This is a genomic window from Microbacterium sp. NPDC096154, assembly GCF_040302945.1.
In the GTDB taxonomy this organism is placed as follows: Bacteria; Actinomycetota; Actinomycetes; order Actinomycetales; family Microbacteriaceae; genus Microbacterium.
Window position 1 is genome coordinate 1 of record NZ_JBEOSM010000009.1, and the last position, 57,043, is coordinate 57,043.

Annotated in this window: 51 protein-coding genes (1 of these 51 cut by a window edge); 31 read left to right on the plus strand and 20 right to left on the minus strand. The window is 71.8% G+C overall.

What is annotated here, in order from left to right:
* Positions 1–195: 195 nt before the first annotated feature.
* From ABTW64_RS12545 to ABTW64_RS12560, 4 genes are all read right to left on the minus strand, one after another.
* Positions 196–723, minus strand: coding sequence for a hypothetical protein (locus ABTW64_RS12545; RefSeq protein ID WP_350622904.1), 528 nt, complete (start codon positions 721–723; stop codon positions 196–198).
* A 16-nt stretch (positions 724–739) separates the two neighbouring features.
* Positions 740–1,510 carry an alpha/beta fold hydrolase gene (locus ABTW64_RS12550; RefSeq protein WP_350622906.1) on the minus strand — a complete coding sequence of 257 codons (771 nt, stop codon included), beginning with the start codon at positions 1,508–1,510 and terminating at the stop codon, positions 740–742.
* Positions 1,511–1,569: 59 nt separating this feature from the next.
* Positions 1,570–2,256 (minus strand): nuclease-related domain-containing protein, encoded by a 687-nt coding sequence (locus ABTW64_RS12555; protein WP_350622908.1) that lies wholly within the window; start codon positions 2,254–2,256, stop codon positions 1,570–1,572.
* 125 nt (positions 2,257–2,381) lie between these two features.
* Positions 2,382–2,999 (minus strand): excalibur calcium-binding domain-containing protein, encoded by a 618-nt coding sequence (locus ABTW64_RS12560; protein ID WP_350622910.1) that lies wholly within the window; start codon positions 2,997–2,999, stop codon positions 2,382–2,384.
* 257 nt (positions 3,000–3,256) lie between these two features.
* Here ABTW64_RS12560 and ABTW64_RS12565 point away from each other — a divergent pair, with 257 nt between their 5' ends.
* The 6 genes from ABTW64_RS12565 (at position 3,257) to ABTW64_RS12590 (ending at position 9,840) form a co-directional block, all read left to right on the plus strand.
* Positions 3,257–4,426, plus strand: a complete 1,170-nt coding sequence (locus ABTW64_RS12565) for an exonuclease SbcCD subunit D (RefSeq protein ID WP_350622912.1) — start codon at positions 3,257–3,259, stop codon at positions 4,424–4,426.
* Positions 4,423–7,419, plus strand: a complete 2,997-nt coding sequence (locus tag ABTW64_RS12570; RefSeq protein WP_350622914.1) for an AAA family ATPase — start codon at positions 4,423–4,425, stop codon at positions 7,417–7,419. The genes ABTW64_RS12565 and ABTW64_RS12570 overlap by 4 nt, the downstream gene beginning before the upstream one ends.
* Before the next feature lie 133 nt (positions 7,420–7,552).
* A complete protein-coding gene (locus ABTW64_RS12575) occupies positions 7,553–7,732 on the plus strand; it encodes a hypothetical protein (protein ID WP_350622916.1) in 180 nt (59 codons plus the stop codon).
* Between the two features lie 4 nt (positions 7,733–7,736).
* Complete coding sequence (locus ABTW64_RS12580) at positions 7,737–8,348, plus strand: nucleoside deaminase (RefSeq protein WP_350622918.1); 612 nt, start codon at positions 7,737–7,739, stop codon at positions 8,346–8,348.
* Between the two features lie 156 nt (positions 8,349–8,504).
* A complete protein-coding gene (locus tag ABTW64_RS12585; protein WP_350622920.1) occupies positions 8,505–9,182 on the plus strand; it encodes a hypothetical protein in 678 nt (225 codons plus the stop codon).
* A gap of 67 nt (positions 9,183–9,249) precedes the next feature.
* On the plus strand, positions 9,250–9,840 hold the full coding sequence (locus tag ABTW64_RS12590; protein ID WP_350622922.1) for a hypothetical protein: 591 nt from the start codon (positions 9,250–9,252) through the stop codon (positions 9,838–9,840).
* 18 nt (positions 9,841–9,858) lie between these two features.
* On the opposite strand, the gene ABTW64_RS12595 is transcribed toward ABTW64_RS12590, so the two are convergent.
* Positions 9,859–11,331, minus strand: a complete 1,473-nt coding sequence (locus ABTW64_RS12595; RefSeq protein ID WP_350622924.1) for a lipase maturation factor family protein — start codon at positions 11,329–11,331, stop codon at positions 9,859–9,861.
* A gap of 66 nt (positions 11,332–11,397) precedes the next feature.
* Positions 11,398–13,458: an NAD(+) synthase gene (locus ABTW64_RS12600; RefSeq protein WP_350622926.1), complete on the minus strand. Its 2,061-nt coding sequence runs from the start codon at positions 13,456–13,458 to the stop codon at positions 11,398–11,400.
* Positions 13,459–13,548: 90 nt separating this feature from the next.
* Between ABTW64_RS12600 and ABTW64_RS12605 the strand changes: the two genes are divergently transcribed.
* Positions 13,549–14,307, plus strand: coding sequence for a glycosyltransferase family A protein (locus tag ABTW64_RS12605; protein WP_350622928.1), 759 nt, complete (start codon positions 13,549–13,551; stop codon positions 14,305–14,307).
* Here ABTW64_RS12605 and ABTW64_RS12610 read toward each other — a convergent pair.
* Together ABTW64_RS12610 and ABTW64_RS12615 are read right to left on the minus strand one after the other, a co-directional pair.
* The gene (locus ABTW64_RS12610) at positions 14,265–14,951 is read right to left on the minus strand and encodes a LuxR C-terminal-related transcriptional regulator (protein ID WP_350622930.1); all 687 of its coding nucleotides are present in this window, start codon (positions 14,949–14,951) and stop codon (positions 14,265–14,267) included. The two genes, ABTW64_RS12605 and ABTW64_RS12610, sit on opposite strands and share 43 nt — an antisense overlap.
* Positions 14,944–16,170, minus strand: a complete 1,227-nt coding sequence (locus ABTW64_RS12615) for an ATP-binding protein (protein ID WP_350622932.1) — start codon at positions 16,168–16,170, stop codon at positions 14,944–14,946. Before ABTW64_RS12615 ends, ABTW64_RS12610 begins: the two co-directional genes overlap by 8 nt.
* Positions 16,171–16,266: 96 nt before the next feature.
* On the opposite strand from ABTW64_RS12615, the gene ABTW64_RS12620 reads away from it, so the two are divergent.
* The 3 genes from ABTW64_RS12620 to ABTW64_RS12630 are packed head-to-tail and all read left to right on the plus strand — an operon-like array spanning position 16,267 to position 21,680.
* Positions 16,267–17,772, plus strand: a complete 1,506-nt coding sequence (locus tag ABTW64_RS12620) for a PspC domain-containing protein (RefSeq protein ID WP_350622934.1) — start codon at positions 16,267–16,269, stop codon at positions 17,770–17,772.
* Positions 17,765–18,061, plus strand: a complete 297-nt coding sequence (locus tag ABTW64_RS12625; RefSeq protein WP_350622936.1) for a hypothetical protein — start codon at positions 17,765–17,767, stop codon at positions 18,059–18,061. The genes ABTW64_RS12620 and ABTW64_RS12625 overlap by 8 nt, the downstream gene beginning before the upstream one ends.
* A 40-nt stretch (positions 18,062–18,101) precedes the next feature.
* Positions 18,102–21,680, plus strand: coding sequence for a TM0106 family RecB-like putative nuclease (locus ABTW64_RS12630; protein WP_350622938.1), 3,579 nt, complete (start codon positions 18,102–18,104; stop codon positions 21,678–21,680).
* On the opposite strand, the gene upp is transcribed toward ABTW64_RS12630, so the two are convergent.
* A complete protein-coding gene (upp, locus tag ABTW64_RS12635) occupies positions 21,665–22,297 on the minus strand; it encodes a uracil phosphoribosyltransferase (protein ID WP_350622940.1) in 633 nt (210 codons plus the stop codon). The two genes, ABTW64_RS12630 and upp, sit on opposite strands and share 16 nt — an antisense overlap.
* 58 nt (positions 22,298–22,355) lie before the next feature.
* On the opposite strand from upp, the gene ABTW64_RS12640 reads away from it, so the two are divergent.
* Positions 22,356–22,817 carry a nucleoside deaminase gene (locus ABTW64_RS12640; protein WP_350622942.1) on the plus strand — a complete coding sequence of 154 codons (462 nt, stop codon included), beginning with the start codon at positions 22,356–22,358 and terminating at the stop codon, positions 22,815–22,817.
* A 32-nt stretch (positions 22,818–22,849) separates the two neighbouring features.
* Positions 22,850–23,236, plus strand: coding sequence for a DUF1304 domain-containing protein (locus ABTW64_RS12645; protein WP_350622944.1), 387 nt, complete (start codon positions 22,850–22,852; stop codon positions 23,234–23,236).
* Positions 23,237–23,245: 9 nt separating this feature from the next.
* Here ABTW64_RS12645 and ABTW64_RS12650 read toward each other — a convergent pair whose 3' ends face one another.
* The 3 genes from ABTW64_RS12650 to ABTW64_RS12660 are packed head-to-tail and all read right to left on the minus strand — an operon-like array spanning position 23,246 to position 25,475.
* On the minus strand, positions 23,246–23,539 hold the full coding sequence (locus ABTW64_RS12650; RefSeq protein ID WP_350622946.1) for a DUF503 domain-containing protein: 294 nt from the start codon (positions 23,537–23,539) through the stop codon (positions 23,246–23,248).
* A gap of 8 nt (positions 23,540–23,547) precedes the next feature.
* Entirely contained in the window at positions 23,548–24,477 is a 930-nt protein-coding gene (locus tag ABTW64_RS12655; RefSeq protein WP_350623253.1) for an LLM class F420-dependent oxidoreductase, read from the minus strand.
* Positions 24,478–24,506: 29 nt separating this feature from the next.
* A complete protein-coding gene (locus tag ABTW64_RS12660; protein ID WP_350622948.1) occupies positions 24,507–25,475 on the minus strand; it encodes a cation diffusion facilitator family transporter in 969 nt (322 codons plus the stop codon).
* A 108-nt stretch (positions 25,476–25,583) separates the two neighbouring features.
* Here ABTW64_RS12660 and proC point away from each other — a divergent pair, with 108 nt between their 5' ends.
* Positions 25,584–26,456 (plus strand): pyrroline-5-carboxylate reductase, encoded by an 873-nt coding sequence (proC, locus tag ABTW64_RS12665; protein WP_350622950.1) that lies wholly within the window; start codon positions 25,584–25,586, stop codon positions 26,454–26,456.
* 60 nt (positions 26,457–26,516) lie between these two features.
* Here the strand turns inward: proC and ABTW64_RS12670 are convergent, their stop codons facing one another.
* A complete protein-coding gene (locus tag ABTW64_RS12670; protein ID WP_350622952.1) occupies positions 26,517–27,188 on the minus strand; it encodes a potassium channel family protein in 672 nt (223 codons plus the stop codon).
* Complete coding sequence (locus ABTW64_RS12675) at positions 27,181–28,620, minus strand: TrkH family potassium uptake protein (RefSeq protein WP_350622954.1); 1,440 nt, start codon at positions 28,618–28,620, stop codon at positions 27,181–27,183. The genes ABTW64_RS12670 and ABTW64_RS12675 overlap by 8 nt, the downstream gene beginning before the upstream one ends.
* A gap of 117 nt (positions 28,621–28,737) precedes the next feature.
* Between ABTW64_RS12675 and ABTW64_RS12680 the strand changes: the two genes are divergently transcribed.
* From ABTW64_RS12680 to ABTW64_RS12720, 9 genes are all read left to right on the plus strand, one after another.
* Positions 28,738–29,151: an ArsR/SmtB family transcription factor gene (locus ABTW64_RS12680; RefSeq protein ID WP_350622956.1), complete on the plus strand. Its 414-nt coding sequence runs from the start codon at positions 28,738–28,740 to the stop codon at positions 29,149–29,151.
* Between the two features lie 435 nt (positions 29,152–29,586).
* Positions 29,587–31,185 (plus strand): choice-of-anchor G family protein, encoded by a 1,599-nt coding sequence (locus tag ABTW64_RS12685; protein ID WP_350622958.1) that lies wholly within the window; start codon positions 29,587–29,589, stop codon positions 31,183–31,185.
* On the plus strand, positions 31,070–34,366 hold the full coding sequence (locus ABTW64_RS12690) for a hypothetical protein (RefSeq protein ID WP_350622960.1): 3,297 nt from the start codon (positions 31,070–31,072) through the stop codon (positions 34,364–34,366). Before ABTW64_RS12685 ends, ABTW64_RS12690 begins: the two co-directional genes overlap by 116 nt.
* Before the next feature lie 73 nt (positions 34,367–34,439).
* On the plus strand, positions 34,440–35,786 hold the full coding sequence (locus tag ABTW64_RS12695; RefSeq protein WP_350622962.1) for a copper amine oxidase: 1,347 nt from the start codon (positions 34,440–34,442) through the stop codon (positions 35,784–35,786).
* 333 nt (positions 35,787–36,119) lie between these two features.
* On the plus strand, positions 36,120–36,311 hold the full coding sequence (locus ABTW64_RS12700) for a helix-turn-helix domain-containing protein (protein ID WP_350622963.1): 192 nt from the start codon (positions 36,120–36,122) through the stop codon (positions 36,309–36,311).
* A gap of 138 nt (positions 36,312–36,449) precedes the next feature.
* On the plus strand, positions 36,450–36,548 hold the full coding sequence (locus ABTW64_RS12705; protein ID WP_003792170.1) for a 30S ribosomal protein bS22: 99 nt from the start codon (positions 36,450–36,452) through the stop codon (positions 36,546–36,548).
* Between the two features lie 89 nt (positions 36,549–36,637).
* Positions 36,638–36,931, plus strand: coding sequence for a rhodanese-like domain-containing protein (locus tag ABTW64_RS12710; RefSeq protein WP_350622964.1), 294 nt, complete (start codon positions 36,638–36,640; stop codon positions 36,929–36,931).
* Between the two features lie 10 nt (positions 36,932–36,941).
* Complete coding sequence (locus ABTW64_RS12715; protein WP_350622966.1) at positions 36,942–37,214, plus strand: glutaredoxin family protein; 273 nt, start codon at positions 36,942–36,944, stop codon at positions 37,212–37,214.
* Between the two features lie 44 nt (positions 37,215–37,258).
* The gene (locus tag ABTW64_RS12720) at positions 37,259–37,558 is read left to right on the plus strand and encodes a Dabb family protein (protein ID WP_350622968.1); all 300 of its coding nucleotides are present in this window, start codon (positions 37,259–37,261) and stop codon (positions 37,556–37,558) included.
* Between the two features lie 5 nt (positions 37,559–37,563).
* Here ABTW64_RS12720 and ABTW64_RS12725 read toward each other — a convergent pair whose 3' ends face one another.
* From ABTW64_RS12725 to aspS, 3 genes are all read right to left on the minus strand, one after another.
* Entirely contained in the window at positions 37,564–39,237 is a 1,674-nt protein-coding gene (locus ABTW64_RS12725) for an FAD-binding dehydrogenase (protein ID WP_350622970.1), read from the minus strand.
* Positions 39,238–39,247: 10 nt separating this feature from the next.
* Positions 39,248–40,414, minus strand: coding sequence for a mechanosensitive ion channel family protein (locus tag ABTW64_RS12730; protein ID WP_350622972.1), 1,167 nt, complete (start codon positions 40,412–40,414; stop codon positions 39,248–39,250).
* Between the two features lie 173 nt (positions 40,415–40,587).
* Positions 40,588–42,390 (minus strand): aspartate--tRNA ligase, encoded by a 1,803-nt coding sequence (gene aspS / locus ABTW64_RS12735; RefSeq protein ID WP_350622974.1) that lies wholly within the window; start codon positions 42,388–42,390, stop codon positions 40,588–40,590.
* A gap of 186 nt (positions 42,391–42,576) precedes the next feature.
* Here aspS and ABTW64_RS12740 point away from each other — a divergent pair, with 186 nt between their 5' ends.
* A complete protein-coding gene (locus ABTW64_RS12740; RefSeq protein WP_350622976.1) occupies positions 42,577–43,236 on the plus strand; it encodes a DedA family protein in 660 nt (219 codons plus the stop codon).
* Between the two features lie 122 nt (positions 43,237–43,358).
* On the opposite strand, the gene ABTW64_RS12745 is transcribed toward ABTW64_RS12740, so the two are convergent.
* The gene (locus ABTW64_RS12745) at positions 43,359–45,434 is read right to left on the minus strand and encodes a hypothetical protein (RefSeq protein ID WP_350622978.1); all 2,076 of its coding nucleotides are present in this window, start codon (positions 45,432–45,434) and stop codon (positions 43,359–43,361) included.
* 114 nt (positions 45,435–45,548) lie between these two features.
* Here ABTW64_RS12745 and ABTW64_RS12750 point away from each other — a divergent pair, with 114 nt between their 5' ends.
* The 8 genes from ABTW64_RS12750 to ABTW64_RS12785 all read left to right on the plus strand — a co-directional run bounded on the left by ABTW64_RS12750 (position 45,549) and on the right by ABTW64_RS12785 (position 54,444).
* A complete protein-coding gene (locus tag ABTW64_RS12750; RefSeq protein ID WP_350622980.1) occupies positions 45,549–46,178 on the plus strand; it encodes a histidine phosphatase family protein in 630 nt (209 codons plus the stop codon).
* Between the two features lie 82 nt (positions 46,179–46,260).
* Positions 46,261–46,896, plus strand: a complete 636-nt coding sequence (locus tag ABTW64_RS12755) for a TlpA family protein disulfide reductase (RefSeq protein WP_502892338.1) — start codon at positions 46,261–46,263, stop codon at positions 46,894–46,896.
* Positions 46,897–46,918: 22 nt separating this feature from the next.
* Complete coding sequence (locus ABTW64_RS12760) at positions 46,919–47,683, plus strand: cytochrome c biogenesis CcdA family protein (RefSeq protein WP_350622982.1); 765 nt, start codon at positions 46,919–46,921, stop codon at positions 47,681–47,683.
* Positions 47,664–49,373, plus strand: coding sequence for a cytochrome c biogenesis protein ResB (gene resB / locus ABTW64_RS12765; protein ID WP_350622984.1), 1,710 nt, complete (start codon positions 47,664–47,666; stop codon positions 49,371–49,373). Before ABTW64_RS12760 ends, resB begins: the two co-directional genes overlap by 20 nt.
* Before the next feature lie 16 nt (positions 49,374–49,389).
* The gene (gene ccsB, locus ABTW64_RS12770; protein ID WP_350622986.1) at positions 49,390–50,388 is read left to right on the plus strand and encodes a c-type cytochrome biogenesis protein CcsB; all 999 of its coding nucleotides are present in this window, start codon (positions 49,390–49,392) and stop codon (positions 50,386–50,388) included.
* A gap of 164 nt (positions 50,389–50,552) precedes the next feature.
* A complete protein-coding gene (locus ABTW64_RS12775; protein ID WP_350622988.1) occupies positions 50,553–51,329 on the plus strand; it encodes a DeoR/GlpR family DNA-binding transcription regulator in 777 nt (258 codons plus the stop codon).
* The gene (locus ABTW64_RS12780) at positions 51,326–52,321 is read left to right on the plus strand and encodes a 1-phosphofructokinase family hexose kinase (protein WP_350622990.1); all 996 of its coding nucleotides are present in this window, start codon (positions 51,326–51,328) and stop codon (positions 52,319–52,321) included. Before ABTW64_RS12775 ends, ABTW64_RS12780 begins: the two co-directional genes overlap by 4 nt.
* Positions 52,322–52,377: 56 nt before the next feature.
* Complete coding sequence (locus tag ABTW64_RS12785; protein ID WP_350622992.1) at positions 52,378–54,444, plus strand: PTS fructose transporter subunit IIABC; 2,067 nt, start codon at positions 52,378–52,380, stop codon at positions 54,442–54,444.
* A 62-nt stretch (positions 54,445–54,506) separates the two neighbouring features.
* On the opposite strand, the gene ABTW64_RS12790 is transcribed toward ABTW64_RS12785, so the two are convergent.
* Positions 54,507–56,753, minus strand: a complete 2,247-nt coding sequence (locus ABTW64_RS12790) for a YhgE/Pip domain-containing protein (protein ID WP_350622994.1) — start codon at positions 56,751–56,753, stop codon at positions 54,507–54,509.
* Positions 56,750–57,043: the end of an MMPL family transporter gene (locus ABTW64_RS12795; RefSeq protein WP_350622996.1), read on the minus strand. 2,490 nt of this gene lie beyond the right edge of the window; the window shows 294 of its 2,784 coding nt (coding positions 2,491–2,784); its start codon lies beyond the right edge, outside the window — the gene reads right to left on this strand; it ends in the stop codon at positions 56,750–56,752. The genes ABTW64_RS12790 and ABTW64_RS12795 overlap by 4 nt, the downstream gene beginning before the upstream one ends.

Genomic DNA, 57,043 nt, shown 5'->3' on the forward strand with positions numbered 1-57,043 from the left:
GGTCGTGCGTGTCTTCGCCGGATTGCTGTTGCACGCTGCCGCCCACGGTCAGGGTGTTCCCGTCATTCTGCGGGTCGTTCAGAGTGGGGCAACCGGTCAGGGCTCCAGCTTGACCGCAGCTTTGCACTGCTCCGTCAGCCGGAGGCGACACCGCTGCCAATGAAAGGCCGAGAGCCACCGCAGCGGCGAGGAACGCTAGGCGCATGTTGGCTCGCCGATCACTTCGCTCTTGACGATTTTGAGGTCATCGCCCCCCATCGTCGCCACCCGCACCCTCAGAGGCACCAGCTCGTCGCGAGGGGGCGTGATGTCTTCTCCGACGGCGTCGAGGATCCGCGTCCCCGAGTAATCGAGGCACGCGACGAGCGTGACACTCCAAGCGTGTTCCACCGAGGTTGCTTCGACGTGCTCAAACGATCGAATGACCGTTTGCCCGTCTACCGTCGCTTCCTGCTCCCGGATGCTGGCGAGGACGGCCTCTTCTTCCTTCAGGGCCGAGCCGCTTAAGTACTGCGATGGCTCATAGCTTCGGTCGCCAGCGAAGTAGGCATTCAAGCGCGCGGTGTAGTCCCGGTACGTCTCTTCCGCCGCCGCGAACGCCTCCTCCTCGCTCGCGAACCCCGTTGGTGAAGGAGAAGGGGGCGCTTGCCCGGAGCCGGTGCATCCGGTCAGCGCGGCAAGCAGCAGGGCGGCAGCGACGACGGAGCACGAGCGGGACAGCATGTCCCCACGGTATGGATCATCCCGACTCGGGCCCGGAAGTTATCCCCAGCCACTCGAGGATCAGCTCGGCGGCGGGATCCGGGTCCTTGATCATGGTCTCGTGACCGCTGCCGGGCACTTCGGCGAGACGTGCGTGGGGAAGCGTCGATGCCACCCGGACACACCACTCGCGCGGCGCGACGGTGTCGGTCTCGCCGCGCAGCACGAGGCATTCGGCTTCGACACGCGGGTAGGTCAGCTCCGGCCTGTGGACGAGCATCGCGCGCATCTTCAGCCGCAGGTTCGGCCCGGCGCGCAGGTATTCGCGGGCGCCCACAAACAGCACGCGTGGGCTCTCGTCAATCAGGTCGCGTGCGAGCTTGCGCAGCTGGGTAAGGGCGCGGCGCTGCCCCTCCTCGACGGTCGGACCGAGCAGCACGAGCCGAGGGTCGACATCGGGATGGCGCGCAGCGACCTCGACGATCACCTGCGTGCCCATGGAGTGTCCGACGAGCACGGGCTCGCGGATGGTCTGGTCGCCCAGGAAAGCCGCGACGATGTCGGCGAGTCTCTCGACCGTCGGCGTGCGCGGCGGCTCGGGCGCCTCGCCATAGCCAGGCAGATCGATGGCGATGACCCGCCCCTGCGCCGCGAGCAGCTCCGCCAACCCCGTGAAGACCGTCCGGCCCATCCCGATGCCGTGGACGAGCACGAACGTCGGGTCGCCGGATCCGCGGGCTTCCCAGATGAGCGTCGCCCCTTGGTACGTGAACTCGGTCGCGCGATGCAGGCTCGGATCGGACGGCATGGATCGAACGTAGCGGCACCGTCAGACGAGCCCGGCGGTCGGGGCGACGTGAGTGCGGATCAATGCAGGACGACGTGCACGATCGAGCTCACGACGGTCGGCAGCAGCGATGCAAGGAGCAACGCGCCAGGCAGGGCAGCGACCACCCACGCGAGCCGCACCCGGCGCGCGGCACGTACTTCTCGTCGCAGCATCGCGAACGCCTCAAGATCTGCGGGTGCGTGCGTGGGGCTACCCCAGCGATTCGGGTCCGCTACGGCGCCGACGAGAGAGGCCTGCGTGGCCGGATCCAACGTCGCCGGGCGCGACGATAGCCAACGGACCATCCGATCGGCTCGCATCACCGCCACGTCGCCGGGCTGCTCGCGGATGGTGATTTGACGAGCACCGACGATCGCAACGATCGGCACCGCCGGGGCACTCGCCACATCTGCCAGGATCGCCGAAACGCGCTTCGCCTCATATCGAGAGTTGCGGAGATGATCCGTCTTCTGTCCGTTAACGAGCACCCGCCTCGAACCGACCCAGACTGTTGCTCCCTCGTGGAACTTGCTATTGATCGTGAAGATTCCGGATGGCCCCACAATGACGTGATCGATATCACTGCCGCGCGTGCCGATCGGGACGGAGTGCAGGACCAGCCACTCCGGTCCGAGGCTTTCTAGCCTCTCGGCGACATAGAGTTCGCCGAGAGCCCCCAGGTACCACGGGCGGGATTCGCTCGTGAGTGGTGACCGACCGAGCATCCGGGAGATCGGTGATCGGTGCGGAGCACGTGCCTGAGTCCGCAAGCACTCGGATATCACCGAGCTTGCCGGCGTCGAGAGACCAGCCGGGAGCGCGCTGTCGCCACGCGCCGGTGCCGGGGGGATCACTCGCACGCGATTCCGTCGCCGTCGCGATCGAGGTGTGGACCGTAGCCCGGGTCGCCCGTCCGAATCGGTGCCGCACCTGCGGCGCGCACGGCGGAGCAGTTCTGGTAGTGCGCCGGCTGCGCTTCAGGTGCTGCTCGCTCGGCGGGAGCAGCGGGAGCAGCGGGGGTCGTGTCGACCTGCCGACCGGCCGCCTCTGCCTCCAGCTCTGCAATGCGCGTGTCGCGTGACGCTATGTCGGCCTGCGTCGTCGTGGCGCTCTCCTCAAGCTCGCGCACACGGTCTTCCGCGTTCGCGAGCTCGGTCTGGAGCGACTGCTGTTGGGCGTGCGCTTGCTCGGCACGCTCGGATTGCTCATCGAGTTCCGTTTGGACCTCGATGATGTCGGTTTGAAGCGTGTTGACCTGGGATTCCGCGTCCGCAAGTTCGTGTACTGCGCCCCCTTGCGACGCGGCTCCGAGCCCGAGCCCGAATGCGAGCGCTACAACAGCGGTAATTGTCCCCGTCTTGCGGGACATCGAGCGGCTAAAAAACGCTCTCGGCGCCGAGGTCTTCTCGGCAACGTGCTCGATCGGCGGCGCCTGCCGGCTGGAGGAAGGCGTGTTGAAAGTGGGCATGTATCCTCACAATTACCTCCGCCGAGGTGCATTAGGACGCGCTGACTTTACAGCCCAGAGAAGTCTTTGTGCGGTCGGGGGTCTCAGTAGTCGGGCAGGACGGGGTGATTGCCCGGGTCCGGGCGACGGCGCAGCGACGCGCTGTCGGTCGAGGGTGAGCGGCCTCAGAGGTGTCGCGTCCACCGGTCGCGCTTCGACCCACGCGCTCTGCGGCGGTGCTTCCCGGCAATGTCCGAGCCCCTCCTTACCGTGGGGGTATGCGGATCCTGCACACCTCGGACTGGCACATCGGTCGGTCGTTCCACGGGCACTCGACGCTCGAGGCGCTGCGCGGCGTGCTGGGCGCCCTGACCGAGCAGGTGCGTGAGCACGACGTGGACGTCGTGGTGATCGCGGGGGATGTGTTCGACTCGGCGACGCCTGCCGCGGCGTGCTACACCTTGCTCACGGATGTGCTGCGCGAGATCAGCGCGACGGGCGCCCAGATCGTGCTGACGAGCGGCAACCACGACAACGCCGCCCGCCTCGGGTTCATGGCGCCGCTGCTGCGCGACGGCATCCACGTGGTCACCGACCCGGCCAGCGTGGGGACCCCCGTGACGCTCCAGGACGAGCACGGGCCCGTGCACGTCTACGGCATCCCGTACCTCGAGCCGATCATCGTGCGCGGAGTCTGGCCGGGCGCCGAGCTGCGCACTCAGGAGCAGGCCATCGCGCACGCCATGGCACTCATCGGGTCCGATCGAACACGGCGCGGCGGCCGCTCGATCGTGGTGTCGCACTGCTTCGCCGCCGGCGTCGAGCCGTCGCAGGGAGTGGAGCGCGAGATCCGGCAGGGATCGCTCGACGTCGTGCCGCTGTCGGCGTTCGACGGGCCCGACTATGTCGCCCTCGGGCACATCCACGGCCGCAACCAGCTCGCTCCGAACGTGCGCTACTGCGGCGCACCCCTGCACTACAGCTTCAGCGAGGAGAACAAGCCGCGCGGTTCGTGGCTCGTCGACCTCGGCGCCGACGGCCTGGCCGGCGTCGAGTGGCTCGAGCTTCCCGTGCCGCGCACCCTCGTCACGCTGCGCGGCACGCTCGACGAGCTGCTCACCCTGCCCGAGCATGACGCCCACCTCGACGCGTGGGTGTGCGCGGTGCTGACCGACGCCACGCCGCAGCCCGAGCCGATGCGCCGGCTGCAGCAGCGCTTCCCCTACTGCGCCACGATCCAGCCCGACCCGCAGAGCCGCCGCGAGGACGATGGACTCACCTACCGCGCCCGCGTGCAGAAGGCCGTCGCCGACGACCAGCTGATCGACACCTTCCTCACCCATGTGCGCGACGGCGAGGGTCCCTCCGAGGCGGAGAGTCGGCTCATCGCCGACCTCGTCGCGACGCACCGAGTGTCCGAGAACGAAGCCGTCGAGGTGTCGGCGTGAAGATCCACCGCATCGAGATCGAGGGCTTCGGCCCCTTCCGCTCGCGCCAGATCGTCGACCTCGATGCCTACGCCGGTGACGGCATCTTCCTGATCGCCGGCCGAACCGGCGCCGGCAAGTCGAGCATCCTCGACGCCATCTGCTTCGCCCTCTACGGCTCCGCCCCGCGCTACGAAGACGGCGAGAAGCGCCTGCGCAGCGACCACTCGGAGCCCGAGGACGCCACCGAGGTCGCCCTCGAGTTCACCACCGGTGGTCGCACCTGGCGCATCGAACGCAGCCCCGACTACCTGCGGCCGAAGAAGCGCGGCGACGGCTTCACGCTGCAGAAGGCCGAAGCCCGCATGGGCGTGCGCGACGGCGACGACTGGGACTGGCAGGCAGCCCGGCCCGTCGACGTCGCGACCCTCATCGACGAGGTCATCGGCCTCACCCAGCAGCAGTTCCTCCAGGTGATCCTGCTCGCGCAGGGTCGCTTCGCCCGGTTCCTCCTCGCGAAGAACGACGAGCGTCAGGCGCTGCTGCGCACCCTCTTCGGCACCAAGCGCTTCGAGGAGTACGAGAAGGCCCTGGACGAACGGCGCAAGATCGCCCTCGCCCGCGTGGAGAGCGAGAGCCAGTCGCTCGAGGTCCAGCTCGACCACGCCGGTGCGATCGCCGGTGACATCATCGAGCCGGAAGAGGGCGCCGCCCTGTCGCTCCCGGACCGGATCGACCGGATCGGCCGCGCCGCCCTGCGGGCCCGCCATCTCGCCGAAGGCGCCGACGCCGCCGAGCGAGACGCCGCCAAGACACTCCGCGCGGCGGAAGCCGCCCACGCGGAGCGCACCGCGCAGCGCGACAAGCAGCAGCGACGCGACGCCGCACGCGCCACGCTCGAGGCCCTCGAATCGCGTGCGGGCGAGATCGACGCGGCCCGTGCCGAGCGCGATGCCGCCCAGCGTGCCGAGTCCGTGCGCGGCGCCCGCGACGCAGCCACCCGGGCGCTCGTCGCCGTACAAGCCGCGACGGAGGTGCTCGGCGCCGCCCGCGCAGCCTGGGACGCGGAGGGGCATGACCACTCCGACGCGGACGCCCTCGACGCCCTCGTCACCGAGGCCCAGCAGCGCATCGGAGCATGGCGCCCCCTCCGCGACATCGAAGCGCGGCTGGACCTTGACGCCGTGGCGCTCGACGCCCTCCGCGACGAACTCGCGGCGACCGTCGCCGACACCGCAGAGCTCGACGAACGCGGGAGGACCCTGCCCGCAGAGCAGAAGCGCGTCCAGGATGCCCTCGACGCAGCCACCGCCCTCGCCGCGACCGCTGAGTCCGCACGTGCCGTCGCCGCGCAGCTCGAGGCGCAGCTGACGGCGGCACGATCCCTTCCGCAGCTCGCCGACGCCCAGCGCCAGGCGTATGAGGCGCTGCAGTGGGCCAAGCGGCTCAAGGACGAGGCGGAGACACACCTCGCCGACCTGCAGCGCCGCCGATTCGCCGGCATGGCCGGCGAGCTCGCCGCGGAGCTCGCCGACGATGAGCCGTGCGCCGTCTGCGGATCCACCAGCCATCCCGCCCCCGCCGCCCGCGGCGACGATGCGGTCACCGCCGAGGATATCGAGACCGCCGACGCGGCCAGGGCGGAGGCGGCAGCGGCGTATGAGGCCGCGAACGCCGCGCTCGCGAAGGGCGACCGCGCCCACGCGGACGCGCAGAAGGACGCCGGCGGGCGCGAGGCGACCGAGATCGAGGCCGAGCTCTCAGCCACGCGCGAGCAGCTCGCCGCCGCCGAGGCCGCCGCGAGCGAGAAGGACGCACTGGCCGCCGCGCGGGCAGCGCTCGACGCCGAGGCTCGCGAGCAGGGGAGTCGCCGGGAGGCGCTCATCGCCGAGCGCACCCAGCTCGAGGCGCGGATCGCTGCGGCCGAGGAGGCGCTCGACAGGAACCGCGCTGCGGTGGCGGAGGCGCGCGGCGCGGCCGACTCGGTCGCCGAGCGCATCCGCGCCGAGGAGCGGCTCGTCGCCCGCGCCGCCGCCTATGCCGACGCCCAGCGCGAGGCGGCACGAGCCGAGGCGACCGCGGCCGACGCCGCCGACCTGCTGCAGAGCGCGGTCGACGACGCCGGTTTCGGCTCACCGGCCGACGCACTCGCGGCCCTCCGCGACGCCGCCGAGCGCGGCGCACTGGAGGCCCGCATCCGTGAGCACGAGACGGCACTCGGCTCCGTCAAGGCCACGTTGATGGAGCTCGAGCTGGAGGCGCTGCCCGACGAGCCCGTCGACACGGCGCAGAGCGCCGCTGAGGTGGAGAGCGCGAAGGCCGCGTGGTCGGACGCAGTGAAGGTGCACACGGAGGCCGCGCAGCGTGCCCGTTCCCTGGAACAGGCGGCCGAGCGCATCACCGCCGCGCACACGGAGATCGCCGACCTCGCCGCCGAGGCCGCTGAGATCCGCCGCCTCGCCGACACGATCGCGGGACGCGCCCACAACACCAAGCGCATGAAGCTCGAGACCTTCGTTCTCGCCGCCGAGCTCGAGGAGATCGTCTCGGCCGCCAACATCCGGCTCGGTGAGATGTCCGGGGCGCGCTACCGCCTCCAGCACAGCGACGCGCTCGCGGCGCGCGGAGCGGCCTCGGGTCTCGGGCTCGAAGTCATGGACCAGTTCACCGGCCGCGCCCGCCCGGCCCACTCGCTGTCGGGCGGCGAGACCTTCCTGGCGTCGCTCGCCCTCGCCCTCGGGCTGGCCGAGGTCGTCACCAGCCGCGCGGGCGGCATCCGGCTCGACACACTGTTCATCGACGAGGGCTTCGGGTCGCTCGACGCCGAGACCCTCGACACCGCGATGCGGACCCTCGACGAGCTGCGCCAGGGCGGCCGCACCGTCGGCATCATCAGCCACGTCGACGCCATGAAGGAGCAGATCCCCGCGCAGCTGCGCGTCGAGCAGACCCCTCACGGATGGAGCCGCGTCATCCAGGCCGGAGTGAGACGGGAGATCGACGCTCCGGTGTGAACGCGCGAGCGCCGGCTCGCGTCGTATCGTCAAAGGGCCTCGCGTCGCCCCGGTCGACGCCGCGCGGTCGATGCCGTCAGCGATCGATGCCGCCACCGCATGGATGCCGCCACGGCATGGATAGGGTGGGCACATGAAGAAGGGCTCGATCTGGACCATCCTCGGCGTCATCCTCGCCGTCGTGATCGCCTGGTGGCTGGTCGAAGCGCTCTTCCGGCTGATGTTCTTCATCGCCAAGGTGGGAGTGGTCGCGGTCGTCGCGATCATCGTGTTCTTCATCCTGCGCGCGGTCTTCGCCAAGAGCGACGACTGACGCGATGGAGTTCCCGCCGCTCTCCACGAGCTTCACGATCTCACTGCCCGCATGGATCCGCGACGAGCTCGCGGACGTGCCCGACGTGATCCCGAGCCGTGACGAGCGCATGGCCCTCGTCAACCGCCTCGCCGACCGCAACTGGCGCGAAGGCAACGGCGGTCCCTTCGCCGCCCTGGTCGCCGAGACCGCCACCGGGCGCATCGTCTCGGTGGGCGTCAACGTCGTACTCGCCACGAACATCTCCTCGGGGCACGCCGAGGTGACGGCGCTCGGCATGGCGCAGGCGCGCCTGCGAGCGTGGGACCTCGGCCGCGAGGGGGCACCCGAACTCGAGCTCATGGTCAACTGGCGACCGTGCGTGCAGTGCTACGGGGCGGCCATGTGGTCGGGGATCCGCACACTCGTCATCGCGGGCTCGGGGCCGGAACTTGAGGAGCTCACCACCTTCGACGAGGGGCCGATGATCGCCGAGTGGGCCGAGGCGTTCGAAGCGCGCGGCATCCGGGTCGTGCAGGATGTGCGCCGCGACGAGGCGATCGACGTGTTCCGCGCCTACCGCGACGCGGTGATCGACGGCGCGGTCGTCGTGTACAACGCACGCTCCGGCGACTGAGCGAGCCGCCAGGCCTGAGGGCACAGCGCCGACGTGGGGCGGAGCGCCGCTTCGCATACTCCGACTTGAAGATCGGTATATCGGTGTGGTGCCATGGAGGGCGTACGCCGTGTGATCACCGCGCGGCCGAACCCGGGAGCAGCACAGATGAACTGGATGGCCGCACTGGCAGCTGCGGTGCTCGTGGCCGGTGGCGCGACCGCCTACATCGCCGAGGTGCAGCAGCAAGAGCAGCGGGCCGCCAAGGCGGCTCACGCCGAGCGGACCGCCGAGGATGTCGCCACGGCCGACGAGGAGCCCGCCGCCGGCGAAGAGACCGAATCGCCCGAGCCTCCGCGCCTCGCCCCCGTTGCCGACCGAACGCGTGCGGAGCAGGCGCCTGCGGTGGGTACCGCGCACGAGGAGGCGCGCGCTGAGACCGACGCGATCGGCCCCGCGTTCGATCACGCCGCGGAGGACGTCGCGACCGAGGCGAAGCACGCGGCGAACGAAGCGCGGCAGCTCGGCCACGAGGTCGGAGAGGCCGCTCGGCACATCGCCGAGGCGTGGAGACGCCCCACCCCGCCGGCTCCGAAGCCCACCCCGCCGGCTCCGAAGCCCGCCCCGTCGGCTCCGCAGCCCGCCCCGTCGGCTCCGCAGCCGATCCCGCCGTTCCCGCAGCCCGCCACGCCCGCCCCGAAGCCCGCCCCGCCGGCGCCCGAGCACAATCCCTGGGTGAACGACGACTGGGGGCAGAAGGCCGGCTGGCAGCAGCCGACGTGGGGTGGCGACTGGGGCCGGTCGTCCTGGAGCGCCGGCGGTGATGGCGGAGAGAACTGGGGCGACGGACGCTGACCGCCCCGCCGCTCCCGTGAAGCGGGCCGTTCGTGACCCGGCGGCCCGCTTCGCCGTACAGTGAGGCATGGAGACTTCGCTTTCCACAACCGGGACAGGAACCATCGTCGCCGTCGTCGGCTCGGCCTCCGCACCCGAGACCGCGGACCGCGTGCTCGCCAGCCTCGAGGGCATCGACGGCGTCGAGACCCTCTCGCTGCGCGACAGCGACCCCGCCCTCGCTGCCAATCGCATCCGCGCCGCGTCGCGACCCTGGGTCGTGCACGATGCCGACCCCCTCGAGCACGTCGCCGCGGCCTGGGTCGAGCTCTTCGAGGAGCGCTCCACGCTCGGCACGCTCGAGCTCGAGGTGCGGCAGGTGCTCGAGCACTTCGCCGAAGGCACAGCCCTCATGCCCGACTACTACATCGTGCTCGAGCCCGAGGATGCGCCCGACACCTGGCGGCACTGGTGGTGCGGCGCGCTCGGCCACCGCGCGCCGCGCCGCATCCTGCCCGCGCATGCCCCCGGCTCACCGCGCGATGCGGCCATCCGGCAGCTCCTGGGCGCGCTGCCGTCGTCGCGACCCTGGCCCGCTCCGGCCAGCTGGCTTCCGGGCCTGGCGTTCGAGATCCCCGACCGCGTCGGCCTGCGCGACCGCTCCGGCGACGACGGCTGACGCGGCAGAGGACCGAGCTCAGTCGTCCGCGCCGTCGGGCAGGGTCACCGGATCGAGGATGACGCGGCGTCGGTCGCGCATCCAGACCGTGCCGTGCTCGCGTCGCTCGGCGGGCGTGGAGAAGCGGTAGCGGTACGACACCACGCGGATCCAGCGCGGGCGCTGGCCCTCGAACGGGTCATGGCGCAAGAGCTTGAGCGTGGCCGGGTCGGCCTGAAGCAGCTTGACGAGGAACGCGCGGAACCAGTCGTCGAGGTGCCGGCCGAGCGGCAGGAACCACATCAGCCAGTCGAGCCGCAGGTGGTACGGGGCGTACTGACGGGGGATCCGATGCTCGTCGCCCGGCTTGCCCTTGAAGCCGTATTCGCGCCACTGCGCGCGGCCGGCGCCCAGCGGGTCGTCGCTCAGCGTGCCCTCGATGATCCACTCGATGCGCTGTTTCGTCACGGTGCCGAACGCGCCGTAGGCATTGGCGAGGTTCCAGCGGTTGAACGCCGCGTTCATCATCTGGTCGCGCGAGAACAGGTTGCGTGCAGGCCACCAGCTCAGCACGACGTACAGGGCGGTGACCGCGAGCGTGATCATCAGCCAGTAGAGCGGGATGTCGCCGCCCGCCGCGCCGATCCCGGGCACGGCGATGGCCGCGAACGCGAGCACGATCGTGGCCCAGTTGAGCCACGCGAAGTTGCCGGTGATCACGAGCCACAGCTGCGAGCCGATCAGGATGACCGCCGCGATCGCTCCGACCATCTGGGGCACGGTGTCGGGCAGCCACAGCCCCAGAAGGGGCGCGAACAGGAACCACGGGGCCACGAGCTGCGCGAAGTGATTGCCCAGGACCTCGGTCTTGTGCACCCACGGCGGCAGCAGGTGCGCGCGGCGGCTGAGCGGGCCGGGCATGGGCTGCGTCTCGTGGTGGTAGTTCAGCGCCGTGAGATCGCGCCACTCGCGTCCGCCGCGCAGCTTGATCATGCCGGCGCCGAACTCGAGCCGGAACACCAGCCACCAGAACAGCACCAGGATGTGCACGGGCGGCGGCTGGTCCCTGGACCCCAGGAACGCCGCGAGGAATCCTGCTTCGAGCAGCAGCATCTCCCAGCCGAAGCCGTAGAACGTCTGGCCGATCGACACGATCGACATGTATCCGCCCCACAGCGCCAGGAAGCACAGCATGGGCACCCACGGCGGGCCGAGCTGCGGCACACCCGCGACGAGCAGAGCCGACAGGATGATCCCCGAGACGCACAGGACGACCAGCCGTCTGTCGGTGTACCGGATCCACCGGAAGAGCGTCGGGCGCAGCAGCTTCGACGCGCGCTGCGAGGAGCCCGCCCACTCGAGCAGCTCGGGCGCCGGCAGCAGCCCGCGCTCGCCGAGCAGCGGGCGGAACTGGTTGAGGCTGGACCAGAACGCGATCAGGTACAGCGCGGCGATACCCCGCTGCAGCACCTCGCGCGCGACCTGGAAGTCGAGCGCCGCGAACCCGTCCATGGGGTCAGGGTAGGAGCGGTCGCGGCGGAGCCGCAGGGGGTTGACGCCGCCGCCGCGCGGCGCCGCTCAGTCCACGAGGTGGGGCAGGGCGGCCTTGAGCTCGGCGAGCCACGCGCGCGCGTTGCCGTCGGACGGCGCGCGCCAGTCGCCACGGGGGGAGAGCGAGCCCGACGGGGCGACCTTCGGCCCGTTCGGGATCGCTGAGCGCTTGAACTGCGCGAAGCCGAAGAACCGCTTCAGGAAGACCTGCTCCCACTTCACGATGGTCTCGAGGTCGTAGCCGTAGCGGTCCTCGACGGGGAAACCCGGTGGCCATTCGCCCGCCTCGGGATCCGACCATGCGTGCTGCGCCAGGAACGCGATCTTCGAGGGCCGGTAGCCGAAGCGCAGGATGTGGTGCAGCGAGAAGTCGTGCAGCGAGTAGGGACCGATGGTCTGTTCAGTGGACTGAACCTCGCCATCCTGCCCGGCGGGCACCAGCTCGGGGCTGATCTCGGTGTCCAGCACCGACTGCAGCACCTCGGCCTCCTCGGGGGACACGCCCTGCTCGTCGCCGTGCGCGATGACCCACCGGATCAGGTGCTGGATCAGCGTCTTGGGGACACCTGCGTTCACCGCGTAGTGGCTCATGTGGTCGCCCACGCCGTAGGTCGCCCAGCCGAGCGAGAGCTCGGACAGGTCGGACGTGCCGACCACGATGCCGCCGTGATGGTTGGCGAGGCGGAACAGATAGTCGGTGCGCATGCCGGCCTGCACGTTCTCGAACGTCACGTCGTAGACGGGCTCGCCGTTGCCGAACGGATGACCCAGCTGCTTGAGCATCTCGGTCGCCGCGGGCCGGATGTCGATGGTCTCGATGGTCGCGCCCACCGATTCGGCCAGGCGGATCGCGTTCGACTTGGTGTGGTCGCTCGTGGCGAAGCCGGGCATGGTGTAGGCGAGGATGTCGCTGCGCGGGCGGCCCATGCGGTCCATGGCGCGCGCGATGACGAGCAGCGCGTGGGTCGAGTCGAGGCCGCCGCTGACTCCGATGACGGGCTTGGGGTCGCCGATCGCGCGCATGCGCTGCATGAGGCCCGCCACCTGGATGTTGAACGCCTCGTAGCAGTCCTGCGCGAGGCGGGCCGGGTCATCCGGCACGAAGGGGAACCGGTCGAGGTGGCGCTTGAGGCCCACGTCGCCCTTCGGCGGGTCGAGCCGGAACCGGATGGTGCGGAACTGCGGGTCGGCCGTCCTGCGGTTGTCGTCGAACGTGCCCTGGCGGATGCGGTCCTGACGCAGGTGGTCGAGGTCGACGTCGGCCACCGAGCGGCGCGGCCCGTCGGGGAAGCGCTCGGTCTCCGCGAGCAGGTTGCCGCCCTCGTAGATCATGGTCTGGCCGTCCCACGACAGGTCGTTGGTCGACTCGCCCATGCCGGCCGCGGCATAGACGTAGGCGGCGAGACAGCGCAGCGACTGCGCCTTGCACAGATCCTTGCGGTCCTCCGCGCGGGCGATCGTGATGGGGCTGCCCGACAGATTCAGGAGCACGGTGGCGCCCGCGAGCGCCGCGTTGGAGGACGGCGGGATCGGCACCCACACGTCCTCGCACACCTCGGCGTGGATCGTCAGCCCCGGCACATCCGTCGCCTCGAACAGCAGATCGGGGCCGAAGGGCACCTCGAACCCGGCGACCGAGATCGTGCCGCGCTGGTCGTCGCCCGGCGCGTACCAGCGGCGCTCGTAGAACTCGCGATACGTCGGCAGGTACGACTTCGGGGCCACGCCGAGCACCTGGCCCCGATGGATGATCACGGCCGTGTTGTAGATGCGGTTGCGGTGGGCGAGGGGCGCGCCCACGACGATCATGGGCATGAGCTCAGCCGACTCGCGCGCGATGCGGGCGATGGCCGCCTCGACCGCGTCGAGCAGCGGATCCTGCATCACCAGGTCCTCGATCGAATACCCCGACAGGCACAGCTCGGGGAACAGCGCGACCGCGACCGCCTCGTCGTGGCACTCGCGTGCCGAAGCGAGCACATGGTCGGCGTTGGTGGCCGGATCGGCGATCGCGAGGGGGATCGTGCACGCCGCGATGCGTGCGAAACCGTGGCGGTAGGCGCTGGCGAAATCGAGGTCGTCGCTCACCTGACCCAGTCTGGCACGCGCGTCAATCCCGTTTCGGGGGGTTGCGCGCCCGGTCACAATCGTCCAAGGAATCGAGAGGAGCCGGTGCGCATGCGCATATCCGTGGTGGTGCCCGTTCGCAACGACGCGCGACTGCTGGAGCGCTGCCTCGCCGCGCTGGGGGCGCAGACGCGGCCGGCCGACGAGATCGTCGTCGTCGACAACGGCAGCGAGGACGACACGTCCGCGGTGGCCCGCGCGTTCGGCGCCCGGGTGGTGCACGAGCCGGTGCCCGGTATTCCTCGAGCGGCATCGGCGGGCTATGACGAGGCGACCGGCGACCTGATCGCGCGCATCGACGCCGACACGGTGTGCCCGCCCGACTGGCTGGCGACGATCGAGGGGCGTTTCGCCACAGACCCCTCGCTGCACTTCGTCACCGGTGATGCGCGCTTCGCCGACAGCCCGGCGTGGCTCGACTGGATCGGCAGGCGCTTCTACATCGGCCCGATGTACGCCTGGCTGACCCCGCTGCTGGGGCACGCGCCGCTCTTCGGCTCGAACCTCGCCATGCGCGCCTCCTCGTGGCGAGAGCTGAGCGCGGAGGTGCACCGCGAGCGGCGCGACATCCACGACGACCTCGACCTGGCGTTCCACGTGCGCCCGTGGATGAACGTGCTGCGCGATCGGGAGCTGATCGTCGACATCTCGGCCCGGCCGTTGACGTCGCCCCGCTCATTCGTGCGCCACGCGTGGTGGGTCGTGACGACGTGGCAGCTGCACGGCATGGCCGAGGCACCGTGGCGGCGCCGCGCGCGCCGCCGCCGCTACAGCAGCCGGCGCGCCGAGGCCCAGGCCGTCAGCTCGTGACGCGACGACAGCTGCAGCTTGCGCAGCACGGCGGAGACGTGCGACTCGACGGTCTTGATCGAGATGAACAGGTCGCTGGCCACCTCCTTGTAGGCGTAGCCGCGGGCGATGAGGCGCATCACCTCCTGCTCGCGGGCCGAGAGACGGTCGAGCTCGTCGTCCGACGCGGCGGTCTCGCCGGCGGCGGCGCCGAACGCGTCGATCACGAAGCCCGCCAGGCGCGGCGAGAACACCGCGTCGCCGTCGGCGACGGTGCGCACGGCGCTCGACACCTCGACGCCGGACGCGCCCTTCGTGATGTACCCGCGGGCGCCCGCCCGGATCACGCGCACGACGTCCTCGGCGGCATCCGAGACGCTGAGCGCCAGGAAGCGCGTCGCGGGAGACAGCGGCGCGGCCTGCCGCAGCACGGCCTCACCGCCCGTGGCCTCTGACTCGGGGCGCCCGCCGTCGCCCGCCGGCAGATGCACATCCAGCAGCACGACATCCGGCTGCCGATCGGCGATCACGGCGACGGCCTGCGTCACGTCGGCCGCCTCGCCGACGACCTCGATCGAGCGGTCGAGGTCGTGTCGCAGCCCCGACCGGAAGATCGAGTGGTCGTCGACGATCACGACCCGCAGCGCCTCCGCGGCCTCAGACATGCGCGCCTCCGGCCGGGAACCGGATGTGCACCTGCGTGCCGACCCCTCCCGCACCCGGCGCCACCGCGGCCGAGCCGCCGACCCGGCGCATCCGCCCGACGATCGACTCGCGCACGCCCAGCCGGTCGGCGGGCACATCCTGCGGGTCGAAGCCCGGCCCCCGGTCGCGCACGAACACGTCGACCGCGCCGACCGACCCCTCGATGTACACCGACACCTCGCCGCCGGCGTGCCGGGCGGCGTTGAGCATGGCCTCGCGGGCGGCCGCGGCGACCTCGCCGCTCGCGCGCTCGGTCGACGTGCCGGCTGACACCACGGTCATGACCACCTCGTAGTCGAGCTCGAGCGCCGACGCGTAGTCGCGCAGGTCGGTGGCCAGGTCGCTGTCGGCCGGGGTGTCGCCGTCGTAGAGCCACGCGCGCAGCTCGCGCTCCTGGGCGCGGGCGAGGCGCCCGGCCTCGCTGGACGCGCCCGCGCGGTTCTGGATGAGCGCGAGGGTCTGCAGCACCGAGTCGTGCAGGTGCGCCGCCATCTCGGCGCGATGCTCGTCGCGGATGCTCTTGACGCGCGCCGCCTGCAGCTCGCGGTAGCGCGTGATCAGCGCGGGGCTCCACAGGGCGACCGCTCCGAGCAGGGCCGCCAGCGACGAGCCGAGCGCGAGGAACAGCAGGTGCACCGATCCGTTGCGCCCGACAACGAGCAGGTGCCCTGCGGCGAGCACCACGAGCGCCGACGCGACCGCACGCGTCAGGAGGTCGCGCGCCGGACCCCGGGACGGGTCGCCGCGGTCCATGGCCGCCGACCATGCGCCGCCCGCGAGCGCGAGGGCGATCGCCGCGTACGCGGGAAGCAGCGTGGCGGGCGGCAGGCCGTTGACGGTCGCGCGCGCGGCGGGCTGCCCGAGGCTGGTCACGAGCGTGACGGCAGCGACCGCCAGCAGCAGCCAGGCGACGGGCGCACGGCGCGTGACGCGGGCGTCGGATGGCTGCAACGGGGTCAGCGCCCAGAGCCAGAGATAGAGCAGCGCACCGGCGCCCCACATCGGCGTGGTGGCGACGAACATCACGCGCACGGCCCCGACGCGCCACCCGAGGTGATCGGCCAGTCCCCGGGAGACGCCGGCCAGCAGCATGTCGCGTGGACGGCGCAGCGGTGCCGCGGCGCGCGCGAAGCCGGCTGCCAGGACGCCGGCGCTCGGGATCACGGTCATGCCTGCCATGTAAGCATCCCTGCGTGCGGCGCCGAGCGGCTTTCGGGGACGGATCAGGGGAGTCCCTCATAGAGCGCACCCTCGCTCAGACGGCACGATCGGAACATGACCGAATCCACGACCGCCACGACGGCGCCCGAAGCCGGCGCCGTGCCGTCGCCCGCGTCTCCGGGCGCCGCCGACACGGCGCACGAGGCCCGCGTGTTCACCTGGATCCGATCGCTCGGGTTCCAGCGCGGCCACGGGTGGGCCGGGGGGATCTGCGTGGCCATCGCGGACCGGATCGGCATCGACGCGACCGTGGTGCGCGGGATCGCGGTGGTGGCCACGGTGCTCGGGTTCCCCCTGCTGTGGATCTACGCGCTGGCCTGGGCCGTGCTGCCCGATGATCGCGGCCGAATCCCGCTGCGGATGCGCGCCGGATCCGGGCCGGCGCTGCTCGGCGCAGCCGGTCTGGTGGTGCTCGCCGTCGTCCACGTCACACTCGGCATCTCCGCGGTCGAGGCTTTCGCCTGGTCGTCGTTCCCCGGCCGATTCGTCTGGGAGCTGACCGAGTGGGCGCTGTGGCTCTCGGTCCTCGGGGCGATCGCGGTGGTCATCGCGTGGTTCGCGCGCCGGCGTCGGCCGGCGCGCGCGGACTTCCCCCGACAGGGGGATGACGGCGGGGTGTCGGGCACAGCCGCCGTCTCCGGCGGGGCGACTTCGGGTGTCGCCCCGCCCCCTTCCTCTGCATCGCCGGTGCCGGCGCCGGCGCCGGAGCCGCCCGAGCCGCTGTCGGATCTCGCGTCGGCGGCCGACCTCGACGCGTGGCGGGCCCAGCACGCCGCCTGGCGCGAGCAGCATGACGAGTGGCGCCGGCGACAGCTCGAGGGCGACGCGGTCGCCGCGGCCGAGGATCGCGCGCGCCGCGAGGCCGAGCGTGCCGCGTTCCGGGCGGAGGCGGCGCGACTGCGGGCCGAGAGGCGGGCGACCAGGCCGCGCACCTCCATCCCCTTCGTCGCGATCACCTTCGGCACCGCGCTCATCGGCGCGACCGCCGTGTGGCTGGCCTTCCAGCCGAATGCGGCCGAGCGGGCGTGGCCGGCGGCCGTGCTCACGGGGGCGGCCGTCGTGGCGCTTGCGATGATCCTGGCCGGCGTGGTCCGGCGGCGCAGCGGATTCCTGGCGTTCGTCGCCGTGGTCCTGCTGGCGATAGGGGGGAGCGGCCTCGCGGTGCACGCCGTCGACGACCTCGTGGGACCCGGCCGCTACGTACCCCTGAGGCAGGGCGACGACACCATCGCGCAGCCATTCGGCGAGCTCTCGCTGGAGGTCGCGAGCGACGCGCGCGGCAGCGGCGTCACCCGCATCGAGAAGGGCACGGGAACGGTCTACATCGCGGTCTATCCCGGCGTGGACGTGCGCTTCGAGACCACAGGCGAGGAGGGCGAGGTGACCGTCACGCGGTACGGCGAGGAGTGGGCGTATCTCGGGGAGCAGCGGCTGACCCCGCGCGGCGGTCGATTCGAGTGGAGCCGTCGCGACCAGCCCGGTTCCGCCGTGCGCACGATCGTGCTCGATCAGCCCGAGGTGGATGTGCGGATCGACGTGTATGAGGACGGGGATGAGTGACGTGAATCAGCCGACGGTCCGCTGGGCGGGCATCATCTGGGGGACGGTGCTCGCGCTCCTGGCCAGCACGGGCATCCTGCTGCTGGCGCTGCCCGTCGCTCTCGACCAGGTGTTCGCGAACGTGCGGCCGTGGCTGTTCGGGCTGCGGCCCGAGTGGTTCGGCGCGGTCGTGCCGCTCGTGCTCGGGGTGCTGGCGGTCGCGCTCGGCGTCGGCGTCGCCATGTGGCGTCGGCGCCGAGAGCCGGGCCCCCGGGTGAGCGCCTCGCACGACGTGACCGAGGAGTCCTGACGGGACCGCGGATGTCGGTGGCCGCGTCTAGCCTCGGAACGTGCGATACATCGAGTCCGAGCAGCGCGTCGTCTGGAGCGCGAGCGACCTGAAGGCCGCCGCCGAGTGCGAGTTCGCGTGGCTGCGCAGGCTCGACGCGAAGCTCGGGCGAGTGGCCGAAGTCGAGGAGCCCGAGGACGAGATGCTCGAGCGGGCCGCGCGGCTGGGCGATGCGCACGAGGCCCGCGTGCTCGAGCAGTATCGCCGCGACGTCGGCGCCGGCGTGATCGAGATCGCCGCCACGCGCGCCGGCGACGAGGACGGGATGGAGTCGGCGGTCGACGCCACCGTGCGCGCGCTGCGGGATCCGGATGCCCGCCTCGTCTTCCAGGCCGCGTTCTCGACGCCCGAGTTCGTCGGGTTCGCCGACTTCCTGTTCCGCCAGGGCGATGGTCGGTGGCGGGTGCAGGACTCCAAGCTGGCCCGTCGCGCCAAGGTCACGGCGCTCATGCAGCTCGCCGCGTACGTCGATCAGCTCGACCGGCTGGGAGTCCCGCGGTCCGGCGAGGTCGACCTGCTGCTGGGAGACGGCAGCACCTCGACGCACCTCGTGGACGATCTCATGCCGCTGTTCCGCGTGCGCCGCGCCCGCCTCCGCGCGCTGATCGCCGACCGTCGCCTCGACCTGGGCGCGACCGGCGAGCCCGTCGCGTGGGGCGATCCTCGGGGCGATCTCGCCGTGGTCGCGTGCGGGCGCTGCGCCACGTGCGAGCAGGAGGTCGTCGCCGCCCGTGACCTGCTGCTGGTCGCCGGCATGCGGCCGGTGCAGCGCGAGCGGCTGCGCGCCGCCGGCATCCGGTCGATCGACGAGCTCGCTCGCGCCGACGCCGCGCCCGCGGGCATGAACCCCGACACATTCGTCGGCCTGCGCACCCAGGCTCGCCTGCAGATCGCCAGCCCGGCCGGCGTTCCGGCCCCGGACGGCGCCTCGGACGACGCCGCGCCCCTCTTCGAGGTGGTGATGCCCGAGGCGCTCGCCACGATGCCGCGGCCCGACCTCGGCGACATCTTCTTCGATTTCGAGGGAGATCCGCTCTACACCGAGCCGGACGCGACCGGCGACCGCTGGGGCATCGACTACCTCTTCGGCTGGGTCGATCTGCGCGAGCAGTACACGCCCCTCTGGGCGCACACGTTCGCGGATGAGAAGCAGGCGCTCGAGCGGTTCTGCGACTTCGTCGCGGCCCGCCGGGCGGCGCATCCCGACATGCACATCTACCACTACGCACCGTACGAGCCGACGCACCTCGCTGCCATGGCCGCGCGGCACGGCGTGCGCGAGGCCGACGTCGACCGGATGCTGCGCGACGAGCTCTTCGTCGACCTCTACCCGATCGTGCGGCGCGCGCTGCGCGTGGGCTCGCGCTCGTACTCGATCAAGAAGCTCGAGCCGCTGTACATGGGCGCCGAGGTGCGCACGCAGGACGTCAAGCAGGGCGGCGACTCGATCCTGCGCTACGTGGAGGCGCGCGAGCTGCTCGCCGCGGGGGAGACGGCTGCGGCGCAGGTCGTGCTCGACGACCTGGCCGACTACAACCGCTATGACTGCGTGTCGACGCGCCGCCTGCGCGACTGGCTCGTCGAGCGCGCTCGCGAGTCGGGCATGGTGCCCGCACGGCGCGACGATCACGAGGCCTTCACGTACGAGCCCTCACCGCTCGCGCTCGCGCTGGCGGCCCGGGCGGACGAGCGCGACCCGGATGCCGCGGATACCGTGGCCCTTCGGCTGGGGGCAGCGGCCATCGACTACTACCCGCGCGAACGCAAGAGCTTCTGGCAGGGGCACTTCCAGCGCCTGCGCGAGCCGCTCTCGCTCTGGGCCGACACGCGCGACGTCGTCTCGGTCGATCCCGTTCGCAGCCGCGTGCTTCACGACTGGGACGTGCCCGAGGGCGGCCGCGCGGTGCGCCGCGTCGTCGAGCTGCGCGGAGATGTCGCGCCCGGCACCAGGCTGAAAGAGGGAGCGCAGCCCTTCCTGCTCTATCCCCGCCCCGCGCCGTTCGAGGCCGACGCGTCGTCGCGCTGGGTCCATGTCGCCCGCAGCACCGAGGTGGTCGCTGAGCTGGAAGACGGTGTCGTCGTATCCGAGACCTCGATCGGCGGCATGACGTGGCACGAGCTGCCCGTCGCGGTCGCGCCGGCGGCTCCGCCGCAGGCAGGCAACCAGCAGAAGTCGATCGACGCGTGGGCGGAGCGGCTGCTCGCGGATGCGGGTTTCCCCGAGGACCCGGCCACCGACATCCTGCGCCGTCGGCCGCCGCGCACGCGTTCCGGCGCGCTGCCTGGTTCGATCGGCGACGACGTCTCCACGATCGTCGCGGCCGTGCGAGACCTCGATCGCAGCTACCTCGCGGTGCAGGGGCCTCCCGGCACGGGGAAGACCTACGTCGGCTCGCACGTCATCGCCCAGCTCGTGCAGCAGCACGGCTTCAAGGTCGGCGTGGTCGCCCAGTCGCATGCGGTCGTCGAGAACATGCTCGACCGCGTGGTCGACGCGGGCGTGCCCGCATCGCTGGTCGGCAAGGCGCTCAAGTCGGGCACGACGGGGGCCGAGCCCGCGTTCACGGTGATCCAGAAGAACGGCGTGCCCGCCTTCGCGGCGGAACGGCCCGGCGGATACGTGATCGGCGGCACCGCGTGGGACTTCGCGCACGAGGCGCGGGTGCCGCGCGGCAGCCTCGACCTGCTCGTGATCGACGAGGCGGGGCAGTTCTCGCTCGCCTCGACGATCGCGGTGTCGCTCGCCGCCACGCGCCTCCTGCTGCTGGGAGACCCGCAGCAGCTGCCGCAGGTGAGCCAGGGCACGCATCCCGAGCCCGTCGACACCTCAGCGCTCGGATGGGTGATGGCCGGCGAACAGGTCATCCCCGCGACCCACGGCTACTTCCTCGCACGGTCGTGGCGGATGCACCCTGCGGTGTCGGCCGCGGTGTCCCATCTGTCGTACGCCGGCCGCCTGGCATCGCACGGCCCGGCCGCGATGCGCGAGATCGAGGGCCTCGAGCCCGGCCTGCACGTGCTCCCCGTGCGCCATCACGGCAACGCCACGGAATCGCCCGAGGAGGCCGCCGAGGTGGTGCGCGTCGTGCAGGATGTGCTCGGGCGCGCGTTCACCGACATCCGCATCGGACACGGCGGCACCGGCACCGCGTGCCCACCGCGACCGCTGACCCAGGCCGACGTGATCGTCGTCGCGCCCTACAACGCCCAGCAGCAGTGCGTCGAGCGGGCGCTCGCCGCGGCGGGGCTGACCGAGGTGCGCGTGGGCACGGTCGATCGCTTCCAGGGCCAGGAGGCGGCGGTGTCGATCGTGACGCTCGCGGCGTCGAGCGGCCGCGACGCCCCGCGGGGCAGTGACTTCCTGCTGCTGCAGAACCGCCTGAACGTGGCGGTGTCGCGCGCCAAGGTGGCGGCCTACCTCATCCACTCGCCCGCGCTGCTCGACGACCTGCCGCACACGCCGGAAGGCGTCGCACGGCTCAGCGCGTTCGCGCGCCTCGTCGGCGCGGCGGAGGAGGAGAGGGGCGCGCATGCGGTCGCGCAGGCGCCGCTCGAGCGCGTGGATCAGACGGTGCCGTAGAGACGGTCGCCGGCGTCGCCGAGACCGGGCACGATGTAGCCCTTCTCGTTGAGGCGCTCATCGAGCGCGCCCAGCACGAGCGTGACGTCGCGGCCGTCGACCTGCTTCTGGATCGCCTCCACGCCCTCGGGCGAGCCCAGCAGGCACACCGCGGTGACGTCCTGCGCGCCGCGCTGGAACAGGAACTCGATCGCCGCGCCCAGCGAGCCGCCGGTCGCGAGCATGGGGTCGAGCACGAAGCACTGCCGGTCGCTCAGGTCGTCGGGCAGGCGCTCGGCGTAGGTCACCGGCTCGAAGGTCTTCTCATCGCGCGCCATGCCGAGGAAGCCGACCTCGGCCGTGGGCAGCAGGTTGACCATGCCCTCGAGCATGCCGAGCCCGGCGCGCAGGATCGGAACGACCAGCGGCCGAGGATCGCTGATCTTCACGCCCGTCGTGCGCGTGACGGGCGTGTCGATCTCGAACGGCTCCACCCGCACGTTGCGCGTCGCCTCGTAGGCGAGCAGCGTGACGAGCTCGCCGGTCAGCTGGCGGAACACCGGCGACGGGGTGTTCCTGTCGCGCAGCACCGTGAGCTTGTGCGTGATGAGCGGGTGGTCGGCGACGTGCAGGCGCATGGTCCCAGGCTACCGGGCATGCCTGCGTCCGCCTCGTGCGAACCGTAGGCTCGACTGCATGCAGCCCGAGCTCCGCGACGTCGACGCGATGCGCCGGGCGCTGGCGCTCGCCGACGCGGCGTCGACGGCGGGGGAGGTTCCGGTCGGCGCGATCGTGCTCGACCCGTCGGGGGCGGTGATCGGCGAGGGGCGTAACCGGCGCGAACTCGACCACGACCCGTCGGCGCACGCCGAGGTCGTCGCGATGCGCGAGGCAGCCCGGGCGATCGGGTCGTGGAACCTGGATGGCTGCACGCTCGTCGTCACCCTCGAACCCTGCCTGATGTGCGCCGGCGCGCTGCTGCAGGCGCGCCTCTCGCGGCTCGTCTTCGGGGCGTGGGACGACAAGGCCGGGGCTGCCGGATCGATGTACGACGTCGTGCGCGACCGGCGCCTGCCCTACCGCGCCGAGGTCGTGGGCGGCGTGTGCGAGGCCGAGGCCCAGGCCCAGCTGCGCGCGTTCTTCGAGGCCCGCCGCTGACCGGGCTGACCCGGCGGCGCTAGCGTGGGCGCATGCTGATCGGCGCCATCGTGTTCGCCGCCCTCGCGGCCCTCGTCCACGGATACATCTTCGTGCTCGAGACGCTGCGCTGGGAGGCGCCGCGCACGCGTGCCATCTTCCGCACCAGCGAGCGCGACGCGGCCACCACAAGGCGGCTCGCCGCCAACCAGGGCGTCTACAACCTGATGCTCGCGGTCGTCACGGTCGTGGGGATCCTGCTGGCGCTGCCGGCTCCGGCCGTGGGTGCCGCGCTCATCCTGGTGGGCACGGGATGCATGCTGGGGGCCGCGGTGTATCTCGCGGCGTCCGACCCCCGGATGCTGCGCGCGGCGGCGACACAGGGGGCGTTCCCCCTGATCGCGGTGGTGCTCACCGTCGCGACGTTGTTCGCCGGCTGAACCGCGCCGTCAGTCGTCGCTCGAGGCGAGTCCGCGATGCGCCGACAGCAGCGTGATCTCAGGTCGTTCGGCCAGCAGGCGCTCGGCGCGGTCGAGCACGTCCCGCACGTGCGCGGGATCGGCAGCCACGACCGAGACCCCGATGCGGGCCCGCCGATGCAGGTCGTGGTCGCCGACCTCGGCGGCGGAGGCCTCCGTGCGGCGGCTCAGCTCGGCCAGGATCGGACGGATCACCGACCGCTTCTCCTTCAGCGAGCGCACGTCGCCGAGCAGGATGTCGAACTCGATCCAGCCGATCCACATGGAGCACCTCAGGTGGGCAGCTGGGGCAGCACCTCTTCGCCCAGGTAGGCGAGCTGATCGAGGTCTGTCATATCCATGAGCTGGAAGTAGACGCGCTCGGCCCCCAGCTCGACGAGCCGGGCGACCTTCTCGACGATCTCGCCGGCCGATCCGCAGATGTTCGTGTCGTTGCGGAAGCCCGTGAGGTCGCGCCCGATGGCCATCGCGCGCCGTTCGAGATCGTAGAGCGACGGCCCCGCGAGCGTGGGCAGCGCGACCGACAGCTTGAGCGTCTCCGGGTCGCGATCGATCCGCTCGGCGGCGGCAAGCACGCCGGCGAACTTGTCGGCGATCACCATCTCGGGCTGGAAGCCGATGTTGAACTCGGTCGCGTGCGCCGCCGCGAGCGCGGGCGTGCGTCGAGGGCCGCCGCCGCCCACGATCACCGGGATGCGGGGCTGCGTCGGCTTCGGCAGGGCGGGGGAGCCGGTCAGCTCGTAGTGCGCGCCGCGGAAGCTGAATCGCTCGCCCGGCGGCGTGGCCCACAGGCCGTTCACGATCTGCAGCTGCTCCTCGAGCAGGTCGAAGCGCTTCTCGGGGAACGGGATGCCGTAGGCGCGGTGCTCGGCCTCGAACCATCCGGTGCCGAGACCGAGCTCGGCACGGCCGCCCGACATCTCATCGACCTGGGCCACCTGGATGGCGAGGACGCCCGGAACACGATAGGTGATCGACGAGACGAGAGTGCCGAGCCGGATGCGCTCGGTCTCGCGGGCCAGCCCCGCGAGCGTCGTCCAGGCGTCGGTCGGCCCGGGCAGACCGTCGCTGTCGCCCATGGCCAGGTAGTGGTCGGAACGGAAGAACCCGTGGAAGCCCAGGCGCTCGGCCGTCTGTGCGAACACGCGCTGGGTGTCGTAGCTCGCGCCCTGCTGGGGCTCGGTGAAGACGCAGTACTCCATGCTCATGACTCGCCGCTCGCGCTCCCGCCTCAGTCCGACGACTTCAGGATCACGGCCTCGGTCGGCAGGGACTCGCCCGCGGGGCGGTAGACATCCGGTTCGAGATAGATGATGCGCGCGATCGGCACGGCTTCCCGGATGCGCTTCTCGACGGTGTTGATGTCGGCCGCGACCTCGAACAGCGACTTGTCGCGGGGCAGTCCGACCTTCGCTGCCACGAGCAGCTCCTCGGGGCCGACGTAGAGCGTCTTGATGTGGATGAGCTTGTCGACCTCCGGGCCCTTCTCGATCGCGGTGACGATCCGGTCGAAGTCGCCCACCGTGGCGCCCTCTCCCACCAGCAGGCTCTTGGTCTCGATGCCCAGCACGATCGCCACCAGGATCAGCAGGGCGCCGATCATCAGGGTGCCCAGGGCGTCGAAGAAGGTGTTGCCCGTGATGATGGTCATGCCCACGCCGAACAGGGCGAAGATCAGACCCAGCAGGGCCGCGACGTCCTCGAGCAGCACGACCGGCAGCTCCGGCGCCTTGGCCCGCCGCACGAACGACACCCACGACTGGCCCTTCTCCCGCACCAGGTTGCTCTCCTTGACCGCGGTACGCAGCGAGAACGACTCCAGGCCGATCGCGACGACCAGGATCACCACGGGCAGCCACTGCCACTGCGGGTCGAGCTCGTGCGGGTGCGTGAGCTTCTCGACGCCCTCGTAGATCGAGAAGAGACCGCCCACCGAGAACAGGATGATCGCGACGACGAACGCGTACACGTAGCGCTCGCGACCGTAGCCGAAGGGGTGCTCGCGGTCGGCCGAGCGCTGCGCGCGCTTTCCGCCGAGCATCAGCAGCAGCTGGTTGCCCGAGTCGGCGACCGAGTGGATCGCCTCGGCCAGCATCGACGCCGAGCCGGACAGAAGCCAGCCGATGAACTTCGCGATCGCGATGCCCATGTTGGCCAGGAAGGCCGCCAGGATCGCCTTGCCACCGCCGTGTGCACTCATGGGCCTGAGTCTATGGCGAGGCGGCGACATCGTCGGGGAGCCTTGCGCCGACGGCGTCCCGCGGCCAGGCGCCCGCGGCCGCCGGTGCCGGCTCCCTAGAATCGGAGCATGGCTGACACGCTGCCCTCGCTCGCGTTCCTCGGTGCCGGTTCGATGGGCGGCGCCATCCTGCGAGGCGTCGTCGCCAGCGGGATCCCGGTCGACGGCGGCATCGTCGCGACCAACCGCACCGCCGACAAGGCGGCCGAGCTGGCCGCGCTCGACGATGTGCGCAGCATCGCGCTGGAGCGCGAGCCCGAGGGCAACGCGCGCGCCGCAGCCGAGGCGCGCGTGCTGCTGATCGGGGTGAAGCCCGCCATGGTGCCCGACCTCCTGCGCGAGATCGCCCCGCACGTGCGCGACGACGCGATCGTGGTCAGCCTGGCTGCCGGTGTCACGCTGCAGACCTTCCGCTCGATCCTGGGCGAGGGCGTGACCGCGCTGCGCTCGATGCCCAACACCCCGTCGCTCGTCGGCAAGGGCGTCACGGGCCTCGCGGCCGGCCCGGGCACCGCGCCCGAGGAGACCGCGATCGCGCGCCGCCTGTTCGAGACCGTCGGCACGGTGATCGAGCTGCCGGAGGAGCGCATCGACGCCCTCTCGACGATCTCGGGCTCCGGCCCCGCTTACGTCTTCCTGTTGATCGAGGAGCTCACGCGCGCCGCGATGGACCGCGGCTTCGACGAGCAGGATGCCCGCACGATGGCCGAGGGCACGTTCATCGGCGCCGCCGCGCTGCTCGAGCACACCGGCGAGGATCCCGCCGAGCTGCGCCGCCGGGTGACCAGCCCCAAGGGCACGACCGAACGCGCCGTCGCGGTGCTCGAGCGCGCCGACCTGGGCGGGATCTTCCGCGAGGCGACCGCCGCGGCCCTGGCCCGCGCCAAGGAGCTCGCGGGAGAGGCTCCGCCTGTCACCGAGGCGATCGCGCGCTCCGAGTGAGGGGACCGGTCGCCGCAGACGCGAGCGGCGCCCGAGCGGATGCGGGACGCGCGAGCGACGTCATCTGTCGAGGGCCGCGAAGCGCTCGACGTCGGCGTTGGAGCCCGACACGATGATGAGGTCGTGGTTCGTGACGACCGTGTTCGCCTCCGCGTAGCGGAACGGCTTGCCGGGGCTCTTGATGCCCACGACCGTGACGTTGTACTTGGTGCGCACGCCCGACTCGTTCAGCCCGACGCCGCGCACGAACTTGGGCGGATACATCTTGGCGAGCACGAAGTCGTCGTCGAACCGGATGAAGTCGAGCATGCGGCCGCTCACAAGGTGGGCGACGCGCTCCCCGGCCTCGCGCTCGGGATAGATGACATGGTTCGCGCCGACGCGGGCCAGGATCTTGCCGTGCGACTGCGACACCGCCTTGGCCCAGATCTGGGGCACCTTGAGGTCGACGAGGTTCGCGGTGATCAGCACGGACGCCTCGATGCTCGAGCCGACCGCGACGACCGCCACCTGGAAGTCCTGCGCTCCGATCTGCTTGAGCGCCTCGATGTTGCGGGCGTCTGCCTGCACGGTGTGGGTGACGCGCTCCGACCACTTCTGCACCAGGCCGAGGTCGGCGTCGATCGCGAGCACATCGCGGTCGAGCCGGTCGAGCTCGCCGGCGCATGCGGCGCCGAACCGGCCGAGGCCGATCACGAGGACGGGAGCGTCGCTGCGGATCTGCTCAACCAACGATCGGCCTCTCGACGGGCAGCGAGTAGTGCTGCGAACGGGACGTCGCCGCGACCGCGGCGGCGAGTGTCACTGTACCAACGCGGCCCATCACGATCGTCACGGCGAGCACGTAGGTGGCGGGGTCGGGGAGCGTCGCCGTCAGCCCCGTCGACAGGCCCACCGTCGCGAAACCCGAGATGACGTCGAACAGCACCTCGGCGATCGGCGCCTTCGTGATCTGGGCGATGACGATGGTCGCGAGCGCCACGATGGTGGCGCCCCACGCGAGCACCGCGACGGCGACGCGCTGCACGTCGCTCGGGATGCGTCGGCCGAACGCCTCGACGCTCGAGCGGCCCTTCGCCTCCGACCACACCGCGAGGGCGAGCACGGCGAGCGTGGTCACCTTGATGCCGCCCGCCGTCGACGCCGACCCGCCGCCGACGAACATGAGCATCGATCCGACCACCATCGACGAGCCGTTGAGCTCGCCGATGTCGATCACCGAGAAGCCGCCCGAGCGCGTCATGGCCGACAGGAAGAACGCCTGGAACGTCGTGTCCCACGCATCCCGGGTGCCGAACGTGCCGGGGTTCTCGTACTCGAGCGCGAGGAACGCGGCGGCACCGAGCACGAACAGGATGACCGTGGTCACGAGCGTGAGCTTGACGTGCAACGCCCAGCGGCGCGGCTCGAGGAGCTGCTTCGAGAGGGCGTAGATCACCGGGAACCCGATGCTGCCCAGGAACACGCTCAGCATGAGCACGCTCATGAAGAAGTAGTCGTACTGGAACGCCTCCAGCCCCCGGTCGTTGAGGGTGAAGCCGGTGTTCGTGAACGACATCGCGGCGTACTCGGGGGCGATCCAGAGCGCGTCGATCCAGCTGTATCCCGCGCGCACGATCGGCAGGTACAGCAGCACCGCGACGGCACCCTCGATGATGACGGTCGAGAGGGCCACGGTGCGCAGCAGCTGGCCGACCTCGCCGAGGCGCACGGTCTGGCTCTCGCTGACCGGGCCGCCGTGCGAGCGCAGGGGATTGGTGTCTCCCGCCGCGATGAGCTTGGCCCGCAGGCCCAGTCGCTTCGACACGATCAGCCCGAGCATCGACGCGAGCGTGAGGGCGCCCATGCCGCCGATGTTGACGCCGACGAAGATGACGCCCTTGCCGAACGGCGACCAGTGCGATGCCATGTCGACCGTGGTGAGCCCGGTGACGCAGATCGTCGAGACCGCGGTGAAGAGCGCGTCGGCCAGCCGGGTGACCTGCCGGTCGGCCGACGCGATAGGAAGCGACAGCAGCGCCGTGAAGATCAGGATCAGCGTGACGAACACGAGGATCGCGAAGCGCGACGGCGAGGACGTGGCGAAATCGCGGAAGAAACCGCCGACCGCACGTCCGAAGCGGTTCCATGCCTCACGGGGCACGGAAGACGCGGTCGGCGCCATGCACATCCCCCTCGGTCTATCGCGCGGCCCTGAGCCGAGCCCGCCGACCGCACGAATGGGTGCGCGCCCGGGCCCGTGACATGGTACTCCGCTGGCTGCGCGGCTACCCTAACCAGCATGGCGGACATCTTCGACGTGATCGCGGACGGCACGAGGCGCGAGATCCTGCAGCTGCTGCTGCGACGTTCGTCGGAGGCCGACACCGGCACCAGCGTGTCGCAGATCGTCGCGGCGCTCGGGGTCAGCCAGCCCACGGTCTCGAAGCACCTCAAGGTGCTGCGCGAGGCGGGACTCGTCTCGGTGCGCGAGGAGGGCCAGCACCGCTATTACAGCCTCTCGCCGGCTCCGCTCGAGCAGGTGGACGACTGGCTGGTGCCGTTCTTCGTCGAAGAGGGCGACTTCGAGGACGTCGCGGCTCTCGAGGCGCCGCAGCTGCCCGAGCCCGCGGCCCGCGCGGCCGAGGCCGTCGGCCGTGCCGCCGCATCCGCCAAGAGCGTGGTGCAGACCGCGCTGAAGCGTCTCGGCGCCTGAGCTTCCCACCCGAAGCGGGCAGCTGCATGCGCGCGGCGGCATGCGACGATGACGCCGGGATATCGGCTCCGCCTGTGACCTCGAGCGTGGCCCGCAGTCACGATGGCGCGCGCGGAGCTGCGCCGCGAGCGGTTCGACGTCGAGCCTCGGTCCCGGCGTGGGGAGGCGCTCCGCAGAGCCGGCCGTGGGGGTGACCGCGCTGTCGGCGAATTCTCAGGAAGGGGTGGACATGGCCCTTCGGATACCGCAATACTGACAGCGCAGTGGTGCTCATCGGCGTGTGCCGATCCTGGGGGGCCCGCTTTTCGAGAGAAAAGGGGGAGGATCATGCAGGTCCACCGTGTGCTGTCGCGTCTGCGTGGCAGTCGGAGTGATGCAGAACGGCGCGGCAGGGGGAGCCTCGTCGCGGGGACGGCCGTCGCCACCGTCGCGGCGATGGGTATCGCTGCGACCGGTGTGGCGTTCGCGGCCGGGCTCGACAGCTATCCGAGCGATCCGGCCGAAGCGGAGGCCAGCGTCCTGGGATCGAGCATTCTGGACGCCGAGCTCGTCGGCGGGGCGGATTCCGAGGCCGGATTCCCGACGAACCCGGGCCCCGTCACCTCCGACATCCTCAATGCCGAGGTGCTCGGCTCCCAACTCGTCGATGTGGGAGGCATCCAGCTCCCGCTCGACCAGATCATCGACTTCGGCCAGCTTGGCGCGCTGCTCAGCCAGTCGACCGCGTCGGACGAGTTCAACGGCGAAGCCATCTCGGGCCTGGCCGGAGGTGACGGCGCCGTGACTCTCGATGGCTCGAACGCGGACTTCGGCACAGCGACGATCGACCTGCTCTCGCTGTTCGAGGCCGCTGGCGTCGCCGGCGTGACCGACCTCGCCCTCGACCAGGCCGACCTCCTGCTGGGGGCGGGCGGCGCTCACGTGCAGGCGATCGACGGCGTGTTCCAGGACCCCGACGGCGTCGGCGGATTGGGCCAGTACCGCGTCGCCGAGGCCAGCCTGCTGCTGCACTCGCAGCTCATCGACGACGCCGCCGACATGATGTACACAGCCATCGGCAGCTTCGAGACGCAGATCCGCGACTCGATCAACAGCATCTTCGACCTCGGCACGATCCTCGGCGCCACCGGCGTCTCGGCGGACGTCCAGATCAACTCGGACATCCAGCAGCAGGTCTTCTCTGAGCTGCTCGAGCAGCCGATCTGCTCCTCGGTGACCGTGGACCCGGCTGCGGGCGAGAACGTCTGCGACACGGAGAACACCATCCTGTCGATCGACTTCGGAACCGGTACCGCCACCATCCACCTGGACAACATCATGGACGGCGAGCGCCCGGACGACCCTGAGCGCCCGACCGGCATCAACAACCAGGACCCGAACACGGAGCTGATCGACGACGAGATCTACCCGATGGTCGCCGAGTCGGTGCACGACGTGATGAATGCGGCGCTCGACATCGCCGCCGGTGCGGTGGAGAACGCGCTGAACGCCATCACGATCGACATGACGTTCACCGTTCCGAACGCGACCAAGTCGCTCTCGCTGGGCCTGAACGGCGACATCATCGCCGAGACGGACTGCGTCGGCAGCGGTATCACCGGAACCGTGGCGTGCACCACGCTGAACGCGGCGATGACCACGGTGATCCGTCCCGCGCTCACCGCGATCGTGGCGCCCGCGCTGCAGACGCTGCTGGACAACGGCGCTCAGGCGATCTTCGACGTGGCTATCGGCGACGTGAAGACGAACGCCATCACCGTGCCGGTCCGTCAGGTGGTCGAGCCCATCCTGGAGCTCGCCGCGCAGGTGCTGTCGGTGCAGCTCAACCACCACGTGACCGAGTCGTGCACGCTGCCCGACGGCACCGAGGCGATCAGCAGCCTTGAGGTGTCTGCGCTGAGCATCGGCCTTCTGCAGGGTGCCGGGTCAGACGGCGCCGCGCATCGGCCTGGGCAATGCCGGCGTCCGAGTGGATGCCTGTCGCGCGCTGGCCGCTCCGGCGCTCGAGGTCGAGACGCCGCTCGTTCCCGGTGACTGCGCGGTCGTGACGTCGAGCGGTTGGACGCCCGGAGTCGACGTCACGCTCCAGCTGACCGACGCGGAGGGCAACCCCGTGGGTGAGCCGGTCGTCGTCGCCGCGGACGCCGAGGGCGCCCTGCCCGCGGACACGTGCGTGACGATCCCGGAGGGCACGGCCCCCGGCGACTACACGGTCGTCGCGGCCGACCCGGATGGAAACGCCGCCGAGGCGGTCGTGACCGTCTACGACCCGGCCCTCGAGGTGCAGACTCCGGTTCTGCCGCAGGACTGCGCCGCGATCACGTCGAGCGGATGGCTGCCCGGCGCGGCCGTGAGCCTGCAGCTGACGGATGCCGACGGCAAACCCGTGGGCGACCCCGTCGCGGCGACAGCGGATGAGAACGGCTCGCTTCCGACGGACACGTGCGTGCCCATCCCCGAGGGCACGGCCCCTGGGGATTACACGGTCATCGGCACGGACGACAACGGAAACACCGCCGAAGGTCCGGTGACGGTCGCGGCGCCCGGCACGCCGGTCCTGGACGCTTCGTCGCCGGCACCCGCCGGCACGGACATCACGGTCGCTTCGGGCGGCTGGGACCCTGAGACCGACGTGACGCTGCAGTTGGCGGACGCCGATGGAAACGCGGTGGGCGACCCGGTGGTCGTCACGACCGACCCGAACGGCGACGTCCCGGCCGACACGGTCGTGCCCGTCCCGGCTGACGCGCCGCCGGGCGATTACACGCTCACGGCCACAGATCCCGACGGCACCTCTGCGGAGGACGTCGTCGAGGTCTACGCGCCCACCCTGGAGGCGACCACGCCGGTCGCAGCGGGCTCCTGCACCACGGTGACCTCCGGCGGATGGATCGGCGGCTCCACGGTGACCCTGCAGCTGGTGGACGGCGCGGGTGCCCCGGTGGGTGCGGCCGCGGAGGTCGCGGCTGACGCTGACGGCGACGTTCCGGCGGACACTTGTGTGACGGTCCCGGAGGGCACGGCCCCCGGCGACTACTCGGTGGTGGGTTCCGATGCGAACGGTGCGGAGGTGTCGGCTCCGGTTGAGGTGTCGGAGGTGGTGCTGACGCCGACGCTGGAGGCGTCGTCGCCGGTTCCGGCCGGTGGGGAGTCTGAGCTGACCTCTGGTGGCTGGCTGCCGGAGTCGGTGGTGTCGTTCCAGTTGCACGCGGCTGATATGACGGCGGTGGGCGATCCGGTCGAGGTGACCACCGACGCCGACGGGGGTGTTCCGGCTGGGACGGTGGTCCCGGTTCCGGCGGACGCGGTCGCGGGTGAGTACACGGTGGTCGGGACGGACGCGGACGGCAACGACGCGGCGGCGCCGGTGGCGGTCTACGCTCCAACGCTGGAGGCGTCGTCGCCGGTTCCGGCGGGGGGTGAGAGCGCGATCACGTCGACCGGGTGGCTGCCCGAGTCGGAGGTCACGCTCCAGCTCACGGACGCCGACGGCAACCCCGTGGGCGACCCCATCACGGTGACCACGGACGCGAACGGCGACGTTCCGGCCGACACCGTCATCCCGGTTCCGACCGACCTGGCGCCGGGGGCGTACACCGTGGTCGCGACGGACGAGAACGGGGCCGAGCTGGCGGCGCCGCTCGAGATCGAGGAGGCCGCGGCGCTCGCACCTGTGCTGGAGGCGTCGTCGCCGGTTCCGGCCGGTGGGGAGTCGGAGGTCACGTCCGGCGGCTGGGCCGCGGAGTCCGAGGTCACGCTGCAGCTGCTCGATGGCGACGACGTCGCACTCGGCGACCCCGTCGTGGTGACCACCGATGCCGACGGCGATGTTCCGGCCGGCACGGTCGTTCCCATCCCCGCCGACGCGGCGGCGGGCGACGGCTATGCGGTCAGCGCCGCCGACGGAGAGGGCAACACCGTCTCGGCTGCGGTCGAGGTCTACGCCCCGACGCTCGTGGCTTCGTCTCCGGTCCTGGCCGGAGGCGCGACTGCGATCACGTCGGGGGGCTGGCTGCCGGCCTCCGAGGTCACGCTCCAGCTGGTCGACGGCGACGGGGCTCCGGTGGGCGAACCGGTCACGGTCACGGCCGACGCCGACGGCGACGTGCCGGCTGGTGTGGTCGTCGCGGTTCCGGATGACGCGGTGCCCGGTGACTACACCGTGGTCGCCTCGGACGAGACCGGCGCGGAGGTGGAGGCGCCGCTCACCGTGGCCCTCGCGAGCGCGCTGCCGCTGTTCATCGCCATCCAATCGCCGGTCGCGGCCGGCGAAGAGGCGGCGGTGACCGACTCAGCGGGGTTCACGCCCGGCGCATCCGTCTCGTTGCGCATGCTCGCAGCGAGCGGTGAAGAAGTCGTCGAGCCCGTGACGGTGACGGCGGATGCCGATGGGCAGCTGCCCGAGGGCACGAGCCTGGCGGTGCCGCTGGCAGCCGAGGCGGGTGTCTACGACGTCGTCGCCGAGGACGCCGGGGGCGAGCAGTTCGCCACCGCACTGGCGGTCTACGCGCCGACGTTCGACGTCACCTCCCCGGTTCCGGCCGGCGGTGACGCGGGCATCACGTCGGGGGGCTGGCTGCCCGACTCGCAGGTCACGATCACGGTGACCGACCCGGCCGGAGCAGCCGTCGGTGACCCGATCGTGGTCACGACAGCGGGGGACGGCAACCTGCCCGCGGGCACCGTGATCTCGTTCGCGGTCGATGCAGCGCAGGGCACCTACGTCGTGACGGCCACCGACGCGGAGGGCGCAGCGCGCTCCGACGAGGTGCTCGTCACGGCGAGCCTCATCGGCGCCGACTGCAGCGACCCGAGCATGACCCTCACCCCGGCCGTGGCAGCGCCCGGTGATCGGGTGACGGCCCGCGGCACCGGCTTCGCGGCCGGAACCGTGGCGTCGGTGCAGCTGTTCGACGCCGAGGGCGATGCCGTTCTGCGCGTGCCGGTGCTCGTCACCGTCGGCGCCGACTGCGGCTTCGAGGTCGATGTCACCGTTCCGGTGGCGACCGAGCCCGGGGACTACACCGTGGTCGTCGAGGACGGCGACGGCGGCGCGGCGGAGGGCGCGCTCCGTGTCGTCGCGAGCCGCGGGGCGTGGGGACTGGCGTCCACGGGTGGCGCGCTCGGTCCGGTGGCGCCTGTCGGGATGCTGCTGCTCGGCGCCGGCGCCGCGCTTGTGATCGCTCGTCGGAAGGAGGCGATCGCGAAGGACTGACCCCCCAGACCGGCGGCGGCCTTCCGAGAGCGGGCCGCCGCCGGTCCTTTCCGTACGCAGGAGCCATATGCGCGTGACCAGAGCGGTGATAAGGCTGACCGCCCTCGTGGTGATGTCGGCGGCCGCGGCGAGCGTGGTCTCGTGCACCTCGGAGACGAGGCCGGTATCCGCTGTGCCGGCCTCTGCCGCGCCCGCGCCGCCCTGCGCACAGGGCGAGGCGCTGGGCATCGCCTTCGATTCGGGAAGCGCGTGGTCGCTCTGCTGGGGTGTCGACCCTCGACGCGGCCTCGTGCTGACCGACATCCGCTTCACGCCGACCGGAGGGCGGGCGGTTCTCGTCGCGAAGCAGCTGGCACTCGCGCAGCTGGAAGTCCCATACGACACCGGCGAACGCACCACGTATGACCTCACAGAGGCCGGATTCGGCAGCGCGAAGATGCAGACGCTGACCGAGACCGAGTGTCTCGGCGAACGGATCGCCACGGACATCCCTGACATCGGCGACGGCACCTTCGGCGACATCGAGCGCCGCCCTGTGCTGTGCGCGGAGGATCTCGACGGCGGCATCGCGTATCGCTCCGCCGACGGGCCGCTGCAGGTGGACCGTCGCCGCGAGTGGAGATTGTCGACCATCTCGAAGGTCGGCTGGTACGAGTACATCTCGGAGTACTCGTTCGGCTCGGACGGCGTCATCCGGTCGCGTCTGGGAGCGACCGGCGACATCTCGCCGTTCGACTTCACCGACCACGACCATGGGGCGGCCGTCGGCGAGGGCGACACGGCACACGCAGCCAGTCATGCGCACAACGCCGTATGGCGTGTCCATTGGGCGCTGGACGACCCCGGCGCGCTCGCTGTCGAGCAGTACGACGCGGCGCCGACATCGGCGAGCGGAACGGAGTCCCGGATCCTTGACGGCACCTTGCAGCGCATCCCCGAGCCGACGACGGCGGCGTGGGTGGATCGGCGCTGGTGGCGCGTGGTGGCGCCAGACGTGCGCAATGCGGATGGACACCCCATCTCGTACCAGATCGAGCTCGACAAGTCGGACTCCTTCGTCTTCACCGAGGACCACGCGCGCGGCGGTACAGACGGATATGACGTCGCGTTCACCAACGCGGATGACTGCGAGTTGCTGGCGGCGCGCAACAGCGCAGGCTGCGGGGCGGGCGTCCCGGACTATGTCGCGGCGGGCGCGGGCGAGTCCTTGCGCGACGTGGTGTCGTGGATCGCCGTCGGGTTCCACCACGTCGTGCGTGATGAGGACCAGTCGCCAATGGATGTGCACTGGCAGGGGTTCGCCCTGATACCGCGTGATGTGACGGCGCAGCGCGTCGGCGTTCCTGATGCCCGTGAGGCGGTCAACGGGGTGCCGGACAACGCCTGGACGGAACTCGACGAGGACGAAAACGGGGGGTAAAAGCCCCTGTTCGTTGCACATCATCGACAAAGCCGGGTAGCCAACGCATCCAGAATATGGATATATTCACAGAGGACGCACTGGAGCATCATGCGGCGCGCGACCCCAGCGCTCGCCTCGTTGAGGCTCGGGGCGGGGGGATGCCCCGCCGGTGGGTTGATCAGTGGCCGAGAGCGCGCTGGTCGACCCACCGGTTTCATGAGCTCGCGCACCACGACGCGGATATGTCGACATATCCCCAGCGCCAATCACAGTCGTCACAGCGGCCACTCAGGTTTACATCAGACCCGCTGACCCCCTAAAGTGAACGGCAGTTGAAGAGGGGGAGGCCCTGTGCCTGAGATGCCGGATGTGCGGTTTCTGACCGTCGCCGAGGTCGCCGAGATCATGCGCGTGTCCAAGATGACCGTGTACCGGCTCGTCCACGCGGGTGAGCTGCCCGCCGTGCGTTTCGGCCGCAGCTACCGCGTCCCCGAGTCTGCCGTGACGGAGGCGCTGCAGCGCCCCATCGCCGACGTCGGCTGAGGCCCGCGCGGCGACATCCGGCGGCCCGCAGGCTCGACTCGCCGCATAGGGTAAACTGTCCCGAAGGCACGCTTCCGCTGTGCTCGATCCCGGACGCCGCCAGCTCGGCGTCCAACCCCCTGACATCGTGAGGTTTCCATGGGTTCTGTCATCAAGAAGCGCCGCAAGCGCATGGCGAAGAAGAAGCACCGCAAGCTGCTTCGCAAGACTCGCCACCAGCGTCGCAACAAGAAGTAAGCGACTGCAGCCACTGACGCCGGTCCCGTTTCGGGCCGGCGTTTCTGGTGTCCGGGGCCGGTGAGCCCGCCGTCTGTCACGATGGACGTATGAACGAGATCTCGGTGCAGGAGCTCCACGCCCGCAAGGATGTCCCGCTGGTCGACGTGCGCGAGGTGCACGAGTTCGAGGCGGGCCACGTGCTCGGGGCCGTCAACATCCCCATGTCGCAGCTGGGAGAGCGCATCGGCGACCTGCCGGCCGAGCCGTTCGACGTGATCTGCGAGCTGGGAGGCCGCTCAGGCCGCGTCGTCGAGGCGCTGAGCCAGCGCGGGTATGAGGTGACCAACGTCGCCGGCGGCACGAGCGCATGGCGCGAGGCCGGCTACCCCGTCGAGCTCTGACGGGCGCGGCGTGACGACCCTCACCCTGATCGGCAGGTCGGGCTGCCACCTGTGCGACGTCGCGCGCGACGTGGTCGACCAGGTGCTCGCCGACCTGCCCGACGAGGTGGCGGAGCGCATCGAGGTGCGCGAAGCGTCCATCCAGGACGACCCGGCCCTGTACGACCTGTGGTGGGAGAAGATCCCGGTCGTGCTCATCGACGGGCAGCTGCACGGGCATTGGCGGGTCTCGCCCGACCGCCTGCGCGCCGCGCTCGATGAGGCCGCGTCCGCCCCCGCCTGATCCGCGCCCCGATCCTGATATCTGACCCGAACAAGGAGAACCGGATGATCCGCCACATCGTGCTGTTCGAGCTCACCACGACCGACCCCGCGGAGAAGGACGCCCAGGTCGAGGCCGCGCGGGTGGCGCTCGAGGGGCTCGTGGGCGTCGTGCCGGGTCTGCGGTCGATGCAGGTGTCGCGCAATGTCGCCTACGACGGTCGCAACGCCGACTTCATCCTGATCGCCGATTTCGACGACCTCGCGGCGCTCGAGGCGTACCAGGTGCATCCCGAGCACGTGAAGGCCGCCGACTACATCGGCACCATCCGCTCGGCGCGCTACGCCATCGACCTCGAGGTCTGAGCGGTTCAGCCCACCGCGGCGGCCGCGGCGCGGCCCGCCACCCGGCCGGAGAACAGGCAGCCCCCGAGGAACGTGCCCTCCAGTGCGTTGTAGCCCATCATCCCGCCGCCGCCGAACCCGGCCACCTCGCCGGCCGCGTACAGGCCCGGGATGGGCGTGCCCGATCCGTCGGGCGACGGCTCCAGGCACCGGCCCCGCAGGTCGGTCTCGAGCCCGCCGAGCGTCTTGCGCGACAGGATGTGCAGCTTGACCGCGATGAGCGGCCCGGCTTTCGGGTCGAGCAGGCGGTGGGGCTTGGCCACCCGCACGAGCTTGTCGCCGAGATAGGTGCGCGCGCCGCGCAGCGCGGTGACCTGCGCGTCCTTCGAGAAGGGGTTGGCGATCTCTCGATCCCGCGCCTCGACGAGGCGGCGCAGCGCCTCTTCGTCGATCCGCGGTCCGGTCGGCTCGGCCTGCGCGAGGCGGTTCATGCCGGCGACCAGCTCGGTCAGCGTGTCGGCCACCACGAAGTCCTCGCCGTGCTCCTTGAACGCCTCCACGGGCCCGGGTGCACCGGAGCCCAGGCGCTGCAGCAGCAGCTTCATGTCGCGGCCCGTCAGGTCCGGGTTCTGCTCCGATCCCGAGAGGGCGAACTCCTTCTCGATGATCCTCTGGGTGAGCACGAACCATGAGTAGTCGTAGCCCGTGCCGCGCAGGTGCTTCAGCGTGCCGAGCGTGTCGAAGCCCGGGTGGTAGGGGGCGGGCAGACGTCGGCCGGTCGCGTCGAGCCACAGCGACGACGGCCCGGGCAGGATGCGGATGCCGTGGTTCTGCCACACCGGGTCCCAGTTGCGCAGGCCCTCGACGTAGTGCCACATCCGGTCGGGGTTGATGACGCTCGCCCCGGCGTCCTGCGTGAGGCGCAGCATGCGGCCGTCCACGTGCGCCGGCACGCCGCTGACCATGGAGCGCGGGGGAGTGCCGAGCCGCTCGGGCCAAGCGGCGCGCACGAGGTCGTGGTCGCCGCCGATGCCGCCTGACGTCACGATCACGGCCTGCGCATGCAGCTCGAACTCGGCCACCGCGACGCGGCTGGACGGACGCCCGCGGGCGACGTCGCTCGGCTCGAGAACGGCGCCCCGTACGCCCGTGACGGCGCCCCCGTCGCGCACCAGCCCGTCGACCCGGTGCCGGAACGCGAACCGGATGCGACCCGCCTCCGCGTGCGTGCGCACCCGCCTCTCGAACGGCTCCACGACGCCCGGGCCGGTGCCCCAGGTGATGTGGAAGCGCGGCACCGAGTTGCCATGCCCGCCGGCGGTGCCGTCGCCGCGCTCCGCCCACCCGACCACGGGGAAGATGCGGTGGCCCATCGTCCGCAGCCACGCGCGCTTCTCGCCCGCGGCGAAGTCGAGGTACGCCTCGGCCCACGCTCGGGGCCAGCGGTCCTCGGCGCGATCGAACTGCGCGCTGCCGAACCAGTCCTGCCGGGCCAGCTCGAGCGAGTCGCGCACGCGCATCCTGCGCTGTTCGGGGCTGTCGATCAGGAACAGGCCGCCGAGACTCCAGAACGCCTGGCCGCCGAGGCTCTGCTCGCCCTCCTGATCCACGAGCACGACCGAGCGACCGGCATCCGCCGCCTCGGCCGCTGCCACGAGTCCGGCGAGCCCGGCTCCGACGACGACGATGTCCGCATCCACGGATCAGACGCTAGCGCTCCCTCGGCGGGATCACCGGCATCGACTGGGTGAAGTGCGCGGCGCGCTCCTCGGCCTTCTCACTGCCGCTGAAGAGACCGGCGTCCGTCGGGGCGACCTGCTCGCTGCCCGCGGCGCGCACGGGATCCTCGACGTCGTCGGTCATCATCACCCGCTGCACGGGCAGGGCCCGGGGGTTGTGCTCCTGCACCCAGAGCACCATCGCCTCCCGCACGACGCAACGCAGGTCGAACAGGGTCGGTGCGTCGCGGGCCGTGACGAGGATGCGCACGCGGATGAGCCCGCCCGTCGCCTCCGTCACCTGCAGCACCGACGCGCGACCGTCCCACAGGGGGGTCTGCGCCAGCACGGTGTCGAGGTGCGCGCGCATCCGGGTCGTCGACACGCGCCAGTCGACGTCGAGCTCGACCGAGCCCAGCAGCTCCGAGCCCTGGCGGGTCCAGTTCTGGAACGGGTTGGTGGTGAAGTACGTGCACGGCAGCACGAGGCGCCGGTCGTCCCAGAGGTCGAGCACCACATAGCTGAGGGTGATCTCGCCCACCTTTCCCCACTCGCCCTCGACGACGATCACGTCATCGACCCGCAGGGCGTCGCTGAACACCAGCTGCAGGCCGGCGAACATGTTTGCCAGCACCGATTGGGCCGCCAAGCCCGCCACGACCGACAGGATGCCCGCAGACGCGAGCAGGCTGGCCCCCACGGCGCGCACGGCGGGGAACGTCAGCAGCACGGCGCCGAGGGCGATCACGACGATCCCGGCGATCGCGAGGCGACGCAGGATGAGCGTCTGCGTGCGGATGCGGCGGGCCACGCGGTTGTCGGGGATGTCGATCCGGTAGCGGCCGAGGGCTTGCGCCGTGACGAACATCACGAGCCCGCCGAGCAACCAGGCCGCGACGACGATGGCGGCGATCGACAGGCCCTGCGAGATGCCGGGCATCCACTCGCGCTCGGGGAACCTGGCCACGACGGCGATCCACGTCGCCAGCACGATCAGCATCATGCGGAAGGGGGTGCGCGCGTGGGTGATCAGCTCGCGCGGCCACGTGCGCCGGCGGGCGATCAGGCGCATCGACAGCGCCAGCACCGCTGTCAGGAGCACGGCGCCCAGGACGCACACGAGCAGGGCGACGATGAACGCGGGCCAGGGTTCCAGCATGGGCCTCCTTCGCGGGTCGGGATGGGCCACGCTACCCACGCGGTGCGTCGCCGCCGCAACCGTGTTGACGCGGGGAGGCGGCACGTGAAAGCCGCTGGGCCGCCCGCCAGCAGGAGGTGCGAAAAGGCCGGGCCGGCATGCGTGCGCATGCCGGCCCGGCCGGAGGCTGGAGGTCAGGCGCCGGGGGCGTCGACCGCGACCGTGTCGCTCTCGGGCTCCGCGTCCACACCCGCCTCGGCGCGCTGCTGCGGCGTGATCGGCGCCGGCGCCTCGGTGAGGGGGTCGAAGCCGCCGCCCGACTTCGGGAACGCGATGACCTCGCGGATCGAGTCGGTCTTCGTCAGGTGCTGCAGGACGCGGTCCATGCCGAGCGCGATGCCGCCGTGCGGCGGTGCGCCGAACTTGAACGCGTCGAGCAGGAAGCCGAACTTCTCCTGCGCCTGCTCCTCGTCGATGCCCATGATCTTGAATACGCGCTTCTGCACGTCCTCGCGGTGGATGCGGATCGAGCCGCCGCCGAGCTCCGAACCGTTGCAGACGATGTCGTACGCGTAGGCCAGCGCCGAACCGGGGTCGGTGTCGAACGTGTCCTCGAACTCGGGCTTGGGGCCTGTGAACGCGTGGTGCACGGCGGTCCACTCGCCGGCGCCGACCGCGACGTCACCCGAGGCGACGGCGTCGCCCGCGGGCTCGAACATGGGGGCGTCGACGACCCACGTGAACGCGAACGTGTCGGGGTCGAGCAGGCCCAGGCGCCTGCCGATCTCGATGCGCGCGGCGCCGAGCAGGGCGCGGGATGCCTTGGTCGTTCCCGCTGCGAAGAACGCGCAGTCGCCCGGCTGGGCGCCGACGAGCTCGGCGAGGCCCGCCTGCTCGGCCTCGGACAGGTTCTTGGCCACGGGGCCGCCGAGCGTGCCGTCCTCGTTGAACAGGACGTAGGCGAGGCCGCGCGCGCCGCGCTGCTTGGCCCACTCCTGCCAGGCGTCGAGCGTCTTGCGGGGCTGACTCGCGCCACCGGGCATCAGCACGGCACCGACGTACTCCGACTGGAACACGCGGAACGGCGTGTTCGCGAAGTACTCGGTCGCCTCGACGAGTTCGAGACCGAAGCGCAGGTCGGGCTTGTCCGATCCGTACTTCGCCATCGCCTCGGCATAGGTGATGCGGGGGAGCGGGGTCTGCACCTCGACGCCGATCGTGGCCCACATCGCCGTGATGACGTCCTCCATCATCTCGATGACGTCCTCCTGGTCCACGAAGCTCATCTCGATGTCGAGCTGGGTGAACTCGGGCTGGCGGTCGGCGCGGAAGTCCTCGTCGCGATAGCAGCGGGCGATCTGGAAGTACTTCTCGACGCCGCCGACCATGAGCAGCTGCTTGAAGAGCTGCGGGCTCTGCGGCAGCGCGTACCAGCTGCCGGGGTGCAGGCGTGCCGGCACCAGGAAGTCGCGGGCACCCTCGGGCGTCGAGCGGGTGAGGGTCGGGGTCTCGACCTCGACGAACTCGCGCGCGTGCAGCACGTCGCGGATGGCCTTGTACACCTGCGAGCGCAGACGGATGGCGGCGGCGGGACCCTGGCGGCGCAGGTCGAGGTAGCGGTGCTTGAGGCGCACCTCCTCGCCGATCGGGTCGGCATCGGCGGCGCCGCTCGACACCTGGAACGGCAGCGGCGCCGACTCGTTGAGCACCTCGACCTCGCTCGCGACGAGCTCGATCTCGCCCGTGGGCAGGTTGGGGTTCTCGTTGCCCGCGGGGCGCTTGCCCACCTCGCCGGTCACCTTCAGCACGAACTCGCTGCGCAGCGGGTGCGCCACGGACTCGTCGCGGATGACGACCTGGGCGATGCCCGACGCGTCGCGCAGATCGATGAACGCCACCCCGCCGTGATCGCGACGGCGGTCGACCCAGCCCGTGAGGGTGACGGTCTGACCGATGTGCTCGGCGCGCAGTGAGCCGGCGGTGTGGGTGCGAAGCACGAGGGGATCCTCCTGGAACGACGACAGAACCCGTCAAGTCTAGGCGCCTCGCGGTTTTCCGCTGGGCGGACAGGATGTCGCCGCCGGCGGATGTCCGAGGCCGGATCCGGGGGCCTTCCTCCAGGATCCGGGCGGCCGTACCGGGTAGCGTCGAGCGGGTTCGAGCCGCGACGCGAAGGGACCACCATGACGACGACCGAGACGACGGCCGCCGACACCTCCTGGCTGGGGTCGCTGGTCGACGCCGTCGTGTCGCTGATGGACGTGATCGGCCCCTACGGAGTCGGCGTCGCCATCGCGGCGGAGAACCTCTTCCCGCCCATCCCGAGCGAGGCCATCCTGCCGCTCGCGGGGCTCTCGGCGTCGCGCGGGTCGTTCGCGCTCTGGGAGGCCATCCTGTGGGCCACGGTCGGGTCGGTCGTGGGCGCGCTCGTGCTGTACGGCATCGGCCGGCTGTTCGGCCTCGACCGCCTGCGTCGCATCGCGGGCCGGCTGCCGCTGGTGAAGGTCGAAGACGTGGACCGCACGGTCGACTGGTTCCACCGCCATGGCGGCAAGGCCGTGTTCTTCGGCCGCTTCGTGCCGATCTTCCGCAGCCTGATCTCCATCCCGGCCGGGGTCGTGAAGATGCCGGTCTGGCATTTCGTGCTGCTCACCGGGCTCGGCAGCCTGATCTGGAACACGATCTTCGTGCTGGTCGGATGGTTCCTCGGTGAGCAGTGGCACATCGTCGAGCAGTACATGGACGTGTTCCAGAACATCGTGATCGTCGCTGTCGTGCTCGCGGTGGCCTGGTTCGTGTTCATCCGTGTGCGCGAGGCGCGCAACCGCAAGCGCGAGGGCTGAGACCCGCCGGTTGCCCCGAGGTGTCGTGTAGAAGCGACAACTCGGGGCAGCGGGCCGGATGGGCGCGGGCCCGGTGCCGCATGTTGCCGTGTAGAAGCGACAGCTTGGGGCAAAAGGGCGGATCAGTCGGCGGTGAGGGCCGTGGCGATGTGCTCGACCGCCGCGATGGCTTCGGGCATGCGCCACTGGGCGGGGTCGTCGGAGCTCGCCGCGGTGATCGCGATGCGGTAGCCGGGAAGCCACGACTCGATCTCGAGGCCCGAGGGCACGTACGCGCCGACGACGAAGCCGCCCGCGGCGTCGACCGCGTCGGACTGCTGCACGCCGCCGAGCTCGGTCCGCTCGGCCGCCGCGCGGCGTATCGCGACCTCGTCGGCGTCGACCGTCTCGCGGGACACCCAGACCTCCACGCGGGACGTGACCTCCGCGTCGCCGACCGTCCTGCCCTTCTGCTCGGCCCAGCCGCACGCGACGCGGCCGGTGCCCGAGGCGGTGATGCCCTTCAGCGGGTGGAAGCCCTTCGCCACCGGGGCGACGAGATCGAACAGGTCGTCGCAGCTCAGCTGCGACAGGCCCAGGCCGGAGATGGCATCGACGACCGCCTCCGCGGCGGCGGGGTCGGCCCACTGATCGGGCAGCCGTGCGGCCAGGTGAGCGCGCTCGTCGGCCGTGCAGCCGGCGAGCGGGGCCACCGCCTCGGCCGCCGCCGAACGCCAGGCGGGGTCGGTGGCCGGCGCACGGCTGGGGTCGGCGAACCCGGGCTGTCTCAGGAGCTCCGCCTGCAGTGCAGCAGCGTCGGCCTCCACGCCGGAGCAGACCGGCCGCCAGGTGCCGAGGGCCGGCGCCTCACGCCCGTCGAGCACGGCCCAGGAGGCGCCCCCGAGCGGAGCCTGGGAGCCCTCGACGAGCGCGGCGCTGCGCGTCTGCGCCAGCGCCTCGAACGCACCCCCGGCGCCCACGCGCAGGGCGGCGGCGGCCGCACGGGCGCCCTGCACCCGCTCGGCGGCATCGGCTTCGGCGGTTCCGGATGCGGCGGCCTCCGCGAACTCCCGCGCGGCCGGTGTCTGCGCGTCGGTCAGTTGCTCCGCACAGTCGGTGAGCGCCGCGCCCAGGTCGGCGACGGCGGCGGCGTCCGCGGGAGTCACCGCGTCGGGCACGGCGCAGCCGTAGAGGGAGGTGATCAGCGCGGTCGTCGCCGGGTCGGCGACGTCGCCGAGCGACGTGCGCCGCGCGAACGCCGCGAGCAGGTCGAGCGTCGAGGTGCGGGCGTCCACGCGCGCGACCGCGCGGCGGCCCTCGGGCCCGGCGTCATCCTGTGCGGAGAGGCCCACGTCCACCGCCCCGCCGGGCGGCAGCAGCGCCGTGCCCGAGCCGGCGACGAGCTGCTCCGCCACCGTCCAGAACCGCGATCGCGGGCCCTCCGGAGCCGACCAGTCGAACTCGGCGTCGCCCTGGAGCTCCAGCACGCGCGACACGGTGTCGCGGTTGCGCGTCTTCACGGTCAGCGCATCGCTCTGGTGCGCCTCGGCGCACGCGGCGACGGCCGACTGGGGGCGCTCGCGATCAGGATCGACGAACCCCGCGACCCAGTCCGGGAGGGGCGCGTCGCCGCAGTCGTCCGGCGCGGCATCCGGCGCGGCATCCGACGCGACAGCGGAGGCGGGCACGTCGGCCAGGGCGACGGTCGCCCACGTGACGATGCCGCTCTCCGTGAGCTGCACGGACAGTGCACCCTCGGTCACGGCGGGCACGCCCGGCTCCGGCACCCACACGCGGCGGCGGTCGTCCCACCGGACGAGCGCCGCGGCCTCGGCGGCTTCGTCGGGCAGGGCCGCGACGTCCCACGACACGGTGACCGGCTCGGCCAACGCGGTGACCGAGTCGATGCGCACGGGCTGGCCGAAGACCTCGGTCGCGATGCCCGACGACGCCTCGCCGAGGTGAGGGCCGACCGTGACGTTGGCGACGTTGGCGGTGACCGACCCCCGAGGCACGTCGACGGTCACGCCGGCGGCGCTCCATCGCGCGCCTTCGCGGTCGACCTGCGTCGTGCGCGCGTCGGCGAACGACGGGGCGGGGTCGTGGCGCGCCTCTCCCGCGCCGGGCTCGGGCACGCACCCGGCCATGCCCGCGGTGAGCGCGCCGGCGACCGCGAGGGCCGCTGCCACGCGCAACGCGCGCGTCCGTCCCCACCCCATGCGGCCACGGTAGCCGCGGCGGGTGCCACGGCCCCGACGGCGCTCCGCCGACGGTGCTCCCCGCCCGGATGGGCCTTCGTAGGATGGACGAGCGGAAACCGGACAGGGGAGAGCATGTCGGCCGAACGGATCCATCTCGTGCGACACGGCGAGGTCTACAACCCGGACCGGGTGCTGTACGAGAGGCTGCCCGGCTTCCGGCTGAGCGACGACGGGCGCAGGATGGCCCGGGCGGCCGCGGAGCACATCCACGGTCTCGGCCGTCCGGTCTCGGCGCTGCTGTGCTCGCCGCTGCAGCGCACGCAGGAGTCGTCGGAGCCGTTCACCGAGCTGCTGGGGCTCGAGCCCCGCATCGAGGAGCGCGTGATCGAGCCGACCAACGTCTTCGCGGGCATGCGGATGAGCCGCGCGCTGCGCAAGCCGTGGAACTGGCACCACCTGCGCAAGCCCTCGCTGCCCAGCTGGGGCGAGCCGTACGAGCAGGTCGTCGACCGGATGCGCGGCGCGCTCGACGACGTGTGGGACGAGACCGCGTCGGGCGATGTGGTGATCGTGTCGCACCAGGCGCCGATCTGGCTCACGCACCTGTCGGTGGCGGGCCTCCCTCTGCGGCACGACCCGCGCACGCGCCGCTGCGCGCTGTCGAGCGTCACATCGTTCGAGCGGCACGGCGACGTGTGGCGCGAGGTGTCGTACGCCGAGCCGGCACCGCTCGACGACGCGGTGGACGTCGGCGCGGTCTGACGCGGGACCGGTCGACGCCGTCGCGGACACGCATTCGGCTGGCGCACAGCCCCCGCATATCGGGAAACGTAGGATTGGGACCGTGCCCTCCGCTGCTCGTCCCGCCGTCGCGTCGCGCCCGCGCCGAGTGCGCAGGATGGCCGCAGCGCTCGCCGCGGCCGGCCTCGCGCTGAGCCTGGCCGCCTGCACCGCCGACCCCGTCGCCGAGCAGTACCGCAACGGCGAGAACAAGGGCTACATCGCGGGCGAGTTCGCCGTGGACTCCATCCCCGTCGCAGAGCGCGGCGAGCCCGTCGTGTGGCAGGGCACCACCGAGTACGGCGAGCCGCTGTCGAGCGAGGATGTCGCGGGCGATGTCGTCGTCGTCAACTTCTGGTACGCCGAGTGCGGGCCCTGCATCGTCGAGGCGCCCGATCTCGAGAAGGTCTGGCAGGAGTACCGCGACCAGGGCGTCTCGTTCGTCGGCGTCAACATCAGCAACCAGGCCGACACCGCGCGCGCGTTCGCCGAGGACAACGACATCACCTATCCGAGCGTCATCGACGTCGACGATGCGTCAGTGAAGCTCGCGTTCGCGTCCGCCACCCCGGTCAGCGCGACGCCCACGACGCTCGTGCTCGACCGCGAGGGCCGCGTGGCCGCGCGGATCATCGGCCAGCTCGAGGGCGCGTCGATCCTGTCCACGCTCGTGCGGGAGACGCTCGAGGAGGGCGCGTGATCCGCGGGCCGCGGGGACGCGGATGAACCCGGGCGCCCTGGTCTTCGACGGCGCCCTGTGGGCTGCGATCCCGATCGCGCTGCTCGCGGGCCTGATCTCGTTCCTCTCGCCCTGCGTGCTGCCGCTCGTGCCGGGGTACCTCGGCTTCATCAGCGGAGCGGTCTCGCCGCGCGAGAGCGCGGGCGGGCAGCTCGCGGCACGTGGGCGTCTGGTCGGCGGCGTGCTGCTGTTCATCGCGGGCTTCACGCTCGTGTTCGTCGGCATCATCGTGCTGGGCGGGCTCGCGGGCGGCGCGATGCAGCGGTTCTCGCTGCTGTACGGCGACCTCGTCACGCGCATCCTGGGTGTGCTGATCATCCTGCTCGGCCTGGTGTTCATCGGGTTCTTCGGCTTCGCCCAGCGCACCGCCAAGCTGAGGCTGAAGGGCGACCTGGGCCTGATCGGCGCGCCGCTGCTCGGGGTTGCGCTGGGGCTCGGCTGGGCGCCCTGCATCGGCCCGACGCTCAGCGCGATCCTGGCGATCGCGTGGCAGCAGGGCGACGCCGGGCGGGCCACGCTGCTCGGGCTCGCGTACTCGCTGGGCCTCGGCATCCCGTTCCTGCTCGTCGCGCTCGGCTTCGGCTGGGCCGCTCGCTCGCTCGCGTTCCTGCGTCGCCACGTGCGCGTCGTGAACATCGTGGGTGGCGTGCTGCTGGTCGTCCTCGGCGTGCTGATGGCGACCGGCGTCTGGACCCTGATCATGTCTCGCCTGCAGGGGGTGTTCGCGAATGTCCCGTCCCTCCTCTGACGAGACCGCTGTGGTCGACGAGTCCACGGCGGTCCGCGACCGCGACGGATCCGAGCCGCTGCGGCCATCGGATCACGTCGACGGCGACGGCGACGCGGCCGTCAGCTCGCCGTCGCTGAGCGTGGTCGGCTGGCTGCGGTGGGGCTGGCGGCAGCTGACCAGCATGCGCACGGCCCTCGTGCTGCTGCTGCTGCTGGCGATCGCCGCCGTGCCCGGGTCGATCTTCCCGCAGCGCATGGCCAACCCCAACGGCGTGACGCAGTGGGAGTCGGAGAACCCCGACCTGTTCCCGGTGCTCGACGCCATCCAGATGTTCGACGTGTACCAGTCGGCCTGGTTCTCGGCGATCTACATCCTGCTGTTCGTGTCGCTGGTGGGGTGCATCCTGCCGCGCACGAAGCATCACTGGAAGGCGCTGCGCTCGCGCCCGCCGCGCACGCCCGCGCGGCTGTCGCGGCTCGACGACCACCTCGTCGAGCGCATCGAGGGCGACGACGCCCAGGCGAAGCGGGCGGTGGAGGCGGCCGAGGCGCAGCTGCGCTCGGCGGGCTATCGCGTGGAGCGGTACGACGGCCGGGGGGCGTACTCGGTATCGGCCGAGCGCGGCTACCTGCGCGAGACCGGCAACCTGGTGTTCCATGCCTCGCTCGTGGGTGTGCTGCTCGCGGTCGGCATCGGCGGGGGCTTCGCCTACACGGGCCAGCGTGTGGTCTACGAGGGGCAGACCGTCGTGAACGCGCTGATCGACTACTCGTCGATGAACCGCGGGCGGTTCGTGGGCGACGACGCCCTGTCGCCGTACGCGATGCGCCTCGACTCGTTCGACGTGACGTATCAGCCGTGGGGCACGAGCGGCTCGGGCCAGGCGGGGGACTTCGCCGCCAACGTCACGGTGCGCCAGCCCGACGGCACCGAGACCGAGGGCGCCGTGAGGGTGAACCACCCGCTCGACGTCGGCGGCGAGCGCGTCTACCTGCTGGGCAACGGCTACGCGCCGACGGTGACGATCCGCGACGCCGAGGGCGACGTGCAGTACCGGTCGTCGGTGCCGTTCCTGCCGCAGGACGCCAACCTCACCTCGCTGGGCGTGATCAAGGTGCCGGACGGCTTCGCCGAGCAGCTGGGACTGGTGGGCTTCTTCTACCCGACGCAGTCGCAGCTGGCCTCGGGTGCGTTCACCTCGACGTACGGCGATCTGATCAACCCCGTTCTGACGCTGGACGTCTACGCGGGCGACCTGGGCATCGACGACGGCACGCCGCGCAACGTCTATGCGCTCGACCCCACGGGCATGGAGAAGCTCACGGGCGTGGGGACCGACGTCGACTCGATCGAGCTCGCGCCGGGCGAGACCGCCGACCTGCCGAGCGGGATGGGAACCATCACCTTCGAGGACGAGACGCCCGACACGGCCGACCGTGCCCAGGTCGGGCTGACCGAGTCGGTCAAGCGCTTCGTCTCGCTGCAGACGCACCGCGACCCATCGGCGGGGTTCGTGCTCGCCTTCGCGGTGCTGGCGGTGCTCGGCCTGCTGACCGCCCTGTTCGTGCCGCGTCGGCGCGTGTGGGTGAAGGCGACGCCCGACGGCTCCGGAATCCGCGTCGAGTACGCGGCCCTCGCGCGGGGCGAGGATCCGACGTTGCGCGCGGCGATCGCCGACATCCGCACCAAGCACCTCGACAGCCTGTAGAAGTAGGATCCTCACCATGCATCCCGACGCCCTCACCCTCGACGAGATCTCGCTGCTGCTGATCTGGACGGCGATCGCGATCTACGCGCTCGGCTTCGTCGCCTACGCGTTCGACCTCGCCCGACGCTCCCAGCTGTCGCTCGAGCGGCAGGATGCGGCCCGCGAGCTGGTGGGCGCGACGGTGGGCGGCTCGCGCGGCACCGCCGTGGCGACCGGCGCGTCGCACGACGCCCCCGCAGCGAAGAAGCCGCGCCTCATGATGGCGCGCATCGGCACGTCGCTCACGGCGCTCGGATTCCTGTTCCACCTGGCGGGCACCGTGCTGCGCGGCGTCGCCGCGGGCCGCGTGCCGTGGTCGAACATGTACGAGTTCGCGATGACCGGCACGCTGCTGATCACCGCGGTCTACCTCGGCGTCCTGTTCTGGCGCGACCTGCGCTTCCTCGGTGCGTTCATGGTGGGGCTCGTCACGGTGCTGATGGGCAGCGCGACGATGTTCCACGTGGCCGTGGTGCCCCTGATGGACCCGCTGAAGTCGGTGTGGCTCGTCATCCACGTGTTCGTCGCATCGCTCGCGACCGCCTTCCTGGCGCTCGCGTTCGGCCTGTCGGTCCTGCAGCTGCTGCAGACGCGTCGCGAGCGCATCGCGCTGGCCGACCCGGATGCCGCTCCGCGCCGGTCGTTCCTCCGCACGGTGCCGAGCGCCGAAGCGCTCGAGGGCCTGGCCTACCGCTTCGCCATCATCGGCTTCATCTTCTGGACGTTCACGCTGATCGCCGGATCGATCTGGGCGCAGGATGCCTGGGGTCGCTACTGGGGCTTCGACACCAAGGAGGTGTGGACCTTCATCATCTGGGTGCTCTACGCGGGGTACATCCACGCGCGCGCGACGCGCGGCTGGCGCGGCACCCGCTCGGCGTGGCTGTCGATCGTGGGCTTCACGGCCGTGATCTTCAACTTCACGATCGTGAACATGTACTTCGAGGGGCTGCACGCCTACAGCGGCCTGAACTGACCTCGCATGCGGACAGCGGCCCGGCCCCTCTGGGGGTCGGGCCGCTTCGCGTTCTGCTGCGGCCATTCCCAGGCGCGGTCGATCTGTGAATGTGTTGCTTTCTGTGGGAATCGGTTGTAATTTCTCTCTGTCCGGCGACGACGGCGACCGGGGCGAGGAGAGCCATGTACGCGACGGAGCGCAGAGAGTTCATCGAGCGCGTGCTGCAGGATGAGCAGCGCGTCGCGGTCACCGACCTGGCGGCGCGCCTGGGGGTCACCACCGAGACCGTGCGCCGCGACCTCGCGCTGCTCGAGGAGGCCGGCGCCCTGCGGCGCGTGCACGGCGGCGCGGTCGCGGCCGACCGCGGCAGCGCGGCCGAGAGCGACCTGCGCGAGCGTCTGGCGCGCGGTGGCGCGGCCAAACGCGCGATCGCCGAGCGGGCGCTGGCCGCGATCGGGCCGTCGTTCACGGGGTCGGTGCTGCTCGACGCCGGCACCACCACCGGGGCGCTCGCCGACCTGCTGCCCGCGCGAGCCGGCGCGCACACGCACGTCGTGACGCATTCCGTCGTGCTCGCGGCGGCGCTCACGAGCGCCGGGATGACGGAGCTGACGACGATCGGCGGGCGCGTGCGCGGCGTCACGGGCGCGGCGGTCGGGGCGGGCACGGTGGCGGCGATCGACGCCCTGCGCCCCGACGTCGCGTTCATCGGCGCGAACGGGCTCTCCGCGGGCTTCGGCGTCAGCACGCCCGATCCGGAAGAGGCCGATGTGAAGCGCGCGATCGTGCGCGCGGCGCGGCGGGTCATCCTGCTGGCCGACCGCTCGAAGTTCGAGGTCGAGTCGCTGCGCCGCTTCGCCGCGCTCGACGAGCTCGACGTGCTTGTGACCGATGAGGCGCCCACGGGGGACCTCGCGCGCGAGCTCGACGCAGCCGGCGTGGAGGTGCGGGTCGCATGATCGTCACGCTCACCATGAACCCCGCGCTCGACCGCACGATCGTGCTCGACGAGCCGCTCCAGCCGGGCGAGGTGCAGCTGGCACGCTCGGCCCGCGAGGACGCCGGTGGCAAGGGCGTGAATGTCGCCCGCGTGGTCGCGGCGGCGGGCGCGCCGGTCACCGCGGTGCTCCCGCTGGCCTCGGACGATCCGTACGGCACCCTGATCCATCAGCTGCCGCTGCGCGCGGTGCCCGTCGCCGGCCACGCTCGCGCCAACCTGGCCATCACCGACGCCGACGGCGAGACCACGAAGATCAACCTCCCCGGCGCGGCGGTGTCGGCGGGCGAGGCCGCCGCGCTGATCGACGCGGTGGTAGAAGCCGCGGACGGTGCGGCGTGGCTTGCGCTGTGCGGGTCGCTGCCGCCCGGGGTGGCCTCCGACTTCTACGTCGACGTCATGCTGGCGGTGCGGGCGCGTGCATCGCGTCCGCCGCGCATCGCGGTCGACACCTCAGGCCCCGCTCTGGTCGAGGCGGTCGGATGCGGCGCCGTCGACCTGATCAAGCCGAACGATGAAGAGCTGATCGAGCTCGTGCTCGGGTCGATGCGCACCCCGCGTCCGCTCGCGCCCGAGGAGGCCGAGCGCCGCGCCGAGGCGCTGCGCCGGGAGGTCGCGTCCGATCCGGCCGCCGTGCGCCAGCTCGTCGGCGCCATCGTGCCGCACCAGGTGCGGGCGGCGCTCGTCACGCTCGGAGGGGCGGGCGCCGTGCTGGCCGATGCCGACGGCGTGCGCATCGCGACGCCCCCGCCCACCGACGTGCGCAGCACCGTGGGTGCGGGCGACAGCGCCCTGGCCGGCTACCTGCTCGCCGATCTCGCGGGCGAGGACGCCGCAGGCCGCCTGCGCTCCGCCATCCGTCATGGCTCCGCGACAGCGGCGCTGCCGGGCACCCAGCTGGCGACGCCCGCCGACCTGCCCGCGGGGGACGTCCCCGTGCGCGACCTCACCTGACCCCGTGCGCCGGACGCCCCCGCGCCCGGCACACCGCCACACCTCGAGGAGGAGAAGTGTCCACCACCACCCCGTCCACCATCACGTCGAGGCTCGTAAGCCTCGACGAGGATCTCGGGCCCGACAAGCAGAGCGTGCTGCGGGCGCTCGCGGCGCGGTTCGCGGCCGAGGGGCGCGCGACCGACGCCGAGGCGCTCTACCAGGCCGCGTGGGACCGCGAGCAGAAGGACGCCACCGGCCTGCCCGGCGGCATCGCGATCCCGCACGCCAAGAGCGCGGTCGTCACGCAGGCGTCCCTCGCGTTCGCGCGGCTGAACCCCGGCGTCGACTTCGGCGCCGAGGACGAGCCCAGCGACATCGTCTTCATGATCGCCGCCCCCGACACCGCGGCCGAGGAGCACCTGGCCGTGCTGTCGTCGCTCGCCCGCCACCTGATGGACGAGGACTTCCTCGCGGCGCTGCGCGGGGCGACCAGCGCGGACGAGGCCGTCGGCATCGTGCGCGCGGCGATCGGCGAGGAGGCGCAGGAGGGAGCGGAGGGCGCTGCCGCGCCCGAGACTCCGGCCGCGTCGCCCGCGAGCCCGGCCGGGTCGGGACCGGCATCCGGCGACACGCTGCTGGTCGAGGGGCGTCCGGCGCGCATCGTCGCTGTGACGGCGTGCGCGACGGGCATCGCGCACACCTACATGGCCGCCGACGCGCTCACCGCCGCCGCGCAGAAGGCAGGCGTCGAGTTCCACGTCGAGCCGCAGGGATCCAGCGGCTACACGGCGATCGATCCCGAGACCATCGCCGCGGCGGACGCGGTCGTGTTCGCGACCGACGTCGACGTGCGCGAGCCCCAACGGTTCGCGGGCAAGCCGGTGATCCGGCGTGCGGTCAAGGCGGGCATCGAGCGGCCCGCCGAGCTGCTCCGGCTCGCGGCCGGAGCGGCGTCGGACCCGGCTGCGGAGCGGGTGAGCGGAAGCGCCGGCGCAGCCGAGACAGGCCCCGCGAAGGTCGAGTCGCCCGGCGCGCGCATCCAGCGCATCCTGCTCACCGGCGTGTCGTACATGATCCCGTTCGTGGCGGGCGGCGGTCTGCTGCTGGCCCTCGGCTTCCTGCTCGGCGGCTACCGGATCAACGAGGTCGCCAACCAGATCGCCGTCGAGAACGCGCTGTGGAACCTGCCCGAGGGCGGGCTGCTGCAGTACCTCGGCGCCGTGTCGTTCGCGATCGGAAGCGTCTCCATGAGCTTCCTGGTGCCCGCGCTCGCGGGGTACATCGCCTTCGCGATCGCCGACCGTCCCGGCATCGCGCCCGGATTCGTCGCCGGATCGGTCGCGGTGCTCACCAGCGCCGGATTCATCGGCGGCATCGTCGGCGGACTGCTCGCAGGTCTCGCCGCATGGTGGCTCGGATCGCTCACGGTCCCTCGCTGGCTGCGCGGCCTGATGCCGGTCGTGATCATCCCGCTGCTGGGATCGATCTTCGCGAGCGGCCTGCTCGTGCTGTTCCTCGGAGCGCCCATCGCGGCGCTCATGACGGCCCTGACCGACGGCCTCAACGGGCTCGCGGCGTCGGGCCTGCTTCCGCTCGTGGGCGTCATCCTGGGCCTGATGATGTGCTTCGACCTGGGCGGGCCGATCAACAAGGTGGCGTACGCGTTCGCCGTGGCGGGTCTCGGCACCGCGTCCGACGCCAACCCCGTGCCGTTCTACATCATGGGCGCGGTGATGGCCGCGGGCATGGTGCCGCCGCTGATGATGGCGTTCGCCTCGACCGTGCTCGACCGCGGCGGCTTCAGCGCCCCGGAGCGTGAGAACGGCAAGGCGGCGTGGCTGCTGGGGCTGTCGTTCATCTCGGAGGGCGCCATCCCGTTCGCGGCCGCCGACCCGCTGCGGGTGATCCCGGCCTCCATGCTGGGCGGTGCCGTCACGGGCTTCCTCAGCATGCTGTTCCTGGTGGGGTCCCGGGCCCCGCACGGCGGGGCGTTCGTGTTCTTCGCGATCGACCCGCTGTGGGGCTTCGCGGTCGCGCTGCTCGCGGGCGTGCTGGTGGGCGGCTTCGCGGTCGTGGCGCTCAAGCGCTTCGCGCGCCGGCGCTCGTCCGAGGCGCCCGACCGCGCGGCCATGGCGGTCTGACGCCCCTGCGCATGCGAACGGCCCGGCCCCGCGAGGGGACCGGGCCGTTCTCGTCGTCGCGACTACGCGGGCGTCTCGGCCAGCAGAGCCTTGGACGAGATCGTGCGCCTGCGGGCGACCGCGAGCGTCGTGGCGACGAAGCACAGCGCGGCCCACACCAGCAGGGCGGTGATGGCACCGCCCGTGCCGCCCGCGTCGGTCACAACGCCGAGCAGGGAGCGGTAGGCGGGCGACGTCGGCAGGATGTCGGCGAGCTCCGCGAGCCATCCCGGCAGCGTCGAGACGATTCCCGTCGCGAGAGCCGCGGCGCCGATCAGCGCTGCGAGCCAGCGACCGGCCCCGCCGAGCACCGCGCCCAGCGCCTGGTGCACGGCGGCGAACGCGACGCCGATCAGAGTGCAGAGCGCGAACAGCGCGCCCGCCGTGCCGGGCTCGTAGCCCCCCACGATCTGGATCACGATCCCCACCAGCAGGCCCTGCACGGCGCCGATCGCCGCGGCCGGCAGCAGCGCGCCGCCTGCCAGCAGCACCGACGCGCGGCGCGACGTGAGCGCACGCGCGGTGACCGAGCGCATCACGACGAACGTCGCGAGCGCGCCGAACCACAGCACCACGGCCGCCAGCAGCGGCACCGCGGAGGCGCCGAACAGCGACACGTCGTCGCCCGCCGACGCCGTGACGGGATCCGAGATCACCGTCGCCAGGTCCTCCGCCTCGCGCTCCGTGTAGGACGGGATCTGCTCGGTGGCCTGGTTAAGGCCGTCCGCCAGCGACCGGGTGCCCGTCGAGAGCTCGCCGATGCCGTCGCCGAGCTGGCTGGTGCCCGTCGCGAGCTGCCCCGCGCCGGTCGAGAGCTCGCCGGCGCCCGACGCCAGCTGCGCAGTGCCCGTGGCCACGCCGTCCGCGCCGGTCGCGAGCTCAGAGGCGCCCTGCGACAGCTGCGACGCGCCCGCGCCGAGCTGTCCCGCGCCCTGCGACAGCTGCGTCGCGCCGTCGGCCAGCTCGCCGGCGCCGTCCGCGAGCTGCGAGGCGCCGGCCGCAGCGGTGTCGGCGCCGGCGGCGAGCCTGCCCGCGCCATCTGCCAGGGTGCCCGCGCCGCCGGCGGCCGCGCGCAGCTGACCCGCGATCTCGGCGGGCAGCTGCGTCGCGAGCTGCGAGAGGCCGCCCGAGGTGCCGGCGGCACCGGTCGCGAGCGCCGCGAGCTGCTGGCAGAACTCGGCGCCGGCGCCGGAGAAGGCGCAGTTGCGGCTGAGCGCGTCGAGACCCGAGGCGACGCTTGCCGCGCCGCCGGTCAGCTCCGTGGGCACGAGGCCCTGGGTCTCGATCGTGGAGGCGCCCGTGCTGAGCTGCGTCGCGAGCTGATCGGCGCCGTCGGCGACGCCGTGCAGGCTCGGCGCGAGGCCGGGATTCTCGGCCGAGCCGTCACCGGCAAGGCCCGCGGCGAGGTCGCGTACGCCGCTCGACAGCCGGGTCGCGCCGTCGGCGAGCTCGCTCGCGCCTCCCCCGAGTCCGCTCACGCCGTCGGCGAGCGCGGCCGCGCCGCCCGAGAGCTCCGACGCGCCGCCGGCGAGCTGACCCGCTCCGCCGGCCAGCTGCCCCGCCCCCGAGGCGAGCTCGCCCGCGCCCGTGCCGAGCTGCGAAGCGCCGTTCGCGAGCTCATCCGCACCGTTGCGGGCCTCGCCCGCTCCGTCGGCAAGCTGTGCGGCGCCGTCGGCGGCCTCGCCGAGCTGCTCGCCGAGAGTCGTGTACCCCACGAGGATGTTCGACAGCGTCGCCTCCGAGAGCATGCGACCCATGGACGATGTCGCGACCGACGCGATCTGGCTCGTGATGGCCTCATCGGCCAGGCGCGCATCCGGTGCCGTCAGCACCTCGATGGTGGCCTGCTGGGGCTCCTCGTCCTCGCCCGAGAGCTTCTGGCCCGATGACGTCGCCGCCGCCGAGAACTCCTCGGGGATGGTGATGACGGCCTGGTAGGTGCCGTCCTGGATGCCCTCGGCCGCGTCCTCCTCGTTCGACAGCACCCAGGTGAGGTTGCTGCCGATGTCGTCGGATCCCTCGACCAGTCCGGCCGCGAGCTGGCGGCCGAGCGGGGTGTACTGATCCTGGATGGTCACGGGCTCGTCGAGATTGACGATCGCCGCCGTCATGTTGTCGAGACGGTCGGTCGGGTTGTAGAGCGCGGCGACCAGCACACCGCCGACCAGAGCCGGCAGCAGCAGCACGCCCACCACGGTGAGCCAGGTCACGGGCTTCGCGCTGCGCGCGCGTTCGATGCCGGCGACGGCCAGGCTGCGGAAGCGGGTCATGCGTTCACCTCGAGGGGGGAAGGTGCGGCCGAGTGGGCCGCGAGAGCGGAAGGGCCGACGTCGTGCTGGTGCACGTGGTCCCAGCCCGCGTCGTGCAGCAGGCGGACCGCGGCACGGGCGTCGCCGCCCGTCAGCACCACCGTCAGGGGAGTGGGGGCCAGCGCGTGCGCGGCATCGCGCAGCACCGCGGCGATCTGGTCGCGGGCGGCGGGATCGAGCGCCCCGGCGCCGTCGATCACGACCAGGCGCGTGCCGCCGCGGACCGCCAGGCGCGCGGTGCGCACGGGCTC

Bases quoted from the DNA above. Each gene is read 5' to 3' on its own strand.
- proC (WP_350622950.1), top strand. From the start codon at position 25,584: ATGGCTGACACGCTGCCCTCGCTCGCGTTCCTCGGTGCCGGTTCGATG.
- ccsB (WP_350622986.1), top strand. From the start codon at position 49,390: ATGCATCCCGACGCCCTCACCCTCGACGAGATCTCGCTGCTGCTGATC.
- ABTW64_RS12645 (WP_350622944.1), top strand. From the start codon at position 22,850: ATGCTGATCGGCGCCATCGTGTTCGCCGCCCTCGCGGCCCTCGTCCAC.
- ABTW64_RS12565 (WP_350622912.1), top strand. From the start codon at position 3,257: ATGCGGATCCTGCACACCTCGGACTGGCACATCGGTCGGTCGTTCCAC.
- ABTW64_RS12740 (WP_350622976.1), top strand. From the start codon at position 42,577: ATGACGACGACCGAGACGACGGCCGCCGACACCTCCTGGCTGGGGTCG.
- ABTW64_RS12675 (WP_350622954.1), bottom strand. From the start codon at position 28,620: ATGGCGCCGACCGCGTCTTCCGTGCCCCGTGAGGCATGGAACCGCTTC.
- ABTW64_RS12585 (WP_350622920.1), top strand. From the start codon at position 8,505: ATGGCCGCACTGGCAGCTGCGGTGCTCGTGGCCGGTGGCGCGACCGCC.
- ABTW64_RS12790 (WP_350622994.1), bottom strand. From the start codon at position 56,753: ATGACCCGCTTCCGCAGCCTGGCCGTCGCCGGCATCGAACGCGCGCGC.
- ABTW64_RS12610 (WP_350622930.1), bottom strand. From the start codon at position 14,951: ATGTCTGAGGCCGCGGAGGCGCTGCGGGTCGTGATCGTCGACGACCAC.
- ABTW64_RS12650 (WP_350622946.1), bottom strand. From the start codon at position 23,539: ATGTGGATCGGCTGGATCGAGTTCGACATCCTGCTCGGCGACGTGCGC.
- ABTW64_RS12550 (WP_350622906.1), bottom strand. From the start codon at position 1,510: ATGCCGTCCGATCCGAGCCTGCATCGCGCGACCGAGTTCACGTACCAA.
- ABTW64_RS12660 (WP_350622948.1), bottom strand. From the start codon at position 25,475: ATGAGTGCACACGGCGGTGGCAAGGCGATCCTGGCGGCCTTCCTGGCC.
- ABTW64_RS12730 (WP_350622972.1), bottom strand. From the start codon at position 40,414: ATGCTGGAACCCTGGCCCGCGTTCATCGTCGCCCTGCTCGTGTGCGTC.
- ABTW64_RS12655 (WP_350623253.1), bottom strand. From the start codon at position 24,477: ATGGAGTACTGCGTCTTCACCGAGCCCCAGCAGGGCGCGAGCTACGAC.
- ABTW64_RS12780 (WP_350622990.1), top strand. From the start codon at position 51,326: ATGATCGTCACGCTCACCATGAACCCCGCGCTCGACCGCACGATCGTG.
- ABTW64_RS12760 (WP_350622982.1), top strand. From the start codon at position 46,919: ATGAACCCGGGCGCCCTGGTCTTCGACGGCGCCCTGTGGGCTGCGATC.
- ABTW64_RS12750 (WP_350622980.1), top strand. From the start codon at position 45,549: ATGTCGGCCGAACGGATCCATCTCGTGCGACACGGCGAGGTCTACAAC.
- ABTW64_RS12625 (WP_350622936.1), top strand. From the start codon at position 17,765: ATGAGTGACGTGAATCAGCCGACGGTCCGCTGGGCGGGCATCATCTGG.
- ABTW64_RS12615 (WP_350622932.1), bottom strand. From the start codon at position 16,170: ATGGCAGGCATGACCGTGATCCCGAGCGCCGGCGTCCTGGCAGCCGGC.
- ABTW64_RS12605 (WP_350622928.1), top strand. From the start codon at position 13,549: ATGCGCATATCCGTGGTGGTGCCCGTTCGCAACGACGCGCGACTGCTG.
- ABTW64_RS12590 (WP_350622922.1), top strand. From the start codon at position 9,250: ATGGAGACTTCGCTTTCCACAACCGGGACAGGAACCATCGTCGCCGTC.
- ABTW64_RS12580 (WP_350622918.1), top strand. From the start codon at position 7,737: ATGGAGTTCCCGCCGCTCTCCACGAGCTTCACGATCTCACTGCCCGCA.
- ABTW64_RS12555 (WP_350622908.1), bottom strand. From the start codon at position 2,256: ATGCTCGGTCGGTCACCACTCACGAGCGAATCCCGCCCGTGGTACCTG.
- ABTW64_RS12745 (WP_350622978.1), bottom strand. From the start codon at position 45,434: ATGGGGTGGGGACGGACGCGCGCGTTGCGCGTGGCAGCGGCCCTCGCG.
- ABTW64_RS12575 (WP_350622916.1), top strand. From the start codon at position 7,553: ATGAAGAAGGGCTCGATCTGGACCATCCTCGGCGTCATCCTCGCCGTC.
- ABTW64_RS12710 (WP_350622964.1), top strand. From the start codon at position 36,638: ATGAACGAGATCTCGGTGCAGGAGCTCCACGCCCGCAAGGATGTCCCG.
- ABTW64_RS12545 (WP_350622904.1), bottom strand. From the start codon at position 723: ATGCTGTCCCGCTCGTGCTCCGTCGTCGCTGCCGCCCTGCTGCTTGCC.
- ABTW64_RS12775 (WP_350622988.1), top strand. From the start codon at position 50,553: ATGTACGCGACGGAGCGCAGAGAGTTCATCGAGCGCGTGCTGCAGGAT.
- ABTW64_RS12720 (WP_350622968.1), top strand. From the start codon at position 37,259: ATGATCCGCCACATCGTGCTGTTCGAGCTCACCACGACCGACCCCGCG.
- resB (WP_350622984.1), top strand. From the start codon at position 47,664: ATGTCCCGTCCCTCCTCTGACGAGACCGCTGTGGTCGACGAGTCCACG.
- ABTW64_RS12685 (WP_350622958.1), top strand. From the start codon at position 29,587: ATGGGTATCGCTGCGACCGGTGTGGCGTTCGCGGCCGGGCTCGACAGC.
- ABTW64_RS12680 (WP_350622956.1), top strand. From the start codon at position 28,738: ATGGCGGACATCTTCGACGTGATCGCGGACGGCACGAGGCGCGAGATC.
- ABTW64_RS12595 (WP_350622924.1), bottom strand. From the start codon at position 11,331: ATGGACGGGTTCGCGGCGCTCGACTTCCAGGTCGCGCGCGAGGTGCTG.
- ABTW64_RS12560 (WP_350622910.1), bottom strand. From the start codon at position 2,999: ATGCCCACTTTCAACACGCCTTCCTCCAGCCGGCAGGCGCCGCCGATC.
- upp (WP_350622940.1), bottom strand. From the start codon at position 22,297: ATGCGCCTGCACGTCGCCGACCACCCGCTCATCACGCACAAGCTCACG.
- ABTW64_RS12640 (WP_350622942.1), top strand. From the start codon at position 22,356: ATGCAGCCCGAGCTCCGCGACGTCGACGCGATGCGCCGGGCGCTGGCG.
- ABTW64_RS12620 (WP_350622934.1), top strand. From the start codon at position 16,267: ATGACCGAATCCACGACCGCCACGACGGCGCCCGAAGCCGGCGCCGTG.
- ABTW64_RS12705 (WP_003792170.1), top strand. From the start codon at position 36,450: ATGGGTTCTGTCATCAAGAAGCGCCGCAAGCGCATGGCGAAGAAGAAG.